The organism is Psychrobacter sp. AOP30-A2-5 (assembly GCF_052378115.1).
Taxonomy (GTDB): domain Bacteria; phylum Pseudomonadota; class Gammaproteobacteria; order Pseudomonadales; family Moraxellaceae; genus Psychrobacter.
The window spans coordinates 57672-115342 of record NZ_JBQSXK010000001.1 but is presented as its reverse complement, the minus strand read 5'-3'; the positions used below and the strand labels follow the sequence as shown (position 1 = coordinate 115342).

48 protein-coding genes and 1 pseudogene (2 of these 49 cut by a window edge) are annotated in these 57671 nt (G+C 44.2%); 30 read left to right on the top strand and 19 right to left on the bottom strand.

Annotated features, from left to right (window positions below; all coding sequences use genetic code 11):
* From clpB to ACT3S4_RS00460, 4 genes and pseudogenes are all read left to right on the top strand, one after another.
* Positions 1–2416, top strand: the 3' portion of a protein-coding gene (clpB, locus tag ACT3S4_RS00475; RefSeq protein ID WP_444760171.1) for an ATP-dependent chaperone ClpB. Its footprint begins 182 nt before the window's first position; the window shows 2416 of its 2598 coding nt (coding positions 183–2598); its start codon lies beyond the left edge, outside the window; the stop codon is at positions 2414–2416.
* Positions 2417–2605: 189 nt separating this feature from the next.
* Positions 2606–3859 carry a PQQ-dependent sugar dehydrogenase gene (locus ACT3S4_RS00470; RefSeq protein ID WP_444760170.1) on the top strand — a complete coding sequence of 418 codons (1254 nt, stop codon included), beginning with the start codon at positions 2606–2608 and terminating at the stop codon, positions 3857–3859.
* A 176-nt stretch (positions 3860–4035) separates the two neighbouring features.
* A complete protein-coding gene (locus ACT3S4_RS00465) occupies positions 4036–5688 on the top strand; it encodes a BCCT family transporter (RefSeq protein WP_045445529.1) in 1653 nt (550 codons plus the stop codon).
* A 236-nt stretch (positions 5689–5924) separates the two neighbouring features.
* Positions 5925–7581, top strand: a pseudogene (locus tag ACT3S4_RS00460) (BCCT family transporter).
* A gap of 123 nt (positions 7582–7704) precedes the next feature.
* Here ACT3S4_RS00460 and ACT3S4_RS00455 read toward each other — a convergent pair.
* From ACT3S4_RS00455 to dnaQ, 9 genes are all read right to left on the bottom strand, one after another.
* Positions 7705–8037: a hypothetical protein gene (locus ACT3S4_RS00455; protein WP_201560712.1), complete on the bottom strand. Its 333-nt coding sequence runs from the start codon at positions 8035–8037 to the stop codon at positions 7705–7707.
* A 319-nt stretch (positions 8038–8356) separates the two neighbouring features.
* Positions 8357–8728, bottom strand: coding sequence for a DUF3144 domain-containing protein (locus tag ACT3S4_RS00450; protein ID WP_372815298.1), 372 nt, complete (start codon positions 8726–8728; stop codon positions 8357–8359).
* Positions 8729–8800: 72 nt separating this feature from the next.
* Complete coding sequence (metK, locus tag ACT3S4_RS00445; protein WP_045451444.1) at positions 8801–9967, bottom strand: methionine adenosyltransferase; 1167 nt, start codon at positions 9965–9967, stop codon at positions 8801–8803.
* Positions 9968–10129: 162 nt separating this feature from the next.
* Entirely contained in the window at positions 10130–10726 is a 597-nt protein-coding gene (locus ACT3S4_RS00440; protein ID WP_201560713.1) for a DJ-1/PfpI family protein, read from the bottom strand.
* Positions 10727–11051: 325 nt separating this feature from the next.
* Positions 11052–11747 (bottom strand): endonuclease III, encoded by a 696-nt coding sequence (gene nth, locus ACT3S4_RS00435; protein WP_201560714.1) that lies wholly within the window; start codon positions 11745–11747, stop codon positions 11052–11054.
* Between the two features lie 111 nt (positions 11748–11858).
* Entirely contained in the window at positions 11859–12707 is an 849-nt protein-coding gene (locus ACT3S4_RS00430; RefSeq protein WP_201560715.1) for an RnfABCDGE type electron transport complex subunit B, read from the bottom strand.
* A gap of 116 nt (positions 12708–12823) precedes the next feature.
* Positions 12824–13867 carry an NAD(+) diphosphatase gene (nudC, locus tag ACT3S4_RS00425; RefSeq protein ID WP_201560716.1) on the bottom strand — a complete coding sequence of 348 codons (1044 nt, stop codon included), beginning with the start codon at positions 13865–13867 and terminating at the stop codon, positions 12824–12826.
* Between the two features lie 233 nt (positions 13868–14100).
* The gene (locus ACT3S4_RS00420) at positions 14101–15783 is read right to left on the bottom strand and encodes a hypothetical protein (protein ID WP_201560717.1); all 1683 of its coding nucleotides are present in this window, start codon (positions 15781–15783) and stop codon (positions 14101–14103) included.
* A 160-nt stretch (positions 15784–15943) separates the two neighbouring features.
* Positions 15944–17560 carry a DNA polymerase III subunit epsilon gene (gene dnaQ, locus ACT3S4_RS00415; RefSeq protein ID WP_201560718.1) on the bottom strand — a complete coding sequence of 539 codons (1617 nt, stop codon included), beginning with the start codon at positions 17558–17560 and terminating at the stop codon, positions 15944–15946.
* 424 nt (positions 17561–17984) lie between these two features.
* Between dnaQ and ACT3S4_RS00410 the strand changes: the two genes are divergently transcribed.
* The gene (locus ACT3S4_RS00410; RefSeq protein ID WP_201560719.1) at positions 17985–18539 is read left to right on the top strand and encodes a hypothetical protein; all 555 of its coding nucleotides are present in this window, start codon (positions 17985–17987) and stop codon (positions 18537–18539) included.
* 91 nt (positions 18540–18630) lie between these two features.
* Positions 18631–18936 carry a hypothetical protein gene (locus ACT3S4_RS00405; RefSeq protein ID WP_201560720.1) on the top strand — a complete coding sequence of 102 codons (306 nt, stop codon included), beginning with the start codon at positions 18631–18633 and terminating at the stop codon, positions 18934–18936.
* A gap of 123 nt (positions 18937–19059) precedes the next feature.
* Here ACT3S4_RS00405 and ACT3S4_RS00400 read toward each other — a convergent pair whose 3' ends face one another.
* Complete coding sequence (locus ACT3S4_RS00400) at positions 19060–19458, bottom strand: YkvA family protein (RefSeq protein WP_201560721.1); 399 nt, start codon at positions 19456–19458, stop codon at positions 19060–19062.
* A gap of 254 nt (positions 19459–19712) precedes the next feature.
* On the opposite strand from ACT3S4_RS00400, the gene ACT3S4_RS00395 reads away from it, so the two are divergent.
* On the top strand, positions 19713–20978 hold the full coding sequence (locus ACT3S4_RS00395) for an LD-carboxypeptidase (protein WP_201560722.1): 1266 nt from the start codon (positions 19713–19715) through the stop codon (positions 20976–20978).
* Between the two features lie 61 nt (positions 20979–21039).
* Here ACT3S4_RS00395 and ACT3S4_RS00390 read toward each other — a convergent pair whose 3' ends face one another.
* A complete protein-coding gene (locus ACT3S4_RS00390; RefSeq protein WP_201560723.1) occupies positions 21040–22062 on the bottom strand; it encodes a GlxA family transcriptional regulator in 1023 nt (340 codons plus the stop codon).
* A gap of 203 nt (positions 22063–22265) precedes the next feature.
* On the opposite strand from ACT3S4_RS00390, the gene ACT3S4_RS00385 reads away from it, so the two are divergent.
* From ACT3S4_RS00385 to arfB, 6 genes are all read left to right on the top strand, one after another.
* Positions 22266–24071, top strand: coding sequence for an acyl-CoA dehydrogenase (locus tag ACT3S4_RS00385; protein WP_201560724.1), 1806 nt, complete (start codon positions 22266–22268; stop codon positions 24069–24071).
* Positions 24072–24093: 22 nt separating this feature from the next.
* On the top strand, positions 24094–25101 hold the full coding sequence (locus ACT3S4_RS00380; RefSeq protein ID WP_201560725.1) for an NADP-dependent oxidoreductase: 1008 nt from the start codon (positions 24094–24096) through the stop codon (positions 25099–25101).
* Positions 25102–25104: 3 nt separating this feature from the next.
* Positions 25105–25887, top strand: coding sequence for an SDR family NAD(P)-dependent oxidoreductase (locus ACT3S4_RS00375; RefSeq protein ID WP_201560726.1), 783 nt, complete (start codon positions 25105–25107; stop codon positions 25885–25887).
* Between the two features lie 172 nt (positions 25888–26059).
* Positions 26060–26824: an SDR family oxidoreductase gene (locus ACT3S4_RS00370; RefSeq protein WP_444760169.1), complete on the top strand. Its 765-nt coding sequence runs from the start codon at positions 26060–26062 to the stop codon at positions 26822–26824.
* 217 nt (positions 26825–27041) lie between these two features.
* Positions 27042–27896 carry an HpcH/HpaI aldolase/citrate lyase family protein gene (locus ACT3S4_RS00365; protein WP_444760168.1) on the top strand — a complete coding sequence of 285 codons (855 nt, stop codon included), beginning with the start codon at positions 27042–27044 and terminating at the stop codon, positions 27894–27896.
* 60 nt (positions 27897–27956) lie between these two features.
* Positions 27957–28370 carry an alternative ribosome rescue aminoacyl-tRNA hydrolase ArfB gene (arfB, locus tag ACT3S4_RS00360; protein ID WP_444760167.1) on the top strand — a complete coding sequence of 138 codons (414 nt, stop codon included), beginning with the start codon at positions 27957–27959 and terminating at the stop codon, positions 28368–28370.
* 31 nt (positions 28371–28401) lie between these two features.
* Here arfB and ACT3S4_RS00355 read toward each other — a convergent pair whose 3' ends face one another.
* Positions 28402–29601 (bottom strand): sugar transporter, encoded by a 1200-nt coding sequence (locus tag ACT3S4_RS00355; protein ID WP_444760166.1) that lies wholly within the window; start codon positions 29599–29601, stop codon positions 28402–28404.
* A 576-nt stretch (positions 29602–30177) separates the two neighbouring features.
* Between ACT3S4_RS00355 and ACT3S4_RS00350 the strand changes: the two genes are divergently transcribed.
* The 7 genes from ACT3S4_RS00350 to ACT3S4_RS00320 all read left to right on the top strand — a co-directional run bounded on the left by ACT3S4_RS00350 (position 30178) and on the right by ACT3S4_RS00320 (position 39813).
* On the top strand, positions 30178–31143 hold the full coding sequence (locus tag ACT3S4_RS00350) for a LysR substrate-binding domain-containing protein (RefSeq protein ID WP_201560731.1): 966 nt from the start codon (positions 30178–30180) through the stop codon (positions 31141–31143).
* 273 nt (positions 31144–31416) lie between these two features.
* Complete coding sequence (locus tag ACT3S4_RS00345) at positions 31417–32688, top strand: 2-aminoadipate transaminase (protein WP_444760165.1); 1272 nt, start codon at positions 31417–31419, stop codon at positions 32686–32688.
* Between the two features lie 179 nt (positions 32689–32867).
* Positions 32868–34268, top strand: a complete 1401-nt coding sequence (gene hglS, locus ACT3S4_RS00340; RefSeq protein ID WP_444760350.1) for a 2-oxoadipate dioxygenase/decarboxylase HglS — start codon at positions 32868–32870, stop codon at positions 34266–34268.
* 171 nt (positions 34269–34439) lie between these two features.
* Positions 34440–35930: an L-piperidine-6-carboxylate dehydrogenase gene (amaB, locus tag ACT3S4_RS00335; RefSeq protein WP_444760164.1), complete on the top strand. Its 1491-nt coding sequence runs from the start codon at positions 34440–34442 to the stop codon at positions 35928–35930.
* 289 nt (positions 35931–36219) lie between these two features.
* The gene (gene nhaC, locus ACT3S4_RS00330) at positions 36220–37680 is read left to right on the top strand and encodes a Na+/H+ antiporter NhaC (protein ID WP_444760163.1); all 1461 of its coding nucleotides are present in this window, start codon (positions 36220–36222) and stop codon (positions 37678–37680) included.
* Between the two features lie 17 nt (positions 37681–37697).
* Complete coding sequence (gene amaA, locus ACT3S4_RS00325; protein WP_444760162.1) at positions 37698–38984, top strand: L-pipecolate oxidase; 1287 nt, start codon at positions 37698–37700, stop codon at positions 38982–38984.
* Between the two features lie 373 nt (positions 38985–39357).
* A complete protein-coding gene (locus ACT3S4_RS00320; RefSeq protein ID WP_444760161.1) occupies positions 39358–39813 on the top strand; it encodes a hypothetical protein in 456 nt (151 codons plus the stop codon).
* Positions 39814–39956: 143 nt separating this feature from the next.
* On the opposite strand, the gene ACT3S4_RS00315 is transcribed toward ACT3S4_RS00320, so the two are convergent.
* Entirely contained in the window at positions 39957–40595 is a 639-nt protein-coding gene (locus ACT3S4_RS00315; RefSeq protein ID WP_444760160.1) for a TetR/AcrR family transcriptional regulator, read from the bottom strand.
* Positions 40596–40912: 317 nt separating this feature from the next.
* Here ACT3S4_RS00315 and ACT3S4_RS00310 point away from each other — a divergent pair, with 317 nt between their 5' ends.
* From ACT3S4_RS00310 to ACT3S4_RS00285, 6 genes are all read left to right on the top strand, one after another.
* A complete protein-coding gene (locus ACT3S4_RS00310; RefSeq protein WP_444760159.1) occupies positions 40913–42064 on the top strand; it encodes an acyl-CoA dehydrogenase family protein in 1152 nt (383 codons plus the stop codon).
* Between the two features lie 102 nt (positions 42065–42166).
* Positions 42167–43375, top strand: coding sequence for an acetyl-CoA C-acetyltransferase (locus tag ACT3S4_RS00305; protein ID WP_444760158.1), 1209 nt, complete (start codon positions 42167–42169; stop codon positions 43373–43375).
* 85 nt (positions 43376–43460) lie between these two features.
* The gene (locus ACT3S4_RS00300; protein ID WP_444760157.1) at positions 43461–45632 is read left to right on the top strand and encodes a 3-hydroxyacyl-CoA dehydrogenase NAD-binding domain-containing protein; all 2172 of its coding nucleotides are present in this window, start codon (positions 43461–43463) and stop codon (positions 45630–45632) included.
* Positions 45633–45684: 52 nt separating this feature from the next.
* A complete protein-coding gene (locus ACT3S4_RS00295; RefSeq protein ID WP_444760349.1) occupies positions 45685–46752 on the top strand; it encodes a CaiB/BaiF CoA transferase family protein in 1068 nt (355 codons plus the stop codon).
* 71 nt (positions 46753–46823) lie between these two features.
* A complete protein-coding gene (locus tag ACT3S4_RS00290) occupies positions 46824–48509 on the top strand; it encodes an AMP-binding protein (protein WP_444760156.1) in 1686 nt (561 codons plus the stop codon).
* A 185-nt stretch (positions 48510–48694) separates the two neighbouring features.
* The gene (locus ACT3S4_RS00285; protein ID WP_444760155.1) at positions 48695–49267 is read left to right on the top strand and encodes an HAD family hydrolase; all 573 of its coding nucleotides are present in this window, start codon (positions 48695–48697) and stop codon (positions 49265–49267) included.
* Positions 49268–49485: 218 nt separating this feature from the next.
* Here ACT3S4_RS00285 and ACT3S4_RS00280 read toward each other — a convergent pair whose 3' ends face one another.
* The 4 genes from ACT3S4_RS00280 to ACT3S4_RS00265 form a co-directional block, all read right to left on the bottom strand.
* A complete protein-coding gene (locus ACT3S4_RS00280) occupies positions 49486–50031 on the bottom strand; it encodes a GlcG/HbpS family heme-binding protein (protein ID WP_444760154.1) in 546 nt (181 codons plus the stop codon).
* Positions 50032–50101: 70 nt separating this feature from the next.
* The gene (locus ACT3S4_RS00275; protein ID WP_444760153.1) at positions 50102–51313 is read right to left on the bottom strand and encodes a CynX/NimT family MFS transporter; all 1212 of its coding nucleotides are present in this window, start codon (positions 51311–51313) and stop codon (positions 50102–50104) included.
* A gap of 152 nt (positions 51314–51465) precedes the next feature.
* Positions 51466–51936 (bottom strand): cyanase, encoded by a 471-nt coding sequence (cynS, locus tag ACT3S4_RS00270; protein ID WP_045451487.1) that lies wholly within the window; start codon positions 51934–51936, stop codon positions 51466–51468.
* Positions 51937–52049: 113 nt separating this feature from the next.
* Positions 52050–52718, bottom strand: coding sequence for a carbonic anhydrase (locus tag ACT3S4_RS00265; RefSeq protein WP_444760152.1), 669 nt, complete (start codon positions 52716–52718; stop codon positions 52050–52052).
* A 138-nt stretch (positions 52719–52856) separates the two neighbouring features.
* Between ACT3S4_RS00265 and cynR the strand changes: the two genes are divergently transcribed.
* Both cynR and ACT3S4_RS00255 read left to right on the top strand, forming a co-directional pair.
* On the top strand, positions 52857–53765 hold the full coding sequence (cynR, locus tag ACT3S4_RS00260) for a transcriptional regulator CynR (protein ID WP_109590779.1): 909 nt from the start codon (positions 52857–52859) through the stop codon (positions 53763–53765).
* A gap of 47 nt (positions 53766–53812) precedes the next feature.
* Positions 53813–54199: a DUF6122 family protein gene (locus ACT3S4_RS00255; RefSeq protein ID WP_087816199.1), complete on the top strand. Its 387-nt coding sequence runs from the start codon at positions 53813–53815 to the stop codon at positions 54197–54199.
* Between the two features lie 212 nt (positions 54200–54411).
* Here the strand turns inward: ACT3S4_RS00255 and ACT3S4_RS00250 are convergent, their stop codons facing one another.
* Both ACT3S4_RS00250 and ACT3S4_RS00245 read right to left on the bottom strand, forming a co-directional pair.
* On the bottom strand, positions 54412–54900 hold the full coding sequence (locus ACT3S4_RS00250; protein WP_087816197.1) for an META domain-containing protein: 489 nt from the start codon (positions 54898–54900) through the stop codon (positions 54412–54414).
* A gap of 198 nt (positions 54901–55098) precedes the next feature.
* A complete protein-coding gene (locus tag ACT3S4_RS00245; RefSeq protein WP_045445595.1) occupies positions 55099–55548 on the bottom strand; it encodes a PACE efflux transporter in 450 nt (149 codons plus the stop codon).
* A 90-nt stretch (positions 55549–55638) separates the two neighbouring features.
* Between ACT3S4_RS00245 and ACT3S4_RS00240 the strand changes: the two genes are divergently transcribed.
* Both ACT3S4_RS00240 and ACT3S4_RS00235 read left to right on the top strand, forming a co-directional pair.
* Positions 55639–56517 (top strand): LysR family transcriptional regulator, encoded by an 879-nt coding sequence (locus tag ACT3S4_RS00240; protein WP_087816195.1) that lies wholly within the window; start codon positions 55639–55641, stop codon positions 56515–56517.
* 643 nt (positions 56518–57160) lie between these two features.
* Positions 57161–57671 carry the 5' portion of a hypothetical protein gene (locus tag ACT3S4_RS00235; RefSeq protein WP_109590777.1) on the top strand. 380 nt of this gene lie beyond the right edge of the window, so 511 of the gene's 891 nt are visible here — the first part of the coding sequence; the start codon lies at positions 57161–57163; the stop codon falls past the right edge of the window.

The following is a 57671-nucleotide window of genomic DNA, read 5'->3' as shown; positions in this document are numbered from 1 at the left end:
CGTGGCAAAGGCGCTCGACAATCAAGCAACGATTAGTGAGCCAACAGGTGACGTTAATTTAAACCCAAATTCGGTTAAGATTTTGAACTTGGCAGACCGTCAAGCGCAAAAAGAAGGCGATGATTTTATCGCCACTGAATGGGTAATGTTGGCACTTGCTGAACAAGGCGAAACCAAAAAGATATTTGAGAGTGCTGGCGTAACAGCGAGCAAACTAAAAACAGTGATTGAACAATTGCGTGGTGATGAAACCGTGAATAATCAAAATGCTGAAGATCAGCGTGATGCGCTGAATAAATATACGATTAACTTAACTGAACAGGCGGAACTTGGTAAGCTTGACCCTGTGATTGGTCGCGATGAAGAGATTCGTCGTACCATTCAGGTGCTCTCGCGCCGCACCAAAAACAACCCCGTGCTCATCGGTGAACCGGGTGTCGGTAAGACAGCCATCGTCGAAGGCCTAGCACAAAAAATCATCAATGGCGACGTGCCAGAAGGGCTTCGTAATAAAGAAGTATTGTCGTTAGATCTAGGCTCATTGATTGCGGGTGCAAAATTCCGTGGTGAGTTTGAAGAGCGACTCAAAGCGGTACTTAGCGATTTATCAAAGCAAGAAGGCAATGTCATCTTATTTATCGATGAGTTGCATACTTTAGTAGGTGCTGGTAAAGCTGACGGCGCGATGGATGCCGGTAATATGCTAAAGCCTGCGCTTGCGCGTGGTGAGCTACACTGTGTCGGTGCGACGACATTAGATGAGTATCGCCAGTATATCGAAAAAGATGCGGCTCTTGAGCGTCGTTTCCAAAAGGTACTGGTCGATGAGCCAACGGTCGAAGACACCATTGCGATTTTGCGTGGTCTAAAAGAGCGTTATGAGCTGCATCACGGTGTTGATATCCAAGACAGCGCGATTATTGCTGCTGCCCGGATGAGCCATCGTTATATTACCGATCGCAAGCTGCCAGATAAAGCGATTGACTTGATTGATGAAGCGGCCAGTCGTTTACGTATGGAGATGGACAGCAAGCCTGAAGCCTTAGGTAAGCTTGATAGTCGCTTGATTCAGTTGAAAATGCAGCGCGAAGTGCTCAAAAATGAAGAAGACGCTGGTGCGCAAGCCGAGCGTAAAGTGCTTGATGCACAAATTGAAGAGCTAGAAAAAGAGTACGCTGACCTTAATGAGATTTGGCAAGCAGAAAAAGCCTTGGTCAAAGGCAGTCAGCAGCTAAAAGACGAGCTGGATAAAGCGCGTATCGCCTATGACAAAGCCAGCCGCGAAGGTGACTACGAGACTATGAGTAAGCTGCAGTATGAGACGATTCCGCAGCTTGAGCGCCGCATTACTGAGTCTGACTTGGCAGAACAAAAAGAGCAGACAGGCGAAGGTAGTGGTGTAAAACTACTACGTAATAAAGTCACGGATAATGAAATTGCCGAAGTCGTAGCGGCAGCAACAGGTATTCCTGTGAGTAAAATGATGCAAGGCGAGCGTGACAAGATGCTGGCGATGGAAGAGAAGCTGCATGAGCGCGTCATCGGTCAAGATGAAGCGGTCAAAGCAGTCGCCAACGCTGTGCGCCGTAGCCGAGCTGGGTTGTCTGATCCCAACCGCCCATTGGGTTCGTTCTTATTTTTAGGGCCTACGGGGGTTGGTAAAACTGAGCTGACCAAATCACTGGCCAACTTCTTGTTTGATAGTGAGGATGCCATCATCCGTATCGACATGAGTGAGTATATGGAGAAACACAGCGTCAGCCGCTTAGTGGGCGCGCCTCCAGGCTATGTCGGTTATGAAGAAGGCGGCACCTTGACCGAAGCGGTACGCCGTAAGCCTTATAGCGTGATACTGTTTGATGAGGTCGAAAAAGCGCATCCTGATGTGTTTAATATCTTGCTACAAGTGTTAGACGATGGACGTTTGACCGACTCACAAGGCCGCGTGGTCGACTTCAAAAACACGGTGATTGTGATGACCAGTAACTTAGGCTCACACAAAATCCAAGAGATGGTCGGTGAAAGTTATGAAGACATCAAAGCTGAGGTGATGGAATCAGTTGGGCAGCATTTCCGCCCAGAGTTTGTCAACCGTATCGACGAGATTGTGGTATTCCATCCGCTCGGTATGTCGCAGATGTCAGGTATTGCTGCGATTCAGTTGGATCGCTTACGTCAGCGCTTGCATGAGCGTGAGATGGATATTGAGTTATCAGCTGATGCGATGAACAAACTGGTTGCGATTGGTTATGATCCTGTCTATGGCGCACGCCCACTAAAACGTGCGATCCAACAGGAAATTGAAAACCCATTGTCATTGAAGCTATTGGCTGGTGATTTTGGCGCAGGAGATATCATCAAAGTCGATGTCGGCGCAGATGATAAGTTGGTGTTTGAGAAACGTAGCATGAATTAATATCTAACCCTAACTGACCGTGGTTTAAAACCAACCTCTTACTTGCCTATTTTTTCTACAGGCAGGTAAGGGGTTTTTTTGTGCGCTATTATTATTTACGGTTTGAGTGCTTTGACTATGTTATAAATAAACTAAGCACTAAAAACTAAGCAATAGGAATAAGACATCAACAGTTACGGAGACGACAAAATGACGATCATCAGTATGCAGCACCTAAGCACGCCATTAATGTTACCGATAATGATCAGCGCACTGCTGTTTAGTGCTCCTGCTTGCTCCAATCAAACTGCCGTCAATACCCATGAAGACCTGACAGACTATAGAGAAGGACAAGCCTCTGCTAGTGAGTCGCTAGCAAGTACCGAAAAACCCGCCTTTATCACCAAGAAAATTGCTACGTTTGATGAGCCTTGGGCAATGACAGCATTACCTACCGTTAATAATGAACCCCCTAAATTACTTGTCACCCAAAAGACAGGCGAGTTATTCATTGTTGATACGGCAACAGGTGCCAAGACAACCATCAGTGGTATACCGAAAGTGGCTTATGGTGGGCAAGGTGGTCTTGGCGATATCGTTCTTGCACCAGATTTTGCTACTTCTAATCATGTCTATATGAGCTACGTTGAAGCAGGGAATGACACTGATAATAATAAGTTTGGTGCTAAAGTTATCAAAGCGACATTGATAGGATTGGATACAGCCACGCCACATTTGCAGGATTTTACGCCCATTTGGGAGCAAACACCGAAAGTAAAAGGGCAGGGGCATTATAGTCATCGCTTGCTGTTCTCGCCTGACGGAAAATATTTATATATCAGTTCAGGCGAGCGCCAAGAAAAAACGCCAGCACAGGATATGAGCGTCAATTTGGGCAAAATTATTAGGTTAAATCTTGATGGCTCAGTGCCAGCAGATAACCCTTTTGTAGATAATAGCAATGACATTGCCGCGCAGTTTTGGACAATCGGTCATCGTAATGTATTGGGTATGGCTTTCGATGAAAAAGGTAGGCTTTGGGCGCATGAGATGGGACCACGGGGCGGTGATGAGTTCAATCTCATTGAAAAAGGTTATAACTACGGTTGGCCAATCGTATCAAATGGGCGTAACTATACAGGCACGGATATTCCTGACCATGAGACGCGCCCTGAGTTTACGCCGCCTAAAATTAGTTGGACGCCAGTGATATCACCGTCTTCGATGAGTATTTATAATGCTGGACAATATAATGATTTCCCAGCGTGGCAAGGTAATGCGCTCATTAGTGGCTTATCCTCTAAAGCGCTGATAGTCGTCGATTTTGATGAAAATAGCCGCGCGACTGAGCGCTATCGTTATGATATGGGCGAGCGTATTCGTAGTGTGTTAAATGTAGATGGACAAGTTTGGGTGTTAGAAGACGGCGATAATAGTGGATTATTACAATTGACTCCACAGTAGTGATTAATAGCTATTGCTCTTCAACTTTCCAAGCGTTTTCACTATTGTAGGTTAGGCTACTAAATGGTTTTGCTCTATTTCTGTCAATAAGAAAAACGTAAATAGCTAATTAGATTTGATAGTTGAGAGGTATCTTGTTAAGGTATTCTTCCTAAAAAACTAAGGCTAACAAACAAATGGATCATGTAAAAGTTGGCAGGTTAGGCCCTTTTCCACGGGTAAGTAAACCTGTGTTTATTACTTCAGCGCTACTTATCGTTGGATTTATTATCTTTGGTGCTTTCTTTACTGAAACCGCTGGTGTGTTATTTAGCTTTTTGCAGAACTTTATTACAGATAAGTTCGGCTGGTTATTTATTATTTTAGTAAATTTAGCATTGTTGCTTTGTATTTATCTCGCGATGAGCCGTTATGGCGATATTCGTCTAGGTGCACAAACTGAGACGCCACAGTACAGTTTGTTCTCATGGATAGGGATGTTGTTCTCTGCTGGTATTGGTATAGGATTGGTGTATTGGGGGACAGCTGAGCCCTTGTATCACTTTATGGCACCACCACTCGGAGAAGCGGAAACGATAGAAGCCGCCAAGCAAGCCATAAATTTTACATTCTTGCATTGGGGCTTACATGCATGGGCGCTATACGCGATTGTTGCATTGTCTTTGGCTTATTTTCACTTTCGCCGTGGCTTGCCGTTATCGATTCGCTCAACGCTTTATCCTCTATTGGGGAAAAAAATCTATGGCTCGTGGGGACATGCCGTTGATATCTTAGCGGTATTTGGTACGATGTTTGGTGTGGTAACGTCGCTTGGTCTTGGCGTTATGCAAATTAATTCAGGACTTGAGCGATTATTTGGTGTTCCTAATAATCTAACGATACAGATCGGTCTGATTGTTTTCGTTACTATTTTAGCTGCTTTTTCCGTCATGATGGGTTTAGACAAGGGTATTAAGCGCTTGAGCGATATTAATATCGGACTGACGGCAATCTTACTCGGGTTTATGGTCATCTTAGGGCCGACGCTTTTTATCTTTGATAGCTATCTTGAAAATGTTGGCAATTATCTTTCGGTAGTTGTACCGCTAGGTCTGTGGGGTGAATCGTATGAAGGTCAAGAAAATTGGCAGTCATCATGGACGATATTTTATTGGGCATGGTGGGTAAGTTGGGCGCCGTTTGTTGGCGTATTTATCGCGCGTATCAGTCGTGGTCGTACCATTCGTGAGTTTATATTGGGTGTTTTATTGATTCCCATGCTGATTTTGTTCTTTTGGTTCACCACTTTCGGTGGCGTTGCTATCCATATGGAGCTTTTAGCGGCGCTTGATCCCGCTATGGCCAGTCCAGGATTGGTAGAAGCCGTGCAAACGGATTTTGGTAGTGCAATTTTTAAATTGGTTGAATTTTATCCATTGGCACAACCAGTCACTTTAATGATTGTCGTTATGATTGTCCTTTGGTTTGTGACTTCATCCGATTCAGCAAGCTTTGTGATTGATATGTTGACCGCAGGTGGTGATACCAACCCACCAAAAATCCAGCGTTTATTCTGGGCAAGTACGGAAGGTATCATTGCTGCTGTTTTGCTTGCTGCTGGTGGACTAAGTGCATTACAAGCAGCGGCTATCGTTGCAGGATTACCCTTTGTTTTAGTAGTATTTGCGATGATGTATGCGTTACTTCGTGGCTTAAGCCGAGATCGTTTGATACTGTATCGCGCTCAGCAGCATTTTATTACCGAAGAATCCGCAGATCATAATTCAGCCAATGAGTTTGCTGATGAGCACTTATTAAAAGGACCACCTAAAATCGTGAAAGGTGATTAGCAGATTATATATATCAGCTTTAATACTGTTTTTATGAAATGAATCAGGCAGTTAGCTTCTTCTTTTTTTACGTAAAAACACAATATAACAATTGTGATTTGAAATCCTAAGATGCATCGTTATCTTAGGATTTTTTTATTTGTTGACCAATAGCAAGGTTATAAAGTGTCTGATTCGATTTGATAGTTGTGCAGTATCTTGTTAAGGTGAGCCCCTTCAAAAATTGAGATGACTAAATGGATCATGTAAAAGTTGGCCGCTTAGGCCCTTTTCCACGGGTAAGTAAACCTGTGTTTTTAACTTCAGCGTTATTAATTCTTGTGTTCATTATTTTTGGTGCTCATTTTTAATGAGCAAGCAGAATTGTTATTTGGTCATGCCAAAGCATTCGTGTCTTTGCGTTTTGGCTGGTTCTTTATTGTGGTGGTCAACTTAACGTTGGTGATGAGTATTTACATGATATTTAGTCGTTATGGCGATATCAGGCTTGGTCATCAAAATGAAAAACCAGAGTATAATATAGTCTCTTGGATTGGCATGCTATTTTCCGCGGGTATCGGTATTGGCCTGCTTTACTGGGGTACGGCTGAACCCTTGTATCATTTTATGGCGCCGCCGCTAGGAGAAGCTGAAACAGTGGCTGCCGCCAAGCAAGCGATGAATATCTCGTTTTTGCACTATGGTTTACATGTGTGGGCACTCTATGGCATGGTCGCGTTGTCATTGGCTTATTTCCATTACCGAGTGGGCTTACCGCTGGCCATCCGTTCGACACTATATCCTATCTTGGGCAAAAAGATTTATGGTGGCTGGGGTCATACGGTAGATACATTAGCGGTATTCGGTACGATGTTTGGAGTAGTGACCACTTTAGGTCTTGGGGTATTGCAAATTAACTCAGGTCTTGAGACGTTATTTGGCATACCCAATAATATTACAGTGCAAATTATTTTGATTGCCTTAATCACTATGTTGGCAGGTCTGTCTCTATTTATGGGGCTAGATAAGGGGATTAAGCGCTTAAGTGATACCAATATATTATTTACTGTGATATTGCTCAGTTTTGTGATTATTTTAGGCCCGACCCAGTTTATCTTTAATAGCTTTGTAGAAAATATTGGCAATTATTTACATCAAATTGTGCCATTAGGTCTTTGGACAGAATCGTATGATGGTCAAGAAAACTGGCAAGCATCATGGACGATTTTCTATTGGGCATGGTGGATAAGCTGGTCGCCTTTCGTTGGTGTGTTCGTGGCTCGTATCTCTCGTGGTCGAACCATTCGTGAGTTTATCTTAGGGGTGTTATTAATTCCTATCACCATCTTGTTCTTATGGTTCACCGCTTTCGGTGGTTCAGCCGTTAATATGGAATTAATGGCAGCCGCTGATCCCAGTCTCATTAGTCCTGGCTTGATTGAGGCTGTCCAAGCAGATACTGGCAGTGCCATCTTTAAACTGATGGAATCTTATCCATTTACGTCAGCTTTGAACTTGCTTATCGTAGTGATGATTGTGCTTTGGTTTGTCACGTCATCGGATTCTGCCAGTTTTGTGATTGATATGTTGACCTCAGGTGGCGATGCCAATCCACCGAAAATTCAGCGCCTATTTTGGGCAGGTACAGAGGGTGTTATCGCTGCCGTACTATTAGCAGCAGGTGGCTTGAGTGCGCTACAAGCGGCTTCAATTGTGTCAGGTTTCCCTTTTGCGATTGTGATAGTCGTTATGATGTACTCATTATTACGCGGCTTGAGTCGAGATCGTTTGATACTGTATCGCAACCAGCAATGGTTTGTCACCGAAGAGTCAGCAGAGCATAATTCAGCCAATGAATTTCGTGATGAAGATTTGCTGACAGGCCCACCTGATCTTGAAAAACCTGAAGATTAAATTTTATTAATCTGAAAAATAATAAAAAAGCACCCGCCTATGATTAAGCGGGTGCTTTTTTATATGATTTAATTGTCTTTTTTAGTTTGATATAAAGTATTTACACAAAGTTATAAAGCAAGGTTATGAGCACTGTCCTTTAACATAACCTACTGCTGCCGTTGTGCCACATGCCGAACATGAGTTGCCCGCAGTGCGATAACTAAATCCTGAGCTGGTTTTTACTTTGACACACACAGGATCGTATTGCGCGGTGCACATCGTTTGCTCAGGGTTGTAAGGTGGGCACTTAATGAAAGGGTTATCGCTGTTCTGTTGGCTGTGCCCAGTGGTATGAATAGGGGCGGTGTCAGGCGTATCGATGCTTTGGATGTTATTACAGCCAGCTAAGGCAAGAGTGACTGATAACCCTAATAACGACAGGCATGATCGCCATGATTTGAATAAGTGGTTCATAATCATATGTCCTTATAAATAGTGTTCGGTAAGTCCCTGTTATCGATAGCTGGTTGCAACCATGTGATGAACAAGGTGGTTTTAATTGATAGTAGCCTATTTATCAGCAGTCATCTACCAAATCATGATTAATAAAAAACCCAAGCCTATGATTAAGCTTGGGTTTGAGCATCACTATAGTCATTCCACTATAAAAATATTACTGCGTTAACCTCGCTCGAGGTATTAAATATACATCTACACTCGGTTGCCTTGTACTACTTTTAAATTGAACTGACTATATTAGCCGTTTTATAAGTGCCAGCTAAAGGCGATAGAGCTATTTGGCTGCTTTGTCATCTTGATTAAGCTGAACATATTTATCAAAGTTCTGCGCATAATCAGTCAGGTTGTCACTCAGCATTTGGCGATACTGTTTGACATAAAATTCAACGATATCATCTTTTTCTTTGGCAAAGTCATCGCCTTTGACAAAGCCGATAGAGGCGACAGATGCGCTATAACGTGCTGCGGCATAAAGTAGTGATGCACCTACTTGTCCTGAATGCGCTTCAGAACCCAACTGACTGTTTGCGATACCAATAATGGCATCAGCACGTTGGTAAAATGCTTGCATTTCAGGGGTAATCTCAATGTTAGCGTCAACATTGCTTTCTTGAATGTTACTGTCTTGCATATTGTCTTGAGACATAAGCGACTCCTAATAAGTATCGGTAATGTTAAATTTATAAAGAGGGTTTGTAGGTGGTGCAAAGTTATATTTTTACAAACCAGCGTCTGCTTTTAAGATCTCAGCTTTGTCTGTTTTTTCCCACGTAAAAGCAGTTTCAGAGCCAGGACGACCAAAATGACCAAAAGTCGCCGTTTGCTGATACATTGGCTGCAATAAGTTTAGCATACGGGTAATGCCATAAGGGCGCAGGTCAAAATGGGTGCGAATCAGACGGATGATTTCATCATTGCTGATTTTATTCGTACCAAAGGTATTGACAGAGATAGAGGTTGGTTCAGCGACACCAATGGCATAACTAACCTGTATTTCACAGCGCTCAGCAAGTCCTGCCGCAACGATGTTCTTAGCCACATAACGCACGGCGTACGCAGCACTGCGATCTACTTTTGATGGATCTTTACCACTGAATGCACCGCCGCCATGACGCGCCATACCGCCATACGTATCAACAATAATTTTACGACCTGTCAATCCAGCATCACCTACAGGCCCGCCAATCACAAACTTACCCGTTGGGTTAATATGATAGCGCGTGCCAGCATGCAATAATTCAGCAGGCAATACTTGTTTGATGATAGATTCCATTATGGCTTCTTGCAGATCTTTTTGCGAGATACTTGGATCGTGTTGCGTTGATAGCACTACGGCATCAATGGCAACAGGCTTGCTACCATCATATCTTAAGGTCACTTGTGCTTTGGCATCTGGACGTAACCACGGCAACTCGCCTGCGCGGCGCAGCTCAGATTGGCGTTCCATCAAGCGATGAGCAAATTCGATAGGGGCTGGCATCAAGACATCAGTTTCGTTACTGGCATAGCCAAACATAAGACCTTGGTCACCTGCGCCTTGCTCTTCAGGGTCGCTACGATCGACACCTTGAGCGATTTCAGGAGATTGTTTGCCGAGCATGTTGATGACCGCGCATGTTTCGCCATCAAAGCCTAAGTCTGAGTGGTGGTAACCAATACCGTTTACAGTATCACGCACGATACGCTCAACATCGATATTTGCCGTCGTGGTGACTTCACCTGCTAGTATCACAGCACCTGTTTTAACCAAGGTTTCGCATGCCACGCGTGCATGCAAATCTTCACGTAAGATGGCGTCAAGGATGGCATCTGATATTTGGTCAGCCATTTTATCAGGATGACCTTCGCTCACAGATTCTGAGGTAAATAAGTTGTATTCACGCATAATGGGATCGCTTAATTGCAGGGACTGTATTCTACGAACTCAGTCATTATTAAATGTATATAAAAATAAAAGGCGAAAACGAATAAAAAAATTAGCACATTTTACCGTGTATCGAGGTAAAACTCTAGCGATGGATAATACTAAGAAGTAACTAGGCATGGATTAACCATGGTAAAAGTCATCAATTTCGCTATTTTCTTGCCAGCGATATTCAGTATAGTGAGCGATCTGGCGCGCTGTATGGATGTCATGTCTATCGGCGATAAAGCCAAGCGCCATGTCCATACCTGCACTGACACCTGAGGACGTATAAAATTTGCCATCAACAACCCAGCGTGCTTGCTCGGCCCAATGGACTTTGTCAGATTGCGCTATCACCCATTGCCATGACAGTTTATTAGACGTTGCGCGCTTGTCATCTAAGACGCCTGCCTTAGCCAACAATGCGCTACCCGTACAAATGCTAAGTACCCAATCAGCATGGTCAACCAAGGTTGTTAACGTCTGCAAAAATGGTCGGTGATTGATTTGCTGGCGAGTACCCATGCCGCCAACCATCAACAAGATATCAGTCTGATGCGCTAACTCGCTAACAGCGACTGTCTGCATCGCAACGCCATGCTTACTATGAATAATGCCGCCGTTTAAGGAGGCAAATTGCAGACGATAATGCTCAGGTAAGCAGCCAAACATCTCGATAGGTCCAAATAGATCCAAAGTCTCAAAATCATCGAATAATAGCGCGGTCAGTGTCTGCATCTGGCTTCCTAATTTTTAAATAATGTTTACACAAGTAAGTGGGCGTCTACTGCTTTTTTAACCACGCTATTCATGTTTTATTCATATAAAGTAGATCAATTAAACCTTTTATAACTAGGGCGTGTCCTCATTTTAAAAATGGTGATAAAAATGAGATAAATTGCCGTCAAACAAGGAAAGTAGCGCACATAATATCGAGATATTAAGAAGCTATTTGACGATGTTTGGCAAAATTTAGCTATTTTTAGCCCATTTAGAAAGTAATCGATTGAATTGAGGACACGCCCTAGAGCAGTTATCGTTCTAAAAGCGATCGTTCTAAAAATTATAGCTCCAAAAACTTGGCTTTGTCTTTAAACATACATTCGTCATAAACAGGACACGCCCCGCATTTGGGTGTACGAGCTTGGCAGGTATAGCGCCCGTGTAAGATAAGATAATGATGTGCATCCACGATGAAGTCATCTGGGATACGCTCGACCAACTTATTTTCAACGATCAAGACGTTCTTGCCAGTAGCCAGCCCCGTACGATTACCTACCCGAAAGATATGAGTGTCGACCGCCATGGTTGGCTGACCAAAAGCGGTATTTAACACCACATTAGCGGTTTTACGACCAACACCAGCGAGAGACTCTAAGTCTTTGCGGTTATCAGGGACGGTGCTATTAAATTTCTCAATCAAATCTCTACAAGTTTTGATGACATTTTTGGCTTTGGCATTATATAAGCCAATATTTTTGATATAAGATTTTAGACCGTCTTCACCCAATGCCAAGATTGCTTCAGGTGTATTTGCTACGGGATATAATTGCTTGGTGGCAATATTGACGCTCACATCCGTCGCCTGCGCAGACAAGATGACCGCGATCAGCAGCTCAAAATTACTCTTATAATTCAATTCCGTAACTGGTTCATCAATCGTCGCTGCCAGCTTTTCAAAAAATGGACGCACGTCACGATTGGGCATTCGTCTCGATGGCGGGGTATCGGCAGTTTTATGTTTGACGGTTTTACTCATAGTATTCTTACTATTTTTTGACTATTGATAGTTAATAACTGATACAAGATATCGGGATAAATTTATTTTAGCGATGTTGGGTAGACTGTCTAACAAATGATAATTATGCTATTAAAGCTGACTTAACTCCACTTGCAATGCGTCAAGCTCTACTTGTTTGCTCTCATTTGGACGGACACTTAGCTGCTTTTCTAACTTTTTAATTTTACTACGTAGCTTCGCTGCGGCAATGGTGTTTTTTGCCTGCGCTTCGCTAATATTCAACAATTGACTAGCGGCATTGTTCAGTTTTGCTTCAACCATGCTGACCACAGGTCTACTATTGCTACTATCAGCCAGCTGTTCGGTGACGCGTCTTAAATGAGTATGATAGCGCTGTCTTAAATCTTCTTGCTCTGTGGTACGTTCAGAGCTAGACAGCTCCCGTTCAACAGTGACCAAATCGATGCAGTCGACTGGACAAGGAGCGATGCAAAGCTCGCAGCCGGTGCATAAATCCGTAAAGATAGTATGCATGTGCTTACCAGTACCCACAATAGCATCGACTGGGCAGGCAGGTATACATTTGGTGCAGCCGATACAATCATCTTCACGGATCACTGCACGTACCTCAGTCGGACGTTCAGAGGTCGCATCTATTGGCCACTGAGAAGGCGCAGCGCTAAGTATCGCTTCATGACTGTCTATATTAATAATTTGAGCAATGGCCTTGGTAACGGGTTGACCACCGGGTACACATTTATTGTATGGCTCATTGTCAAGCACGATAGCGGCGGCATAGGGCAAGCAGCCGTCTGGGTGCTCGCAAAGTCCACATTGTGTTTGCGGTAGACAAGCATCAATATATGAGATTTTCGCTTGTATGTCCGCAGGTAAGCGCTCTATATCCAAAGTGTCGAACAAGATTGGCAAATTGGTGAGACGGATGTGGGTGCTATTTTTACTAGTGGTGCTTTGCATATGCTTTAAAACCTTAATATCAGTGCTAAGTGCTAAGTGCTAAGTGTGCTCTGAGCGCTGACATTAGAATAATAGGATAATAACGATATTGATAAATGCTGCATTGATATTATAAATTAAAGCAAAATACCTTGCTCATTGGCAATTTGTGCGATCAGCTCGTAAGCAATGCTACCTTTTGAGGGTATTTTGGGCAAATTTGATAGATCAAAAAAATCGGCGTGCGACAGCTCATCTTCTTGGATAACAATTTCGCCAGCTGCGTAAGAAGCACGAAAGCCTAGCATTAAATTAGACGGAAATGGCCATGGCTGACTGCTGACGTAACGAATATCTGATAGGCTGATATTCACCTCTTCTGCCACTTCACGCACTACCGCGTGTTCTAGGCTTTCACCCACTTCTACAAAGCCTGCAATCAAACCGTATAGTAACGGTTGTGGCGACTGTAATAAATGAGGTGCTGTTTTTTGCTGTCCATAACGATGATGATGGGCTAGCAAAATCTGCATTTCACCAGTTTGCGGATTCGGTCGAGTGATAGCCGTAATGACACAGGGTTGTACACGTGGGTATTGGCGCAATCGGCACACTGGACAGACCATCGCACGCTCATCTCGTTTGGCATGAATGGTTGGGGCAGCACAGCGACTACAAAACTGTGTATCTGTTTGCCAGCGCAATAACTGTATCGCTTGGCTAAGCTGATCGGACAAAGCCACTGGCAACTGAGTAATCAGCTGGCGGTAAGGAACAAACGCATTACCACTGCCCTCAGCGATGATGGGCAATACCATGTGATGTGCAATTGCATAGTCATAAGTAATGGCGCTAGCCGCTTGCGCAGTAAAGGTGTGGGGAGTATCAATCGAACTGTCGGCACTTTCTAGAGTATCGGTACCTTCTAGAGTATCGGAACTTTCTAAAATATCGGCATACTTCAGAGCGTCTACACTCGCGCTAGTATGCTTGACATCAGGCGACCAGTGACGCGGTGCTAGGCTTTCGAGTAGCGTGACATGACCAACTTGATAAGCAAGCTGGGTCTCCTCGTCTGAATGTGTAGCGGATGGGGGTAATTCAAGCTGCACCGGCCACCATCCATTAGGTAGCTGGCGGCATAAAACAGTATCATCACTAAATACAAAAGCGCTGGTCATAGGTAAAATTCCAAACCGGTTAAGGTCAGTACGCATCAGTGTTGATACAGACTTTTTTTAATTGAAGTAAAGTCAATCCTATATCATTCATCAGATACGGTGTCAGTCAGGCTCGCTTAGCACTACTATTTGTAGTGCTAAGCGCATCTTACTTGTATCCAGACTATATGGGATCGACTATGGCAGCAGAGCCGCCATTTAAATATCATTTTAGTGCTTAAGCGTGATAGAAATTAGGCTGCCAGTAAATGACTCAAGCTCTGCTGTCCCACATCTAATGCTTGTTTGCTGACCGGACGATTGTGCTCAAAACCATCTAGATGATGATCGACGGCCATAATGACATCAGCGATACAGGCAAGCGTATTGTCTTCAATACGTTGTCCACCTTCGATACGTTGCTGAAGATAATTGGCCAATTGACTGAGCATGCTGGCAGGTGTTGGCAGCTGTAAGAAGCGCACAGCCCCTGCCACTTGGCGCATCATCTCAGGTATGTTCTGGATATTGAGCATATCACGCTCTGGCTCAGCCAAATAATCGTTAATGGCTTGTTCTGCACTGGCAATAGCGGAACGACTTTCTTGTATCAAAGTATCATTAGCCGTATTGAGCTGATGTAAAGAGATATGCGGGTTATTCAGTGGCAAATAGATGGCCCCTGGTGTGTGCATTTCTGCCATTGCAATGGTGGCGTTTTCCGCATGCATTAATGCCAACAGCAAGTGATCGAAATCATCAGGCGAGGGCGTTTGCCAATGACTAACAGCTTCTGCTGCTACGCTGAGACTATTGGCTGCATTTGATAAACCAAGCAAGCGTAACGCTGAGCTCAATTCTGTTAGCTCTTCGATAATCTGTGTGGTTTGCATATCGACAGGGTTCAATGAATCACCACGTGCGTAGCTATCCACATTTTCTTTGATGGTATTAATTTGGGTCTGAATGATGGTGTTCAGCGTATCGGTAAGCGCGCGATTAGGACCGAATAAGAAACGTTTCATTTGCTCAAGTTGCGCGCTTTCCAAGTGGTTGCTGGCGTATTGCTCACGCAGTCGTTGCGCCGCATCACTGTCACGCTGGCAAGCGAAACTGACCAAATCAGCAAACCGTTTGTCCATCACAGGCAAGTAGCTTTGGAATTGCTGCTCTAAATAAATCAGTGTGTGTTTTTGACTCAGATTTAGCGGTAATATCGTGGCAATGTCCGTGACAGCTGCGGTGGCCGCTTGCCAAAATAGACTGCTGGTGTTTGATGCTATCAAAGCACACGCTGCACTCATGGCGTCAAGTTTCTGCTGATCGTCTGGGCTAACGTTGCCATTTTGATTGAGCAGAGCGACTCCAAGACCACTACGATAAGCATAAGTTAGTAGTTCAGTGTCTAGGTTAAGCTCGTCAAGTGGTTGGAAGTTTTGTTCAGGGTTGGCAATGATGACACTACTGCTACCAAAAGCTGCAAAATAGTCTGCTGTGATAGGGGTTTCTTGCCCGTGAGCATTGAGTTTATTGATAACAGGCAGTAACAAGGTTGGCTCTACCGACTCTGTCAAAAGCACAAACTCGATATAGCGATCCAGTGTCATAATGGCTTCTGATAAGTCCATAATCAAGCTGGTATCGTTATTATCACCATTATCATAGAGGCGCTGTAAACCATTGACAATAGCGGTGTTCAAAGCCTCTGCACCAACCAAAGATATCAGCTCAAAGATGCAAGACAGCTGCTTTAGCACAGTGATAGAATCTAATAATAAAGGGGCTTGACTATTATCATCATTAAATTCACTCAGATGAATCTCAGTATCTTTTAAGGTTACGATGATCTCATCATGCAACAAATGTAGCGATGGTAGATTGAAATCAGTAACACTAAGCGTTGGGGCCGTTAACTTCATTTGCGCAGACTGGTTCATAGGTGTTTTTCCATAATGTACTGATGAGAATGGCGATGGTTTAAATGATGATCGAAAAAGCACTTGCTGGTGATGTTTTAACGCTTAATATAACAATAATCAAGCCTATATTATACAAATGTTATTGCTCAAAGATTGATATCATCAGCTTATACGGCGACTACATATTGGCTTTTAACTCAGGATACGCTTCTGCGAGCGCGGCATACCACTCTTGATTGGTATTTTCATCCATAGATGACTCTAGCAATAAAGACGCTAAATTGGCAAAACTGGCGTGGGCTGTCTGCCCGCCATCTGTTTGCGTGTCTTCTTCGATGGCGAGTGTAACCTGTCCACCTGTCATTGCCAGATAAACTTCTGCTAAAATCTCTGAATCAAGTAAGGCGCCATGAAAAGTACGATCTTGCTTCCCCACATTTAGGCGACGCACTAAAGCATCTAGGGTGTTTTTTTGCCCAGGATATTGCTGCTTTGCCATGACCAGCGAGTCAGTCACTTGTACGCGCTCGGCAAAGTCGTTCATACCAACTTTGGCAAACTCCATGTTTAAGAAGTTCATATCAAAGGTGGCGTTATGAGCGATGATTTCTGCGCCGTCCATAAAATCATAGAGCGACTGAGCAACTTGATCAAAGGTAGGTTTGTCGGTCAAAAATGCCTCAGAAATACCATGGATACGAATGACCTCGTCATCCATGCCGCGCTGTGGATTGATATAAACGTGGAGCTTTTCACCCGTAAATTTACGCCCGATCATCTCCACGATACCGACTTCGATAATACGGTCGCCTTTTAACGGATCAAGACCTGTGGTTTCAGTATCCATAATGAGCTGGCGATCAGACTCATGACGATGGATAGGTTTGGGTAGCAGCGGTATGAAATACGGATTGGCACGACTGGTGTCACCGTCGAATTTTGGTGTATCAGCTTCTTCTATGCCAGTAACGCTAGCGGGCACATGATCATTTATCGTTGCATCAGTCATAGACGTTTGGGTTTCCGGCATCTCTATTTTACTCATTGGTTTGCTAGCATTATGCTGATAGCGATCGGCTTCTATTACAGCATCTTTACTTATCATATCATCGGCAGGGTTTGTATCGTTATCAGTGCCTATGACATCTTCGTCAAGCTCATCATCTGCCATATCCAGACCCAGTGGATCGAAACTTAGCCAGTCATCGTGAGCAGCATTTTGCGCTGTATTAGGCATTATTTGCCCTTTTTTTTTAGCCGTGTCTTGCGGCTCTATGCTTGATAATTCTTCACTGCTGGACGTCACGCCCAAGTTTGCCAGCTCGTCCGCTTTTTCATTGCCTGCATGTCCTGCGTGACCTTTTACCCAATGCCAGTCAACATCGCGCTGCTGGCATAGCTTGTCTAATTGCTGCCAAAGGTCTTGATTGGCGACGGGTTTTTTACTTGCCGTTTTCCAGCCTCTTTTTTTCCAACCCTCTATCCATTCGGTGATGCCTTTTTTGACATAGCTTGAGTCTGTCCAAATCTCGAGGTTGTGCTCATGCGGGCTATGGGTTAGTGCTTGTATTGCGCCCATCAACTCCATGCGATTATTGGTTGTCTCTTTATCACCGCCGTACAAATCTTGTGTACGTCCATCACTAAAAATGAGATGTGCGCCCCAGCCACCCGCGCCCGGATTGCCTTTACAGGCACCATCCGTATAGGCCACGGTGGTGTTTGATTTGGCGGCCAACGGATTCATCGCGTTACTGGTGTTGAATGGCTGCGCTGAGGTGCGATTGTCTGACATAAAAAATTATTGACCTAAAAATTGATAAAGATAGGGAGGGTTGGAGGGATTTTGCTAGCGTTGTTTTTACACCAGCGATTCCGTTATATTTTGGGAATGAGTATAACAAATCTATCGTTAATATGGGCAATCGTAATGCACAAAGTCGCCAAAAGCACAGATCATAATAGTAACCTTGCTATTTTCTGTTAAAATGAGCTGTGTTGCGACACAGTATCAAACGGTATTGACTGCGCAGCAGAAAAAACAGCAGTTTGCTGGCGTCAATGAGTAGCGCAAATCATTCGACAGTGCCAATAGTTGATGAAAACACGCCCTAAAAAATAATGCTAATAGCAACATTGTCGTCATCACTGTTTAAAGATAGTTTTTTTTAAGACAATTTTCATAAAAGTTTAATGCATGAATGCAGGATAACCCTATTATGTCCTTACGCTCAAACATTTTTTATAAAAGGCTGATGTGCTTACCAGTCGGCATAGCGGTGAGCAGCGCGCTATTTTTAAGTGCTTGCAACGATAGCAACATTCAAGCTGATACTGGAATGGTCGAAGCGGCGACAGACTTATCGGTTTTTGAAGGTTGTTACACGGTTAGTCATGACGAGCCTGCCCAAATAAAAATCAGTCAACAGGATGACTCGTGGGTGATGCAGATGAAAGAGCCGGCAAGTGCGAAGCGCGTTTGGGATGACGCTGAGCCGCTAGAAGTGATTAAAAATAGCGACATTCCGCAGTTTTTCTCTATTGACCCTGACAATGTCGATGCGGTCATTGGGCGTCCTGATCGAGTGCTAGTACTGGCTCATGTGAAGCCTGCCTATGCCAATATCGATCCACTTTTAGATAGTGAATACTTATCCTATATTTATCGCGGTGCCAATACCATCTATCGTGTCGAGTGTGATGATGTTAATACCGATATTTTAGCCAATCCACATGCCAATATTGTGATTGATAATGTTAATGAGAGCCTCTAAAAAAGCATGGCTCATAAACAGAATTTAAGATCGATAGTGTTATTTTAAACAGTGTTTTGCTATAAACCATATGTCATTAGAGTTAAGCAATATGAATTTTTTCAGTTACGTGGTATTGGGCGGATTTTCTTATGCAGCGGGTTGGGCAATCAGAACCTATGTACTTGATAAGAAGCCTGAACCTGAGCAACATTACAATCTAAAGCATCCTGCAATTTTGGCGTATTTAGGCGGTTTCTTTATTATTATGCTGATTGTCTCGTGGCTGATTGGTCGCTATGCGCTTGGGCATGCTGCTATCGATTTGCCGTTTATTATTATCAATAGCCTCGTTGCAACCTTTGTCTATTCGTTCGGTCTCAATCCAGAAAAAGCGCGTTATGATGTTCCAGATTAACACACGTAGATAATTGCTATTAATGAATAAAAAAGCCACGGCTGATACATTGATTGTCAGTCGTGGCTTTTTATAACGATTATTTTTTATAACGATCATTTTAGGATGATAGCTTGTACAAAGTTACCTGTTTTTCTTTAAGTCAGTAGCGGTTTGTTTTTTCTTCCAAGTTTGATATTTTTGCAAATCTTTTTCGACCAACTTCAAGCAAAAGGTGAGGACTAGCGCATCGTCAATATGACCGATAAAGGGTATGAAATCTGGAATTATATCGATTGGGTTGAGAGTATAGAGCAGTCCAACCACACCTGCTGAAATGGTCTTGTAGGGAATATCGCGATAGTTTCCTTGATAGTAGTCTTTAATCAAGCTCATGAATAGCATCAAATCTTTGGCAAAACGCTCAAGATGGCTACTGTCTTTTAGCTTTTCTTGCAGTTTTTCTTCTTCGTTGATGAGGTACTCTAAATCAGTATCCAATATGTCCTCTTTTTTCTGTTTATCAGTCGCTTTCTCAGCCATTATTATTATCCTTATTTAACCGAAATCGGTGTTCTCATACTACAACAAAGTCGCGGAATGTGCCAATAAGGCTAGGTTTTTGATGTGTATCATGGCTAGCATGGCGAAAAATTAAATAGTGGCAAAGGTTGGGCAACTATCATCGCCAAAAAAGCGTTTACAATATGCTGCTGTGCGGTTTAAGCAAGTAGACTGCAAAAATAAAGATGATGCAAAAGTATATTAAAATAAAAATGATAAGGTGGCAGAGAGAGATGGTTTTCAAGAGTCAGTTATTAACAGATGATAGAAACAAAAATGAGCATACAGCGATTAAAACAACATCTGGGCTAAGCCGTAGGCAGTTTTTGCGTCGAGTAGGTGTCAGTGCGGGTACTGCTGCATTAGCAAGCCAAAGTATCTCTCAGGTTTGGGCCACCAGTTCTATCGAGCCTAATGGCAGCACTCAGCTTACCAAAGATGATTTGCCAACAGAATCGTTAAACGAGCAGGCATCATTAACGCAGACTAACTGTATCGCGCCTACGATTGAGACCAGACTGTTTGCCAGCTCCAACGTTGGTGGTAGTGGTGACCGCACCCAATTGGCATTGGAGCGTATGGCCTGTGCAGGTTTTAAAGTCAATAACTCTACGATTACCAATCGCCAGTATCTGCGTTTTGCTGGTACGGATTCGCAGAGAGCGAGTGACCTGCAAAACATCGCTACGGGTGCAATAGCCGCCCCAAAATTGTTACTCGGCGTGCGCGGCGGCTATGGTGCGATGCGTATATTACCCATGGTTGACTGGACAACGCTAGGACGGATTATGAAGGAGCATGGCACGATACTCGCAGGGTTCAGTGATGTGACCGCTATCCAATGTGCGCTACTGGCAAAGGGTGATATGAGCTCACTCGCAGCACCGATGCTCTATAGTGAATTTGGAAAAACTGTCCCTGATCAAGTCAGCTGTCGACAGTTTGTTGAAGCACTAACCAATCCCAATCTGGTTATTGATATATCAGACGCTACCTTAACTAGTCCCAATTTACCCAGTATTCTAACAAGTGCTGAGCCCAAAGCAATAACGGGCACTATATGGGGTGGTAATCTAAGCGTGGTGTCAGCGCTGGCAGGTAGCGAGTATTTACCGCGCATTGATGGCGGCATTGTTTTTTTGGAAGACGTGGGCGAGCAACCTTATCGTATCGAGCGCATGCTATATGATTTGTATCTGGCAGGTGTCTTTAAAAATCAACAAGCGATTGTATTTGGGGCATTGTCTGGTACAGGAGAGGACAGTTATGACAAGCGTTATGATGTCGCGACAGTCATTCGCCAGCTGCATAAATTGACCGGATTACCCATTTATAGCGGCATGCGCTTTGGTCATATTGGACAAAAACACAGCTTTCCACTCGGAGTAACTTGTCAGCTAACACTTAATACCGATGGCGGGTATCAGCTAGTATTTACCGATTATCCAACCATTAAAGCAGAAGCTATCCATGTCGAAGGGCTATGGCAGAATGCTTAAACGCTAATCCCTAACTGCTAATCCCTAACTGCTAATCCCTAATTGCTATTCACTGCCATAACTAAATCGCTAACCGCGAAAACTTGTCCTGATACTCTTTGGGGGTTAGCTCTGTCGCCCGTTTGAATAGACGCGTGAACGAAGAGATATCATCATAGCCAACTTGCTCGGCAAGCGATTTTATGGTCACATCGCCTAACTCTAGCAAGCGTTTTGCCTGCTCAATTCTGACGGCCTGAATATATTCAATCGGGCGCATGGCAACAGCAGACTGAAAGCGCCTGTTCAACGTCCGTGGGGTGATATTAACCATGGCAGCCAATCTAATCACCTGAATAGTCTGATAGAAATTTTCCTCAATGAATTCTTGTACCTGCTTGATCAATTGGTCTGAATGCGGCTTATGCAAGGTCACATTGGTATAGCTGTTTTGACTGCCTCTCTTGCTATCGATAATTTGAGTTTTGGCCACTTGAGTAGAAATCTCACGTCCGCAATAGCGCTCTATCAATAACAGTCCTAAGTCAAAAAATGCACTACCACCCGCCGCACAAAATATATTACCCGACTGGCTGTCTGACTTGTTCTTTGAGTGAGTGACAAACTGGTTTTCTTGTAAATCAACGAGTGGGAAATCTGCTTTGAATTTACTGGCGTAACCCCAGTGCGTGGTGGCGATTCTATTATCTAATAATCCTGCCTTTGCCAAAAAGAAAGCACCGCTACAGTTGCTGGCTATATCTGATCTAGTGTCTGCCAACCGCGTTAGATGGGGTATCAAATCTGCATTTTGGTTCAGTGCCTTATCGATTGAATCACCAATCGTCGGAATCAATAGCAAGTCGCATTCCGCCACGTCCTGAATATCGCAATGTGCTTGCATGATTAAGCGGTTGCTACATCTGATATCTATGCCACCAACGCTTGCTATCTGCACATTGAACCGTGGTTCTACTGGCTCATCTAAAAATCGTTGCCAACTGACACCCGTAAATGAAAACAAGTCTAACGCACCTGTCAATGCACTGCCGAGCACACCATCGAATCCGATAATAATGACTTTAAAGGGTTTGAAATAGGGCATGGATGTCTATTCTCCTTTCGCTGTGGCTGACCAAAATTTTATTTTTCTGAACAAAAATACCGATTTTTTATCTGAATTTTCTGAATACAAGTACTATTTATGTCGTATTTGACCATAATTATGTCATAAATGACAATACGGTAAGGCGTTAAATTAGATTAATATCGATTGATAACCAAATTTAATCAGTTAACGAGAATACTATGGCAGCAGATACGCTAATCAATGACTTTGAGTTACCTTTCCAATTATATGATGTATTGGGCACTGAAAATTTAACCAAGCATGCTAAGTTTGCAGAACATAGCCGCGAAACGTTTGACGCAGTACTGGATACGGCCAATAAAATTGCGACCCAGCTGTTTTTGCCACACAATCATATTGCCGATAAAAACGAACCACAGTTTGATGGCAAAAAAGTCAGCATGATAGACGATGTTAAGGTCGCTTTTGATGCTTTCCGTGAGTCAGGCTTCATCGCGGGTCGTTATAGTTTTGAAGACGGCGGTATGCAGCTGCCTGAGACGGTCATGACAGCCGTGGCAGGTTATTTTATGGCTGCCAATCCCTCAACCACTGCTTATCCATTTTTGACCACTGCTGCAATCAATGTGATTTCACACTTTGCTAGTGATGAGATTAAAGCCGCCTTTATGCCGCGCATGCTGACAGGTGAGTTCACCGGAACGATGGCATTAACAGAGCCGCATGCAGGTTCATCACTTGCAGATATCAAAACCACTGCGGTAAAACAAGATGATGGCTCATACCGCGTCAAAGGCAGCAAGATCTATATCTCAGGCGGCGATCACGAACTGTCTGATAACATTGTTCATTTAGTATTGGCTAAAGTCCCAGGTGGTCCGGGCGGCGTCAAAGGCATCTCCTTATTTGCGGTACCTAAGTATCGCTTAAACGAAGATGCATCGGTCGGCGAACGCAACGACGTACATTTGACCGGACTAATTCATAAGCTGGGCTATAGAGGCACGACGTCTACGGCATTGAGCTTCGGCGATGAGGGCGAGTGCCATGGTTATCTCATCGGTGAAGAGCATTTTGGCCTGCGCTATATGTTCAAAATGATGAATGAGGCGCGTATCGCTGTCGGTTTTGGCGCATCGATGGTGGGCTATCGCGGTTATCAATACTCACTTGATTATGCCAAAGACAGAACGCAAGGCAGAATCGCTCCAAACAACAAACCTGAAGATGCGGCAACTGCCATCATCAATCATGGTGACGTAAAGCGCATGCTATTGGCACAAAAAGCCTACTCTGAAGGCGGCATCTCATTATGCCTATATGGTTCAAACTTGATTGACCGTATCAACACTTGTGAAGATGAAACGCTAAAGAATGAGCTAACAGAATTACTAGACCTGCTCACTCCAGTATTAAAAGCATGGCCATCTGAGTATGGGCCAAAAGCCAATGATTTGGGTATTCAAGTATTGGGCGGTGCAGGTTATACACATGAGTATCAAGCCGAGCAGTTCTGGCGTGACAATCGCCTGAATCCTATCCATGAAGGCACAAACGGCGTGCAAGCATTAGATTTGTCATTTCGTAAGTTATGGCAAAAAGGTGGTCTGGGTATTCAAATCCTCAAACGTGAAATCACAAAAGATCTAGAAAATATCACTACACCTGAGAGCGCTCAATTGGCAGGTAAATTGATGCCTTACATGGGTCACTTGCATGAAGTATTGGTGCATCTCAGCAAAGTTCTACAAACCGAAGAAGCAGTGACATTGACGGGCAACGCGCAAGCACTCATGAATATCTTTGCCTCGATTGTGCTGAGCTGGATTTGGATTCGTCAAGCGAGTAAAGCTGAGCAGCTATTAAGTACCACGCAAGATGCTGAGCAACAGAATTTTTATAAAGGCAAGATACAAGCGGCCAAATATTTTATCGATTGGGAATTACCATTAATCAAACGTGATATCGAATTATTAACCAACACCAACTCGGTTTGCACGGATATGCAAGCGGACTGGTTCTAAGGACAACTCTAAGGACAGAGACATGACAAAAATGAATAAACAGTGGCGATTAAAAGCAAGACCAGTAGGCGAGCCTAGTGCCGAGACTTGGGATTATACTGAGACAGAAATCCCGACGATCACCGATGGTCAGCTACTGATTAAGGTTGAATACATCTCTATCGATCCGGCGATGCGTGGTTGGCTAAACGATGCCAAATCTTATATTGCACCGGTACAGATTGGTGACGTCATGCGTGCTGGTACTGTAGGTGAAGTGATTGAAAGCAAGCATGAGAAGTTTGCGGTTGGTGACTATGTCGCAGGTCACGATGGCGTGCAGTCTTATGCCGTCAGTGATGGTGCCAATCTGTATAAAGTTGATCCAAAACTTGCGCCATTGTCTTATTACTTGGGTGTACTCGGTATGCCGGGTATGACAGGGTATTTTGGTTTGCTAAAAACAGGTCAGCCAAAAGCGGGCGAGACTGTGGTCGTCTCTGGCGCAGCTGGTGCCGTTGGTAGCTTGGTTGGTCAAATTGCTAAGATCAAAGGCTGCCGTGTTGTCGGTATCGCAGGCGGCGCTGAGAAATGCAAATTCTTAGTCGATGAGCTTGGGTTCGATGCAACGATTGACTACAAAAACGAAGATGTGAAAAAAGCACTGAAGAAAACCTGTCCTGATGGCGTTGATGTGTACTTTGACAACGTAGGCGGTGATATCTTGAATGATGTGCTCACACAAATCAATCTGCATGCGCGTATCGTCATTTGCGGTGCGATTAGTCAGTATAACAACACCACAGAAGTCAAAGGCCCATCGAACTATTTATCATTATTGGTCAATCGTGCCCGCATGGAAGGCATCGTAGTATTCGATAATCTCAAAGAATATCCAGTCGCCATGAAAGATATTGCTGGCTGGATTCAGTCAGGTGATATGAAAGTAAAAGACCATATCGTTGAAGGTATCGAGACATTCCCAGATACTTTGATGATGCTCTTTAAAGGTGAAAACTTCGGCAAACTGGTACTTAAGGTAGAGGGATAGATCATGACACTGAATACAAATGGAATTGCATCAGATGTAACGGGCAAACGAATTTTGATCACGGGCGGTGCCTCGGGTATCGGCGCAGCAAGCGCGTTATTGCTAGCCAGTCGCGGCGCAAAAGTCGTGATTGGGGATATGGCAGAAGAGATGGGGGCTGCGGTTGCCCAGCAAGCTCAAGACGCTGGCAACAGTGTTGTATTTAAAAAAGTAGACGTGACCAGCGGTGATGAAGTACGTGCGTTGTTCGACTTTGCAGTGGAAACGCTTGGCGGTCTAGATGTGGTGGTAAACAACGCTGGTATCGACCATAAGCCTTCGCCAATGCATGAGCTAAGCGATGATGACTTTGATCGCAATATCGCTGTGAATTTAAAAGGTGTTTGGCACTGTATGCGCGCCGCCGTCAACTGTATGCTGCCTAATGGTGGTGGTCATGTGATTAACGTGGCATCTATCGCAGGTCTGCGTTCAGCGCCGATGATCTCAGCCTATAGCGCGGCTAAACATGGTGTTATGGGTCTAACCAAATCTGCTGCTCATGAGTACGCGCGTGCCAATATTCGTTTTAACGCGGTATGCCCAAGCTTCATTGATACGCCTATGGTACGCAATACCATGGCAAAAATGGATGAACGCGCGCAAAAAGCCACTATTAATGCCAGTCCATTACGCCGTTTGGGAGACGTTAACGAAGTGTCTGCCGCGATCGCATGGCTTGCAAGTGATGAGAGTACCTTTATGAACGGTCATGCGTTTACCCTCGATGGTGGCATGTTAGCTTAATATTCAAATAACTGCTAAATCATTACGGTGTTAGCCTCGCTCGATGTACTATGCGTACTATCTACGCTCGGCTGCCTTGTAATGAGTTTGCAGTTTTTCGAATATAACTTATTATGTACCTACGATAAAAATCTTAAAATTGAAGAGCTGATTTACAAAATCATAAGGAACAATGATGAAAGATTTATTTGATTTAACCGGTAAGGTCGCTTTGGTTACTGGCGCAAGCCGCGGTATTGGCGAATCTATTGCTCGTCTATTGGCATCAAGAGGAGCGCACGTGATCGTCTCTAGCCGTAAGATTGATGCTTGCCAAGCAGTCGCTGATAGCATAATAGCAGATGGTTACAAAGCCAGTGCCTTTGCTTGTCACGTGGGCGAGATGGCGCAAATTGATGCGATTTTTGAGCATATCAAAAGCGAGTTTGGCCAAATTGATATCTTGATCAATAATGCCGCAGCCAACCCATATTATGGTCATATCTTAGATACAGATTTAGCGGCTTTTGATAAGACCGTTGAAGTCAATATCCGTGGTTACTTCTTTATGTCGACAGCCGCTGGAAAAATGATGCGCGAGCAGGGCGGCGGGGTGATTTTAAATACCGCATCGGTCAATGGCTTGGTTGCGGGTGATAAGCAAGGTATCTATTCAATCACCAAAGCGGCGGTCATTAGCATGACTAAAGCCTTTGCCAAAGAGTGTGGCCCACTCAATATCCGTGTCAATGCTTTATTGCCGGGTCTAACCGATACCAAGTTTGCTTCTGCCTTGACGACCAATGATAAAGTGTTAAAAATGGCACTACATGCTATTCCACTAGGACGTGTTGCGGATCCTGACGAGATGGCTGGCACGGTATTATATCTAGTGTCTGATGCATCAAGTTATACCACGGGCGCGACTATCGTTGTCGATGGTGGTATGTTAGCTTAATCAGTAAAGCTACAGCATATAAGTTCAAGAACAGTTTACTATTAAGAACTGCATGAGATTTATTTTCATGCGGTTTTTTTGATTTTATTTTTGATCAAGTGTTTAAATACGCTTAGTGTCACTGCATCGATAGATTATTAATTTAAAGTAAAAATAGGCTGTGTAATGGCATAATAAAGGTACGAACAGCTACTTGAACAATATAATGGAGTTACGCATGGAGTCAGTGACCAATCATAAAATAAATATAATCTCTCAAAATAAAACATGGCTATTCGTGCCAGCGACTCGTATCGACAGAGTAGCGAAAGCCTTTGCTAGTGGCGCAGATGCAGTTATTGTCGATTTAGAAGATGCTGTTGCGTCAGAAGATAAAGCAGATGCCCGCAAAGCATTACAACAATATCATGACAGTGCAGATTATCAGCCGATTTGGCTACGTATTAATAAAGCAGGCGGCGGAGAGTTTTTTAAAGACATCGTGCTTTGTCAGAAAATGCCTAATTTGGCTGGTGTGTTGTTAGCCAAAGCTGAACAAGCATCAGATATTGAGAGCGTGCACCAGCTTACTAATTTTTCTGTAATTGCCTTGATTGAGAATGCCATTGGATTGTATCAACTCGATAGTATGGCAAAAGCAGTTGGGTTAGCCGCGTTTAGTTATGGGTTTTTAGATTTATGCAATGATTTGCGGGTACAAGTAGGCACGCCTGCTGCAGATATCACTGCTAACCAGATTCGCTATCAGTTGGTTTTAACCTCTAAAGTACATGAGTTAGCCGCGCCCATCGATACGGTTTATCCTGATTTTAATGATGAGATAGGACTAAGCGCCCGAGTAAGTTTATGGTCACAGATGGGTATGTCAGGAATGCTGTGTATTCATCCCAAACAAGTAGCTGTCGTCCAGCAGGCATTAAAGCCGACTGACAAAGCATTGTCATTTGCTCAGCGTGTGGTCGAAGAGTATGAGCGAAGCGGGCAGGCAGTGTTTGAGATAGATGGTCAAATGGTAGACGCGCCAGTGATTGAGCGTTGTCGCCAGCTATTAGGTTATTTATTGACGAAGTAGAAGGGGAGCAAATAATGGTTTATTATGCATCATACTTATTTATGATTTAAAAAGAGCTCTATGATTTTCATTAGCAATACCATTAGCCTTAATGACAATGAAGTAGAAATTAGCGCGATACGTGCGCAGGGCGCTGGTGGACAGAATGTCAATAAAGTGTCGTCTGCTATCCATCTGCGTTTTGATATCCATACCTCAAGCTTAAGTGATGAGCACAAACAGCGTTTATTGGACAGTAAAGACAGCCGAATTACCAAAGAAGGCGTGTTTGTGCTTAAAGCGCAACAGTTTCGTACGCAAGAGCGCAATAAGATAGATGCCTTTGAGCGGCTGCAAAGCTTTATTATAAAAGCCACTCATGTCAATCAAACCAGAAAGCCGACTAAACCTAGCAGAAATGCCAAGCGTAAACGCGTTGATGCAAAGACTCAGCGCGGTAAAACCAAAGTGTTACGCGGTAAAGTAGATTTTTAAATAAGCAGCTTATTTACTATCAGATTTTTAGCTAACCAAGTCTTCTACTTAACTCGGGAAAGCGCTTTATCATAAACAGCATCAATATCAGTGCCATACTAGCGATAGCCGCGCCAACATAGCCCACACTTGATATGGAGATATGCGTCACTGCATAACCACCAAACAGCGCACCGGCGCCAATGCCTAAGTTAATAATCCCTGAGAACATTGACATCAGCATGTCTTGGGCTGTGACATCAACCATGATGACTTTGGCTTGCATAGAGATAATCAGCAGCATCAGCGCGGCGCCCCACAGTAATGCAATGAAACTCAGTGCCCAGATGGAGGTCACGGCAAACAATAGCACCAGCATAGATAGCAGCATTAATATGATCGATATCAGCATCAATCTGGTATTAAAACGATCACCCCAGCGACTAAAAATCACACTGCCCGCAATCCCTGCCACCCCAAATAATAGCAGCACAACAGTCGCGGCGTTTTCACTGATAGCGCCAACCTGACGCATGAAAGGTTCGATATACGAGTAAGCCGTATAGTGCGCGGTAAAGACCAATAAAATAAGCAGATACAAACAAACCAATAAGGGGTTTTTAAGCAATTCTGGAATCTTTCTAAACGAGCCTTCAAACATACTTGGCAATGTTGGCAACAGCCTTGCTTGTAGAATAAATACGATGAAAGCAATCACGCCAATACCGCCAAAGGTCGCCCGCCAGCCAAACCATTGACCGACTAAGCGCCCTAGTGGCACACCGAGCACCATCGCTAATGAAGTACCGGTCGCCAGTACGCTAAGCGCCAGTGCTTTTTTGCCTTCTGGTGCTACGCGTATCGCAATCGCTGCGGTGATTGACCAAAATATGGCGTGTGATAGAGCAATACCAACACGGCTAATCAGCAATACATCAAAGCTCCATGCAAATACTGATAGTACATGACTGGCAATAAAAACCACAAACAAGCCCAAGAGTAAGCTTTTACGCTCAAAGCGGCTGGTAAGTAGCATCAATGGCAATGACATGGCCGCGACAATCCACGCATAGAGCGTCAACATCCAGCCAGTCTCAGCCGTAGTGATGGAAAAATCTTGGGCGATGTCACTTAATAGGGCAACGGGGACAAATTCGGTGGTATTCATAATAAAGGCGCTGACGCCCATTAAGAATACTTGGAAATACTGAGTTCGGCGAGCATTTGCGCTCACCTCAAGGTTATGTTTCATATGATCCAATACAAATAAAGAAGGCGCTAATAGTGCAAATTAGCTGAAAAATAATTCATGAGTTTAAGAATAACGGCGGCATAGGTCGTAATGATGAAAAAGAGGAGGGCAAGATAGCAAATCAGTTGCGGTATGTCAGAGCCTATCATCAGACCTTGCTATTTTATCAGGAATCGACGGTGTTTTTTGTAGGAGAGTCTTTAAAATTAGTGACCGAATAATTGGTTGAATGCTTAAGTAAATCCGATGATGGCATCAGTGTCAGTTACATAGTGCTTATAGTGAGGTATCGCTATTTACGCTTGAATATAGGTATGATGACGCCATAGGCTAGGAATGCCTGATAACGTGATTTTAAATAATCATTGATATTTTACTAGGGCGTGTCTTCATTTCAAAAATGGCGATAAAAATGAGATAAATTGCCGTCAAACAAGAAGAATAGCGTAGATAATATCGAGATATTAACAAGCTATTTGACGATGTTTGGCAAGATTTAGCCATTTTTAACCCATTTAGATGACTATCGAGTGAATTAAGGACACGCCCTAATATGGAATAAAAGAAAAGCAATCTATGAAAACAGACACCAATAAACCATTAGCCTTTAGACGATATCCTTCAACGACGGCGCTGCAATGTTTTGAGACCGCTGCCCGTCATTTGAGTTTTACCAATGCCGCGCAAGAGATGCACATGACCCAAAGCGCCATCAGTAAGCAAGTGGCGCAGTTGGAGGAGATGCTAAATCTGTCTTTGTTTTATCGGACGCCGCACCGGATTTCATTGACCCCTGCTGGCAAGTCATATTATCTTGAAGTATTAGAGATTTTAAAACATATCGAGGTGGCGACCACCAATTTGATGTCGCATAGCAGTAATACCGAGCTGCTAAAAATCGTCTCGCATCCGACATTTTGTGCCCGTTGGTTGATTCCAGCACTCAGTGGCTTTAGTCAAGAATATCCCCTTATTAACTTGGATATTAAAGAGCTGGCGGGACCGTTTTTTTCTGAAGACCAAAATGTCGATATTGCTTTTTTATATGGTGATGGCATGTGGAGCAATATGGAGTCTATAAAATTGTTCGATGAATACTGCGTTGCGGTCTGTCAGCCGCAGTATTTGCGAGATAAAACACTGAGTACTGAGTGTTTGACAAGTAGGGAATGTTTGGATGATTATGTGTTATTGCAAATAAGTTCGCGCTTAAGTGCGTGGTATGAGTATTTTAAGCAACAAGATATTAGCGTCGATGGCACCTTTGTAGGTCCACGTTTTGAGACTTTTCATGCTTGCATTTCTGCCGCCTTACTTGGCTATGGTATAGCCTTGGTGCCGTTACGCTTGGTTGAGCCTGAGCTACAATCAGGCGCTTTAGTGATGGCGTGGGATTATGCGGCAAAGGGTCGCGGCAGCTATTATGTGACTTATCCTGTCTCTTCAGGGCAATCGCATAAGGTCAAAGCGGTTTTAGAATGGATTACGGCTTATTTAGCAATCTCAGATGAGCGTGAAAAGGCGTTAGGGTTGGTTTTATAATGTCACTTACGTTTATTTATAACCTAAAGTGTTTTTTATAGCACTGGTCTTGTTTTTTTTATCCTACAAAGTTGTTTGCTGTGAAAATTTAACAAACTAAAAAAATAAAAAAACTGCCTTGATACGCAGTTTTTTCGTTTTTAAAGGATTCGTTTAGGGAGCTAATTTACTGGTAATGACAAAAAGGAATGCCACCACAACTATTATTCGTTTGCTGCCGGAATGATGTTTTGTTGAAATGAGTCTAACTCAAGGAAGAGATAGAGATTCATCATGGACAAGCTTTATAACGTGACCGATGCCTTTACGATGGTGCATCCGCTCACGCTCATCAAAGGCAAAAATGCCAGAGTTTGGGACGACAATGACCGCAGCTATATCGATTTTGTTGGTGGTATTGGTGTTTTAAACTTTGGTCATTGCCACCCCCACATCGTTGACGCCATCATTCATCAAGCCCAGTCGCTGATTCACTATGCCTACAATGCGGCAGCGCATCAGCCGTATCAAACCTTTATGCCGCGATTATGCGAGCTTGTTCCCATCAGCGGTGAGCTGGCAGGCATGCTCACCAACTGCGGTGCAGAAGCGACCGAAAATGTCATAAAGATAGCCCGTATGAAAACGGGTCGCACAGGCGTCATTGCATTTGATGGTGGGTTTCATGGACGCACACTGGCTGCCGTTAATCTCAATGGTAAGGTCGCCCCTTATAAGCGCGGACTTGGTGCGTTGGCCAGCGGCGTTTATCATATTCCTTTTCCCAGTCCCGATAATAATATCAGCGACGAGCAAGCGATTGAAGCGCTCCAGCGTTTATTTGTGGTAGAAACCGATATCGACAATATCGGCGCCATCATCGTAGAGCCAGTACAAGGCGAGGGTGGTTTTCAAATGATGTCGCCCACCTTTGCGCAATACCTACGTAAGTTTTGTGATGAGCATGGCATGTTACTTATCATGGACGAAATCCAATCTGGCTACGGGCGTACTGGTACGCCGTTTGCTTTTACCCATTTAGGGATTGAGCCTGATCTTATCTTACTTGGCAAGAGTATCGCGGGCGGCTTGCCTTTAGGCGCAGTCATAGGCAAGGCTAGTGTGGTCAACGGTCTACCCAAAGGCAGTTTGGGCGGTACTTATTCCGGCAATCCAGTCGCTTGCGCCGCGGCCAATGCCACGCTTGATATCATGCAAGCCGATGACGTTTGGCGGTCAGCCAAACATTATTCAGAGACAATTCAGACGACTATCAGCCAATGGCAACAAGAAGGTATCTCGCCTTGGTTGTTTGGTCTTACGGGTATCGGTGCGATGCGTGGTATCGAGCTGCGTCATCCTGAGCATGATGTGCATCCGAGTGTGATGGCGCAAGTATTAACCAAAGCGCGTGAGCGTGGTCTACTGCTGATGCCAAGTGGGCAACATCGGCATATCATTCGCTTATTGCCACCACTCACCATAGAGCCTGACACCCTAAAAGAAGGGCTAGATATTCTAAAAGAGGTGCTTATCGCGATTCCTGATGGATTGCCTGCCGCTTAATGTTTAGGAGTGCTTAGGATAGGTAGCGCATCGCCATAACCAAAGGCTCGAAATCAAATACTTATTATTAAGCTAAAAATTTATTAACTCTATTACAAGGATGTTTATTTGTGAAAAATAGTAGCGTCAGTCCAGATAAGGATTTTATCTGCAGCGATGATATCCGCCATCATTTTTCTATGGCCATGTCAGCCATGTACCAAAACGAGGTGCCGCTGTACGGCGATTTGGTCGATTTAGTCAGTGATGTCAATGCCGAGGTATTGACATCACACCCTGATGTCAAATCACAGCTGCTACATACGGGCGAGATTGAGCGTCTGAGCATGGAGCGCCACGGGGCGATTCGACTGGGTACCGCATCAGAACTAAACATGATGCGTCGTCTCTTTGCGGTGATGGGTATGCACCCTGTTGGCTACTATGATTTAGCGCCTGCTGGCGTGCCGGTACATTCAACAGCTTTTCGTGCGCTTGACTCGCATTCTTTGCATAAAAGTCCCTTTCGCGTCTTTACCTCGTTATTGCGTTTAGATTTGATTGCCGATGACACCTTACAACAAGAAGCCACGGCCACATTGGCGCAGCGTCAGATTTTTACTGCCGGTGTCATTGAGCTTATCGAGATTTTTGAGGAGCAAGGTGGTTTAACTTCTGAGCAAGCACAGCAGTTTGTCCAAGAAGCGCTAGAGACATTTCGCTGGCATGATAAAACGCCGGTGGCAAAAGCGCTCTATCAGCGCCTATTAAATCAGCATCCGCTCGTCGCTGATGTGGTCGGCTTTAAGGGTCCACATATCAATCATTTAACGCCTAGAACCTTGGATATTGATGCAGTGCAACAAGGCATGCAAGCAAGAGGCATACCCTCAAAAGCCATTATCGAAGGGCCACCGCGTAGAGCGTGTCCAATCTTATTAAGGCAAACCAGTTTTAAAGCGCTACAAGAAGCGGTTGGCTTTAAAGTTGCTAATAACTCAGACGCTAGCCATGAGGAGTATGAGCAAGGTTATCATACCGCGCGCTTTGGCGAGATTGAGCAACGCGGTGTTGCACTAACGCAAAAGGGCCGTGCGCTTTATGATGAACTACTGAGCGAAACTCGTCGCCAGCTTGGTGCTACCCCAAATGAGGATAATGCGGCTCAATACAATCAAATTTTAGCCGAAGTATTTACCGCTTTTCCTGATAATTATCAAACTCTACACGATGAGGGGCTGGCGTATTTTTATTACCAGCTGACGGATAGCACCCTTGATTCTGAGGACGGTCAAGCATTATTGGCCGCGACCTTAACCAATGATGATTTGAATAAAGTGCCTAATGCTAAGCTGAGCGCTCTGATTAATGATGAGGTCCTTCGCATTGAACCTATCGTTTATGAGGACTTTTTGCCCGTCAGTGCCGCCGGTATCTTTCAATCGAATCTGCAACAGGCGCAGCCAAGCCAATATGACGGTTACTCAAGCCAACAAAATTTTGAGCGTGATTTAGGTTCCGCCATTTATGATGAGATGGCATTGTATGAAGCGATGCAGGCGCAAAGCCTTGAGCAGTGCCTGTCTAGTGTCAGTATTTAGTACAAAATTATGCTAGAAATATCTAGCGTATAGCCGACTTATTACTGCGTCATTCCAAAAAGGAATGACTGCAAGAAATTTATTATTTTGCAACTTAGTAGGTAGCAGGGTAATTTTATAAGTCAGTCAAGGACGTAGTAAACCATTATACCAATATGCAAGGGATTGATTATGATTAAGCAATATATGTCTGCAATGGGCGTAGAAGAAGCACACTATCAAAATGGCGACTTTGAAGTCACCACCCCAATTGATGGCTCAGTCATCGGTAAAGTCACATTAGATACAGTGGCCGACGTCGATACTAAAATCCAAAATGCCAAACAAGCCTTTCAAGAATGGCGTGTCGTTCCTGCCCCTAAACGTGGTGAGCTGATTCGTCTGTTGGGTGAAGTCCTGCGTGAGCACAAAGAAGACCTAGGTATCTTAGTATCATTAGAAGCCGGAAAAATTAAAGAAGAAGGCCTTGGCGAAGTACAAGAAATGATTGATATTTGTGACTTTGCCGTGGGCGTATCGCGTCAGCTTTATGGTCTAACCATCGCCTCAGAACGCCCGGGTCACCACATGCGTGAGACATGGCATCCACTCGGTGTCATCGGCGTCATCTCTGCCTTTAACTTCCCAGTCGCCGTTTGGTCTTGGAACACGGCATTGGCCATCGTTTGTGGCAACCCTGTCATCTGGAAACCTTCAGAAAAAACCCCCCTTGTCGCCTTAGCTTGCCAAGCATTATTTGAAAAAGCCTTGGCAAAATTCGGTGAAGCACCAGCACATTTATCGCAAATCATATTGGGCAAAACCGATATCGGTAATGCGTTGGTTGAAAATAAAGACATCGCCTTGGTCAGTGCCACCGGCAGTACGCGCATGGGCCGAGAAGTAGGACCCAAAGTCGCTGAGCGTTTTGGTAAATGCTTGCTTGAGCTTGGTGGTAATAACGCCATGATTTTGGCACCGACGGCTGATTTGGATTTGGCGCTACGTGGCATTCTATTCTCAGCAGTAGGAACGGCAGGTCAGCGCTGCACCACCTTACGCCGCCTGTTCGTTCATGAGTCGGTCAAAGACGATATCTTACCGCGCGTTAAGTCTGCTTATGAGACGGTTAGTATTGGTCATCCGCTGGAAGGCAATTTGGTCGGTCCACTAATCGATGAAGACAGCTTTAATAACATGCAAGCGGCATTAGAAAAGGCTCGAAATACTGGCGGTAAAGTCACAGGCGGCGACCGAGTTCTGATGGATAAATACCCAGATGCTTATTATGTGACTCCTGCGATTGTTGAGCTTGATGAGCAAAATGACGTGGCACGTAGTGAGACGTTTGCGCCGATTTTATATGTCATGCCTTATAAGGAGTTCGACGATGCGCTAGCGATGCAAAACGATGTGCCACAAGGTCTGTCTTCTTGTATCTTTACCAATGACTTACGTGAAGCTGAAACTTTCCTCAGCGACCGCGGTAGTGATTGCGGTATCGCCAACGTCAACATCGGCACCAGTGGCGCTGAGATTGGCGGCGCATTTGGCGGCGAAAAAGAAACCGGCGGTGGTCGTGAATCAGGTTCAGATGCATGGAAGGCTTATATGCGCCGTCAGACCAATACGGTCAACTATTCAACCGAACTACCACTGGCACAAGGTATCAACTTTGGTTAATAACAATGTGATGTGACATGATGTGATGTTTGTTAAGTAGGCTCAGCGCCTATTTAGCAAGCTAAGTATCAGTTGTTTTGGTCGTCAATTTTTAAGTATTTATTGTTTTGGTCTGAAAGCCTACGGAAGTGATGAATAACCATTCATGATTTCAAAACAGGCTTTTTACTCCCTTTGCAGTAACTTTTTCAGCGTTTTTTTTAGCATTATCAGCAGCCATGGATTGGTTGTTTCCACTACTGTTATATCTATGACAGCAGTATCCACTACTAAGGAAGGTAGGTGTCTTATGATGGATGATAAACCTTATGACGAAGCTAAAGATGGCTACGGTCCGTCTTCTAGTTTTTTATTAGATATTGCACCTCTGGTGTTGACTGCCATTATTCTGATGGTGCAGTTTTTCGTATTCAAAGATTTTACCCCTCACATTCCCTTAGCTTGCGGTATTTTAATCACTGGCTTGTTTATGAAGCTGCGTGGCCGTGACTGGGATGGCATGGAACAACGCTTTTTAAAGGTTGTCAAAATTGGTCTACCAGCGATGATTATCTTGATGGGCGTTGGTATGCTCATCGGTGCTTGGATTATCGCTGGTACCGTTCCCACGATTTTATACTATGGTTTTAGCGTTTTTTCTCCTTCATCATTCCTAGTCTCTGTCTGTATCATCTGTGCCATTATTTCTGTAGCAACCGGTACCTCTTGGGGCACGGTTGGGACGGTTGGTCTTGCCATGATGGGTATTGGGCTAGGCTTGGGCATCCCGCCGTCACTAACGGGCGGCGCTATCGTTTCTGGTGCTTTTTTTGGTGACAAAATGTCTCCTTTATCAGACACCACCAACTTAACGCCAGCCGCTGCTGGTGTTGACCTTTGGGATCATATTCGCGGCATGTTGCCAACCACGGTACCTGCCATGGTAACTGCATTGATTATCTATGCGTGGATTGGTATGGGTTACGGCGCAGAAAATGTCGATTTAACCTCAATTAAAGAAATTCAAACTTCGCTAGCGGCCAATTATAACCTCAGTATTATTACGTTATTACCGGCTGTTGTCGTTGTCATCGCAGCGGTGATGAAAATGCCTGCTATTCCAACGGTATTATCAGGTGTGGTGGTTGCAGGATTGGTTGCGTTTTTTATGCAAGGCGTGGGTGTGCATGACATTTTTACGGTCTTACAAAATGGCTTTGTCAGTGAAACCGGCTTTGCTGTCGTGGATCAACTGCTGTCTAAAGGCGGCATTATGTCGATGACGTGGGTCGTGACCTTAACCATCTTTGCTTTAGCATTCGTCGGCTCAATTGAGCACTACGGTACGCTAAAAGCTATCATGGCAAAAATTAATAAGATGGTGAAATCGAGATTTGGCTTAGTAATGACCACGTATGCAAGCACGCTTGGTGTCGGTACGCTCATCGGTGACGTCTATACCACACTGGTGTTGCCAGGTCGTTTATTAAAAGACAAATATCAAGAAATGGGCTACAAGCGTACCACGCTTACTCGCTCTATTGAAGATACCGGAACCCTGTTATCTCCGCTTATTCCTTGGAACATGGGCGGTAGTTTCGTCGCGGCAACATTAGGTATTGCGACACTCACTTATGCACCATTTGCCTTTGCCTGTTGGTTATCACCGCTATTTGGTTTGTTATGGGTATTCTTAGACAAATTTATCCCACGTGAAGAACCTATTGTTAATAACGACTCAAGCGCGCTCTCCACTGTAGATAACGTGTAATTTAGAAGGAATATGAGATGTTGCAAGAGCAATGTTTGTGGAATATGACCGCACCTATTATTGATACCTACAGCCAGATGAATAGCGATACTGAAGCGACTATTTGTATCATAGGCGGCGGTTATACAGGGTTATCTGCGGCGATCCATTTGGCCGAAAAAGGCGTCAAGGTTATTTTGCTTGAGAGTCAAACGATTGGTAGTGGCGGCTCAGGAAAAAGCGTAGGGCTCGTCAATGCAGGTACTTGGGCGCGCCCTGATGATTTGAATATTGCGCTAGGCGAAGCGGCAGGTGAGCGTCTGACAGAAGCCCTTGGACAAGCGCCAAGCTTAGTATTCGACTTAATCAAACGTTATAATATCGACGCCCAAGCCACTCAAGCCGGTAATATCCACATGGCACATAACGCCAAAGGTGAAGTCGATGTCGATATTAGATACGAGCAGTTGAGCCGTCGCGGTGCGAATGTTGAAGTACTAACGGGCAGTAAATGCCATGAATATTGCGGGACGACAAGTATCAATAAAGCACTACTCGATCATCGGGCTGGTACTATAAATCCACTGGCTTATGTCAGAGGACTTGCAAAAGTAGCAACCAGTCTTGGTGTCACTATCTATGAGCATTCTGCTGTTGAAGCACTAGAAAAAGTAGACGGTCATTGGTATGCAAGGACTTCTAAAGCGCGCGTGAAATCTGAGCGCGTCATTATTGCGACCAACGCTTATACCGAAGGCGAGTGGACAGAAATCAAAAAAACATTTTATTTGGTTTATTATTATCAGATTGCATCTGAGCCGCTCAGCGGAGAGGCGGCAGATCGTATCTTACCGTACAAAACAGGGGCATGGGATACTCGTTTGGCCTTGTCTAGCTTTCGCCGTGATGACGACGATCGCCTATTATTGGGAACGGTAGGTGGTACACAGCTTAAACCAAAATCCTTTTATCAATCATGGGCCAATGCGGTGCAAAAGAGCTATTATCCAGATTTGCCAGCATTTAAGTGGCAGTATGAGTGGACTGGTAGCTTTGGCTTCACGCAAGATCATATCTTCCGTGTTTTGGAACCCGACGAGGGCTTGCTGACAGCGACGGCCTATAATGGTCGCGGCATTACCACAGGAACGCTCATGGGTAAATGCTTTGCAGATTATATAATGACGGGTAATAGAGACAGTATTCCCTTACCATTTAAGACCTTAGAAGAGGCAAAAGTTTCTTTTGGCGGGATGAAATCTGGCTTTACTGAGTTGGGACTGACTTTATATCATGCAGGACAATGTCTAAAAATAATTAGATAGCTTTGTTGAGTCATCGTCTGATTTTTTCTACCGTTTTTAAATATAAAGGTATTCAGACTTTGACGGCGATAGAGAGACCGTAACAATCGTGTGATTACCAAAGCGTATTAATATCAGTATTTATTTTCTATTATCTGATATGCTATCATCTTTAAGTCATTATCGTGGGTTTAACAGTTTTGTCATTGCCAGCCATTATCGTTATAAATGGTGGCGTACAAACCTTGCAACTTCCAGCACGATATAAAATAATTCTGGTAAAGCGCATGAGCCTGTACTCCGACATCCTCATTTGTGCCTGATTTTATTTGCCTATTTGGGCGTATTTCACCCTTTTTCGTCGGAGTTACAGGAGTCTAAGGTGTTCAATATCATGAGCCACATTGCTAACCAATCCAAATATACCCGTCATTACCACCCACGTCACCTTCTTGCCCAGTATGCGATCAATCAGATAGCGACACTTGAGCTGCGTTCGCAAGATATTGTTAAAGCCATGGGTTATCCTATCAAGCATACCATCCCTGCTTGTGAGCGCCTGCGTCATGTATTATCGAATAAATACCTTGGGCTTGATGGCAGCTATATGGATAAATATTTTACCGCTGATGAATTTTTAGCCGCGCTATTTGCTGTGCTGGATATCCCTCATACGCCGTTTGCAGAAGACATTGCCCAGATCAAAGATGCTGCTGTGCACGCTCAGCATGATAATAAAAATTCATCCTATGGTAGTGTGAGCAATGGATATCAACAGATCAATGAACAAGACTATGAAATGGTTGATAGAGTAGAAGAATATAAGCTAAAAAAATCTAAGGAATGTTAATTTCTAAGCATTAGTTTTTAAGCATTAAGTAAAGCCTCACTACAAAGTGAGGCTTTTTCGTTCTAGCTTTTGATTGTAAGGATTAAAAATTGGCTGGTATGAATATTTCATAATATCGTACAAGTGATTGTATATCGAACTGATTATATATCAGGCTTTGATATGGCTCGCCATAAAATCACGAATAACGCATCAAACTCTGCATTAATGGGTGTATCGGTCTGGCGGATGATATGCATCAAGCCAAGACGACTGATAAAACCCATAAACACATCAAAAAGTATATAAAGGGGCACGGTGTCATTTAGTACTCCGCGGTTTTGACCATCTTCTAATACATTCAAAAATGCGCCAATCAGCTCTTTATTTTCATAAATCGCAATATTACGTATACGCGATGCCGATACCGAAGACAGCACCATCACGGCATCAGGATGCGAATCTACAAAGTCAAAACAGACCCATAATGTCTTGCGCAGCCGATCTTGCACACTATCAATACCTTGCAAATGATCCATGATGCGCGCCGCCAACCTGCCCAATACAATATCCATGATGGTATAAAACAGCGTTTGCTTATCACCAAAATATTTATACAGCGTCTGTAGTGAGACATTGGCAGATTTTGCAATTTGTGCCATGGTCACCTCATTAGAATCAAAACCTGCAAATACTTTACGAACGGCTTTTTCAATTTTATCCAAAGTCGCAGGGCGCATATTGGATAAGGGTGCCAAAGCTCGGGCTGTATTCATACTAGATGTCTGATTGGTAGATTGCATGCTTGATGATTCCTGTGCGGTGAGAATTTTTAGACTGTGCTACAGCGTCTTATTTATCGGCTTGATAAGCTAGAGTTGAAATAGGTAATATAAATTACTATTGTTTGTTAATAGGTTGCGCATTGTCTTTTACTGTCCTAGTATAAGTCTTGCATGATATTAAATATAAAGAATATCAAGATTGTATATAACGGTAATTAAAATTACCATAAATAATATACTTACACTCAATAGTATTTTATATCAGGGCGTGTCCTCGTTTGAATTGGGGACACATCCTAGCCATTATCAACTTCCCATCGTCAAGGACAGACAATATGAGTATTGAAAAATTCACCCCGAACTGGATGACCGAAGAGCACCAGATGGTGCATGACAGCGCGCTTAAAATGTTTCAATCGTGGGAGCCAAAGGATGAGCAGTGGCGAAAAAACGGCATGATTGACCGTTCCGCGTGGGAAGAGGCAGGCGCGATGGGCTTTTTATGTGCATCGATACCAGAAGAATATGGTGGCGGCGGCGGTGACTTTGGTCATGAAGCGGCGCTTCTTTATGCGCAAGCGGAGGCCAATCAATCTGGATTCGGTGGCATGGTACATTCAGGTATTGTCGCGCCTTATATCTTGAGTCATGGTACGGAAGCGCAGAAAAAAGAATGGCTACCTAAGATGGCGACGGGAGAGTATGTGGCTGCGATTGCTATGACCGAACCGGGTACGGGCTCAGATTTGCAGAACATCAAAACTTATGCGGTAAAAGATGGCGATGATTACGTTATCAATGGCTCAAAAACCTTTATTACCAATGGTCAGCATGCCAACCTGATTTTGCTCGCCTGCAAAACCGATCGTGAAAAAGGGGCGCAAGGTGTTTCGCTTATCGTGGTAGAAACGGACAAGGTAGAAGGGTTCGAGCGTGGTCGTAATCTCGATAAGATTGGTCTGACCTCACAAGATACGTCAGAGCTATTTTTCAGCAATGTACGTGTGCCGAAAAAGAATTTGCTTGGCACAGTAGAGGGCATGGGTTTTATTCAAATGATGCAAGAGCTGCCACGTGAGCGTTTAATTATTGCTTTAACGGGCGTTGGTGCGATGAAGCTGGCGATTAATTTGACCCTAGAGTATGTCAAAGGTCGTGAAGCCTTTGGCAAACCGATTTGGAAATTTCAAAATACGCGCTTTAAAATGGCAGAATGCTACGCTGATTATCTCGCTGCCAGCACGATGTGTGATGCCGCTGTCGATGCCATGTTAGAAGGCAAGTTGACAGTACCGCAGGCGTCTTTGATTAAATACTGGGTGACGCAAAAGCAGTGTGACGTGATTGATGAATGTGTCCAGCTGTTTGGCGGTTATGGCTACATGACAGAATACCCGATTGCTCGCCTATATGCTGATGCGCGAGTACAAAAAATCTATGGCGGCACCAATGAAATCATGAAAGAGCTGGCGTCACGCTTTATGTAAGCGGCTGATTTGCTTTTTGGTTCTACTTCTTGATTCTAAGAAATAGATTATATTGCCATCATCCTTCATGGTTATTTATTCAAAAAATAAAAAGGGATTTTTATGACTGAGACTGCTTACATTTATGATGCTATCCGTACCCCGCGTGGTAAAGGCAAAAAGGATGGCTCTTTGTATCAGGCGTCACCGATTTGGCTTGCCCGTACATTGTTAAAGGAAATGCAACAGCGCCATCATTTGGATACCAGTTTGGTCGATGATGTGGTGCTCGGTTGCGTGACACCCGTTGGCGAGCAGGGTTCTGATATTGCTCGTATAGCCGTCATTGATGCAGGATGGGCGCAAAGTGTCGCGGGTGTCACTTTATCTCGGTTTTGTGCCTCAGGTCTAGAGTCTATCAATCTAGCTGCCGCCAAAGTCATGTCAGGTATGGAGGACATGGTAGTTGCAGGCGGCGTAGAATCGATGAGCCGCGTACCGATGGGCTCTGATGGCGGTGCATGGTATATGGATCCACGGGTTAATGAAGCGACGCATTTTGTCCCGCAAGGCGTTGGCGCGGATACCATAGCGATGCTAAAAGGTTTTAGTCGCACCGATGTCGATGCGTTTGCTACCGAGTCGCATCGCCGCGCCGCGCATGCTTGGGAGCAGGGCTATTATGATAAATCGGTCGTTCCCGTCACCGATATCAATGGCATGAAGCTATTGGATAAAGACGAAACCATCCGTCCCAATACCAATGTTGAAACCTTAGCTGGTCTCAATCCTTCTTTTATTATGCCGGGCAAGATGGGCTTTGATAGCGTTATCTTGGACAGATACACCACCATTGAAAAAGTGAGTCACGTGCATCATGCGGGCAATTCTTCAGGCATCGTTGATGGTGCGGCAATTTGCTTAGTCGGTAGCGCTGTTGCTGGCAAAAAATCAGGTCTAAAACCACGTGCCAAAATCACCATGGCTGCAGTCATTGGCTCAGAACCCGCTATTATGCTGACAGGGCCAACGCCTGCCTGCCAAAAAGCGCTCAAAAAAGCAGGCATGCAAGCTTCAGATATAGACTTATGGGAAATCAATGAAGCCTTTGCTGCCGTTCCACTGAATACTGCCGATGACTTCGGACTCTCGCTTGATATCGTCAATGTCAATGGCGGCGCTATCGCTATGGGTCATCCCCTTGGCGCAACGGGCGCGATGCTCATGACGACTGTGCTTGATGAGTTAGAACGTCGCGATCTGAAAACCGCGATGATCACGCTGTGTGTGGGTGGCGGTATGGGTATTGCCACTATCATTGAGCGCGTATAGTGCTGATAGCGCTAATAGCTTTTAGTGATTGTCATTAGTTTCTAGTGACTGATATCGACATAGAATAATATAAAAAGGACTTGAAATGAGCATAAACAGCGTAGACGCCATCAATGCATTGAACCACTTTTCTGCCGAATCTTATAATAGCATTATCACCGTTACGATTGACCAAAGTAGTCGCAAAATGAATGTCATCGGCGACGGTTTCACCGATAGTTTTGCAGTGATGACTGACAGCTTTATTAACGATGCGTCTGCCAAAGGTTTGATTTTAACCTCTGGCAAAGAAACCTTTGTCGTCGGTGCCGATATTGACCAATTGGCTGATATTGAAACCGCTGAACAAGCCTTTGAGCTGGTCGAAGAGCTGAAAGCTAGCTTACGCAAACTAGAGAAATCAGGTAAACCTGTCGTCGCTGCTATGACTGGAACGGCACTTGGCGGTGGTTTGGAGTTGGCATTGGCCTGTCATTATCGTATCGCGATTGATTCGCCTAAGACTAAATTGGGTCTACCAGAAGTCAAACTGGGCTTGCTGCCGGGTGGCGGAGGTACTCAGCGTTTACCGCGATTGGTTGGTATTCAATCAGCGTTAGAGCTGATGACCCAAGGTAAAGAGCTGCGTCCAACTGCCGCTAAAGACATGGGTTTAATTGATGCCGTTGCCACTGATAAAGCAGATATGCTCAAGCAGGCAAAAGACTGGATCAAAGCTAATCCCGATGCCCAGCAGCCATGGGATAGAAAGGGCTTTAAAATCCCCGGCGGGGATAGTAAACGTCCTAGTATTGTACCGATATTTTCTATTGCACCAGCCATGGCCAATCAAAAGTCACATGGCAATTATCCTGCGATTACCCATATCATGTCTTGCGTATTCGAGGGCTGCTTAGTGAATATCGATACCGGTCTTGATCTTGAGTCGCGTTACTTCGCCGCTTGTGTGCTGTCTGCTGAATCTAGAAATATGATTAATACGCTATGGACTCAGCTGAATAGCATCAAAAAAGGTCAATCTCGTCCAAATGATTTTGAGCGCTATAAAACTAAAAAGGTTGGTATTTTAGGTGCAGGCATGATGGGCGCGGGCATTGCTTATGTCACTGCAAAGGCGGGGATCGACGTTGTACTCCTTGACACTGACATAGCAGGCGCTGAAAAAGGCAAAGCATATTCTGCCACCATTTTGGATAAAGCCATTAGCCGTAAACGCTCCACGGAAGAGAAAAAGCAAGCGTTACTTAATCGCATCAAGCCAACAGTGTCTTATGATGATTTGGCAGACTGTGATCTGATTATCGAAGCGGTGTTTGAAAATCGTGAGATTAAAGCCAAGTGTACTGAGCAGTCTGAGGCGGTGATTTCTAACACTGCTGTCTATGCATCTAATACGTCGACACTGCCCATTACTGGATTGGCTAAAGCCAGCACCCGCCCCAATCAATTTATCGGGCTGCATTTCTTCTCGCCAGTCGACAAGATGCCGTTGGTTGAGATTATCATGGGCGAGCAAACGGATGACGCCACTTTAGCAAAAGCCTTTGATTATGTGCTACAAATTGGTAAAACACCTATCGTCGTTAATGACAGTCGGGGTTTTTATACGTCACGAGTATTTGGCACTTATGTGTCAGAAGGGGTTGCGATGTTAGGCGAGGGCGTCCATCCGCGCAGCATCGAAGTTGCTGGCATGAAAACTGGCATGCCCATGCCGCCACTGGCATTGCAAGATGAGGTGTCATTAAGTTTGGCATTGCATGTGAGCGAACAGCAGCAGCTAGATATGGAGGCTGAAGGTAAAACCATTGCTGTGCGTCCTTCGTACGAGATACTCAAAACGCTGGTCAAAGAACACAATCGCGAGGGCAAAAAGAATGGCAAAGGCTTTTATGAGTATGCCGATAATGGCGACAAATACTTGTGGCCTGAGCTGATGAATTTATACCCAGCAAAATCAGAGCAGCCTTCTCAGCAAGATTTAATCGATCGTTTGATGTTTATCCAAGCCAACGAATCTGCTAAATGCTATCAAGAAAACGTCGTCCGCTCAGTCGCTGATACCAACATCGGTTCCATCTTTGGTTGGGGTTTTGCGCCACATCAAGGTGGCACCCTGCAGTTTATCAATTCGATGGGGTTAGAGGCGTTCATCACCCGTAGCCGTGAACTCGCGGCTCAATACGGTGAGCGTTTTGAGCCAGCACAGATTGTGCTAGACATGGCAGATAAAGGTGAGGTGTTTGCTGATGACTGAGCTAATGGTTAATTCTATGCTTGATTTTGCGATTAATACGAGCACTGGTTCAATGATAGATTTAATGGCAGATTGCTTACAAGGGCTGCGCGTCATTGATTTGACTCGTAATTTACCGGGACCCTTTGCCACACGTTTGCTTGCAGATTTGGGCGCAGAAATCATTAAGATTGAACCCAAAAATGGTGATCCTGCCAGAGCCTTTGGCGAATTGTTTAAAGCACTAAATCATGGCAAAACCATTGAAAGTCATGACTTCCGTGATCCTCAAGGTATTGCTGCTATCAAAGCGCATCTCAAAGATGCTGATGTGATGTTGGACAGCTTTCGCCCCGGCGTTCTAGAAGGTATGGGACTAGATGCCAAAACATTGCATGCAATTAATCCAAAGCTGGTCATGGTATCAATCACTGGTTATGGTTTGGCAAATAGCGATTCGAAAACTGAAATTAATCATGACTGGGCTGCTAAAGCTGGTCATGATATTAACTTTATGGCGATGAGCGGTGTTTTAGACCAACTAAAAACGGCAGATGGCGAGCAGGCGATGCCTAACGTTCAATTTGCAGATTTGGCAGGCGGCAGTGATACCGCTGTGATTGCACTGCTTGCTGCTGTATTCGCCGCCCAGCGGACGGGCAAAGGTCGTCATGTTGCCGTTAGTATGACGCACAGCTTGTATCAGCATCTGGTCATGCCAAAGGCAACGGGAACACTGGTGAAAAGCTTTTCAGGACAACAACCAGCACCGCATCATGATTTTTTGGGTGGGTTATTGCCTTGCTATCGCCTATACAAAACCTCAGATGCACGCTATATGGCCATTGGCTCGCTAGAGCTGAAATTCTGGCAAGGGCTGTGTGAAGTATTGGATTTGTCTGCGCTCAAAAATAGCCATTGGAAACGTGGCGTTATGCCAAATACCTCTGAAAGCCAAGCGGCGGCTAAGGCGATAAGCGATAAATTTGCCAGTCAAACACTTGAGCATTGGCAGCAAGTTTTTGCGCTCGTTGATGTCTGTGTCACCCCTGTGCTTAGCCTCAGTGAAGCAAAAGCACATCCCTTATTTGTCCATCAAGATGAGTATGATGCAACGTCAGGATGGCAGCAGGTTCAGTAGTTATGTTTTTTATGAGAAATGCTTCAAAGCCATTGAGTTTTTCATAAGTTAATTACCAAGGAAGGTAAGTTATGGATCAGTTTTGGACGCAGCATTATCCTAAAGGGATAAATGCACAGATAACGCCGCCACATAATACATTGATTGACATCTTTGATGACAAATTAACAGAATATGCCAACCATGAATTTATCACCAACATGGGTGTTACTTATTCTTATGGGCAAGTGGATAGCATGTCATTGGCTATTGCGGCTTGGATTCAAAGTCTGGGTCTAGCAAAGGGTTCGGTCATAGGCATCATGATGCCCAATGTCAAACAGTACCTGCCTATTGTCATAGGGATAATTCGCGCTGGTATGGTCACAACGCTCATCAATCCACTGTATAGTCCTCGTGAATTGAGACATCAATTGGCTGACTCAGATACTGCTGTATTATTTATATTAGAACCATTTTGCAAAACGTTAGAGAAAATCATCAAAGACACGCCTGTCAAAACCGTGGTCATCAGCAAGATTGGCGATATGTTAGGAGTAGTGAAAGGTGCGCTTGTTAATATCGCTGCCAAATATGTCAAAAAAGCCATTCCCCGTTATCAGTTGAAATCAAATTCTCGTTATACCGTGATTCGCTATAAAGCCGTTTTAAAACGCGCCAAAAAATTAAGCTATTCTCGTCCTACCATTCAAGCGGACGACTTATTAATGCTGCAATATACTGGCGGTACGACAGGTGTTGCCAAAGGTATTTTGATTACCAATCAAAATGTTGTGACCGCCACTTATCAGTTTGTCGAATGGTTCAAGCCAGTCTATGACGCCATGTCTGATAGTACTCAAATAAATACCATTGTCGCTTTACCGCTGTATCATATTTATGCGTTTATCTGCTCAATAGTTGGGTTGAGTGTGGGTCAGCATCTCACACTGGTTACCAATCCACGTGATATTGAAGGGTTTATCAAGATATTGCGCAAGCGTCCTTTTCATCTATTGCCTGGTGTCAATACTTTGTTCCAAGCCCTGCTGATGAATCCCAAATTTAAGGAGCTGGATTTTTCCGCATGCAAATTAACCCTAGTTGGTGGTATGGCAGCGACCCCTGAAACCGCTAAGCGCTGGCGTGAAGTCACAGGTCTGCCTATCCTCGAAGGCTGGGGTATGTCTGAGACGCTAGGCGTGGGTACCGCCAATCCATTTAATGGCACTGAATATAGTGGCAATGTAGGGTTACCACTGCCTAGTGTCGATATCAATATCCGTGATGATGATGAAAATATTCTCGCCATAAATGAAGTTGGTGAGATGTGTATTAAAGGTGACAACGTCATTACTCATTATCATAATATTGACAATACGACGTTTTTTACCGCTGATGGTTACTTAAAGACAGGTGATATCGCGTCTATGAACGAGCAGGGTGCTATCAAAATATATGACCGTAAAAAAGACATGATTATCGTCAGTGGCTTCAACGTTTATCCTAACGAAGTAGAAAACATCATTGAGGAGCACCCTAAGGTTGCCGAATGTTCAGTGGTTGGTATCGATGATAAGTTGCAGGGTCAGTCGATCAAAGCCTACGTTGTAAAATCTGATGACAGCTTAAATGAGGATGATATTAAAGCGCTGTGCCAAGCAAATCTGGCCGCCTATAAATGCCCGCGCCATATTGAATTCATAGACGAGTTACCCAAATCAACTGTCGGAAAAATACTGCGTCACAAGCTGAGAAAATTGGCTCATGAAGCGTAACGACTATTCAAGAGAAACATTGCATGGCCATTTTACCACTACAGCATGACCATCATCAGTCGCAATAATTAATCACCAATAACCATTATTTATACCGATATTCAATGAGAGTAAAAGCTCTTGATACAATTTACCGCCTCCAATCAATGACGCTCACGGTTAGTTTGTTCCGTCTGAAAATGTAAATGATCGATTCGCCAGCTATTTCTGTAAGGGCTCATTTAGCCATTAGCGATATACTCAATGAAGTATGCAAAAATGACAATACCGCGACCGCTGATAGTGAAAAATGGACGGATGCTGCCTTTAATACGTTTAAATCAGCGTTGGCATCAGCCTATACCAAGGACACGGTAGCAACCTTCGATGGCATGCTAGATTTTTTCAATCAGTTAAAGCAGTCGGGTAGAAAAGTCGTGCTAAATACGGGCTACGATATTCAGACTGCCAATAAAATATTAACTATTTTAGGATGGTCAGTGGGTCGTGATATTGATGCTTTGATTACAGCAGATGATGTGCACAATGGTCGTCCTGCGCCAGATATGATTACTCTTGCTATGGAAAAGTTTGGGATTGAGCATTCGCAACAGGTATTGAAAGCAGGGGACAGTGGCATCGATATCGAAGAAGGCAAAAATGCCCATTGTGGTCTATGTGTTGGGGTGCTGACTGGTGTTCAAACCCATGTGCAACTGGAGAAATATTCACCAGATATCGTGCTTGAGAAGCTCACGGATCTAGCGGCATTGATCTAGAGTATGTCCTCAATTTAATTGAGGCATCTATATGGGCTAAAAATGGCTAGATTAAGACATGGGGTACTTTAATGGCGCATTTCAGAAGGAGAGAAATCATTAGATGGTTTCTCTCCTTCTTATTTTATAGAAGTAACGATAAACATAAGAACAGGCAGGCTTATCAATTTTCGAACAGCATAATGTGTGGGATATTTGTCTTAAAATTTTAGCTCGCGCTACTGCTGCTCTAATGCTTTTAGACCCGCTTTGGCGATGTGTACATCTTCGCTGCCATGTGCGCCGCCTACCCCGATACCACCGACTACGATACCATCGATATAAATGGGCACGCCGCCATCTAAGATAAGGATGTTTTCATCCAGATAGCGTAGGTCTTCAGGAATCGTGCCGTCTTTGATGCCTTTGGCGATGACCGCCGTTTCTCTTTTTTGTGAGTTTGCGGTATAGGCTTTTTTGTAACTGGCACGCACGGTATGCACACCTGCGCGGTGGTCTCTGAGCACTGCTAAGGTTTGTCCAGAGGCGTCAACGACGGTGACAGATACCATTAAATTGTTGTTTTTGGCTTCTAATGCGGCGGCATTCACCATGTTTTGTGCCATCTCGCCAGTCAATAATGGAATGGTTGCCATCTCTGCTCCTTGGGTTATTACGTTTGATTTAATCGCTTGCGCTTGATACTGTGAGTGTGAGGTGTTGGCACACGCGGAGATGGACAACAGTGAGGTTGCAAGCGCGGCATAGATAACGAGTTTTTTCATAACCAATCCTTTCATAGTTAATCCTTGAGGTTGTTTTGAATATCGCATGACGTGACTCAATACGCCTGAATCAAAGCTTAGATAAGTTAATTGCCTGATGATAACTTGCTGGGGCAAACTTGATGGTAACAAACAGCATACCGATAAGGCTGATCAATAGCATCCACCAAACCGCTTGAAAACTGCCAGTCGACTCGCGTAGCACACCTGCGACATAAGGCGCGATGGCGGTAATAATAAAGCCGATGCCTTGGACAAATGCTGCTAGTGCCCCAGCAAGTTTGGGTTTGGACAAATGATCTAACGCGACGGTCAGTGTCAATGAAAAGCAGGCACCAAGACCACAGCCAATCAAGGCAATCCACAAGATGAGCAAAGCTGTTGGCATGGTAATCAAACCTATAAATCCAGTGATTTGTATCCCTACGGCAAAAAACAACCAAGGTCGGCGGTCGAGACGATGGGCGGATAACATTGGAATAACCAGCGCACCAATGACCTGAAAAATCGTCATGATACCGATCAGCTCGCCACTACTTTGCGCGCTCCAGCCCAAAGTCTGCGCATAGCTTGGCAACCATGCAATCATACAAGCGTATCCAGCGTTTGCCAGACCAAAATAACTTGCCAGCAGCCAAGCACGGCGATTGCCAAAAAAGTTGATTTTTACCCCGTCGTCTCGATTTTCCATCTGCTCGGAGGGGCGTCGCCACCACAGCACGAGGGCAAAAACTGGCACTATCAGCCAAATACCCAAACCAGATTGCCAACTGCCGTAATGTTGAGCGATCACCGGACTCAAGATAGCGGCAACCCCGCCACCAGTCATCAGTGCGGCAGAGTAAACGCCCATAGCAAGTGGTACGCGTGCAGGATACCAACGCTTGACCACACCAGGCGCCATTGCTTGCACGATGGCGATACCCGTGCCGCCTACTAAGGCACTGGCGATCAGCGTCCCTCCAGTATCTAACCACAAGCGCCATAAACCCGCTAAGGAAATCGCAAACAGACCGCCTGTGATCCACGCGCTTTCACTAAATCGTCGCCCAATCCAAGGCAACAGTAGCGGAAATATACCCATACACAGCATCGGCAGCACCACCAATAAAGAGGCGGCTTGTAAACCCATCGCTGTGCTTAGGCGAATCTCTGTCAGCAACGGACCAGTAGAGGTGATCGTTGGGCGCAGCGTCATCGCCAATCCAGCAATCACCAGCATAGGAAACAACAAGGTCAGTATCGACGAACGCGCCGTGGAGGAGATATGATCAGTACTCATGAGTAATATAAAATCCGTATTAAGAAAGGCAGTACCAAAAAATCACCGCCTGAGTCGTCAAAAAAGCCGACGTCACTATATGCCGAACGCCGACTTTTTCAATAAGTACTACTTTTACAAACCGCTGATAAAACTGCTGTTTAAAGCGTCATTTAAAAAGGTTTGAACGGTAGGAACTTACCATCTAGAGTAATTACTGCGCGATCACCACCTTCAGGATCAGCCACTTTTTTGATATCCATTTTGAAATTAATGGCACTGATGATACCATCACCAAATTGCTCATGAACCAAGGCTTTTAGCGTGGTGCCATATACCTGCATCATCTCATAAAAACGGTAGATTGTCGGATCAGTAGGAATCTCACTACCAACGCTGCCTCGTGATGGAATACATTGTAGTAACGCGATGGCGTCCTCATCAAGTCCTAAAGTTTCACCAACTTTTTGGGCGGCATCAGTAGGTAGCGGATGCTGACCTAGCAAAGCGGCAGTGACAAAGACGTCACTCAAGCCTGTTCCTGAAGCGATTTGCTCAAATGACAGGTTCTTTGCCGCTTTGGCAGCAATGATGGTGTCCGTTAATGTTTGACGTGCGGTGTTGCTTACTTGAGACTGAATCATAATAATACCTTTTGAGGTTGGTGGTGGTTATTGGGTTAATGATGCTTATGAATCATTTGGGTTAATTAATTTTCTGATTATGCATAGTCATTAATAATGACAGTTATATAACGCTAAACGGCGACTGCCAGTGGCGATATCGGATAAGCGCGAACCTCAGTGTGCGTTGCCAATGAGACAAATTCATTGGTCACGCCATCTAAGGCATCGATATCACCGGACTCGATATCGTAAACCCAGCCATGTAGTGCCAAACGATTTTCTCTTAGCGCCAAACGTATAGACGGATGGGTTTTGATATTTTCGATTTGGGCGATGACATTTTCACGAACCATAGAGGCGACCCGCTCGCTATCACTGGCGTGTTCACGGGCTTCATTGACCACCCGTGCTGAGTCAGCGTAGCGTAGCCAGCTGCCTACCGCTGGCATATGATCCATGCAGGTGCAGGTGCAGTTGGCAATTGCAGTCATCGCGCCGCAGTTTGAGTGCCCGCAAATCACCACATCCGTGACTTTCAAAGCGGTAACAGCATACTCAACTGACGCCGATACACCGCCAGGCTCAGGAACATAAGATGGGACGATATTGCCCGCATTGCGAATCACAAACAGACCACCGGGTTCTTTTTGAGTAACGAGCTCAGGTACTAAGCGGCTGTCTGAACAAGAAATAAACAGCGTGCGCGGGTTTTGTTTGGTCGCCAAATTTTTGAATAAATCGGCGCGCTTAGGATAGGCGTCACTGTGAAATTTTAGAAAACCTTCAATAATATCTTTCATCGCGGTGGTCTCTTTGTAGTTGATGAAAGGAATGATACGCCGCTATCGTTATAAGGTAAAATACTAGTATATTATGATGTCGATAATAATTACTTATGACCAAACCTTGATCAATCCCTAATCCACACGAGATGACCCATGATTCTTCGGCACATTAAGTATTTCTTGGCAGTGGCAGAGTACCAAAGCTTTACCCAAGCAGCAGCGTCTTTGTACGTCTCACAGCCAGCGTTATCACAGCAGATTAAGCAGTTGGAAGAAGGTCTATGCGCGACTTTATTTGATCGCTCTGGTCGCCGTGTCACATTGACTGATGCCGGTGACGTCTATGCGCGCTATGCCCATAGAGCCTTGCAGGATTTGGAGGAAGGACGGCGCGCCATTCACGATGTGCAGGATCTCAGTCGCGGTGCGTTGCGGATTGCGATTACGCCTACTTTTACCACGTATTTGCTTGGACCTTTAATCAAAGCGTTTCATACTCGTTATCCGAGCCTTACGCTAAGCGTGCAGGAGATGTCACAGGAGCAGATGGAAAAGCAAATACTCGATGATGAGTTTGATGTGGGTATTGCTTTTGAAAATGTGCAGTCTGCCGATATCGATACACAAATCTTGCTGATAGAGACGCTTGCACTGGTTGTTAGTAAACATCACCCTCTTGCTAAGCAAATGGCGATTGACTTGCCAACGCTAAACGCGCAGTCACTGGTATTGCTGAGCCGCGAATTTGCCACGCGCGAACAGATTGAGCATTATTGTCGCCAGCATGACATTGCGCCAAACGTACTGATGGAGGCAAACTCGCTAAGCGCAGTGATCGAAATGGTTCGCCATACCCAACTGACCACCTTATTACCGTCCAACATCGCTCATAATTATGATGAGCTGGTGGCGATTACCTTAGCGCCGTCTTTGCTCCAGCGTACAGCGGTATTACTACAACGAAAAGGCGCGTATCAGAGCGCTGCTACCAATGCATTTGTTGCGTTGGCACATGAGGTCTGTTCGAACACGGTTGAATCCAATGCACTGTTTTTCAAATAGAATAAACTTAGAAAACGAACGGTCACGATGAGATAGGCAAAAGGCCAATGATGCAAACCTTAATTCACTACTTTTTTCACTTCGGCATGCCTTTAGTCGTCGCTTATGTGTTTTTTCGCAATGATTATAAAAGGGTTTATCTGATACTGCTCGCCACTATGTTGGTTGATTTGGATCATCTGCTAGCAACGCCTATCTTCTCGCCCAATCGCTGTAGTATTAACTTTCACCCGCTGCACAGTTACTATGAAATGATAGTATATGTGGCTATGTTAGTGCTGCCTAAGCCATATAGAGTCATAGGTTTGGGCTTACTGTTGCATATGCTGACGGATCTGAATGACTGTGTTATGACGTATACCCAAATCCCTCAAGCGTTGGATGATGCGCCAGCTCGTGAGCTGGTCATATGGCTAGCAAATAGGTTTAAGTAGTATTTTTAACTTTCCATCGCATGCTCATTAATTCCGTATTTATTATAGGAACCTTATATTTTCTAAAGAATCGGATTATTTACTGAGGATTTAGTTCTGCACTAGGCCTAAATTCAGTATTCAGACAATAAATATAGACAAAAAAAGCCTCACTTATTAATAAGTGAGGCTTTTTTATTGAGTGGCTAGTTTAGCACTCTATATGGCAATGATTATTTGGCAACCGCTTTAAAATTCGCTACTTGGTTTGCATTGGTAATGGTCAAGACAGGCACGTTATTGGCGTTTTTGCTCATGCTATATTTACCATTTACGGTTGCTAGCGCAGCGCTATCAAAGCTTGCTTGTGGGGCAGGGCAAGCCATTCTTGTGCTTCTTACTGGACCCAATGTTACCTCGCCATTTGCTACCTTATATTCAGCACTCATATTGTTACAAGTATTCATCAAAGTAACGATATTGCTCCCATTCGCCGTCACAAAATCGAGGGTTAATGGTTCGGCTGGATTAAAGAATAATGGAGTAATGGTCTCGCCCTTGGTGTTTTTGGCATCCACGAGTTGCCAATGATAGGCTTGCAAGGCATCCAAGGTAATAGGCTGGGTAACGGGTGCACTTGGCGTAGATGTGGTTTGACAACCTGCTGCCAATGTTCCCACTGCTAAAACGCTTACCATCATTACCTTGGTCATATTTTTCATATAAAGTCCTTTATTGCTTCAATTATTATATAGAGACATTTATCTCAAAATTATTGTGCTCGCTGCCCCAATAACTGACATGAGACGCTAGCAGATGCAGGCATTATTACAAAGTAATGATAGCGATACAAGCGCCAGTAACCATTCAAATACCAAGTTGTTTTTATGTTGATAAATCTTTAGCACGGCTCATTGCTATTAGGCGACCACGTCATTACGTTGAGATAGCAGATGGTTTGCTGGAATAGGAAACACATTGTCATAAATCCAGTTATAAACAAAAGCATGTACCAAGTAAAAAGTAGCCATTGTAATATCCATGAGAAAGGCTTGCCAAAGGCTGATGCCTAAGTGCCACGCAATTATTGGTAGGAATAATAACAGCAAACCACCTTCAAATAAAAAGGCATGCAACATCCGTAGTGGAACCGTCTTATGTACATTGCCACGTAGCTTCAGCATACTGTGGTCAAATAACAGGTTATAAAAATAGTTCCACAACGTCGCGATAATCGAAGCAGCCACGGCGATAAGACCTATCGACTGAATATCAAAGCCAAATAACCAGCTTGCCAACGGTACAAATATAATTAAACCTATTATCTCAAAACCCAAAGTATGACGAATACGATCTTTCACGGTGCGCATGAAGCTTCCTAGTTGAATCAGTTATTTTCGCGCCTATTGTATCTGTTAAACTATTATAACCAAGTTAGAACCTATAGGATTTTTAGATAGATGAGCCTTTCATTAGAGCAATTGCAAGCCTTTGTCGCCACGGTAGAGACCGGTTCTTTCTCAGCCGCCGCCCGTTATCTAGGCAAGGCGCAGTCTGCTATTAGCACGGCGGTGTCAAATTTAGAAATTGATTTGGACAACAGCTTATTTGTCCGCAGTGGACGCTATCCAGTCCTAACGCCAGCTGGAGAGCGCTTACTGGTAGAGGCGCGAGTGATACTAGAGCGTTGTGAGCATTTTCGCGGGGTGGCCAAAAGTCTGGGCGAAGGAGTAGAGAGCCGATTGGTACTGGCGGTTGATGAGCTGTATCCCGAAGCAACGTTGGGCGGCTTGATGGAAGAGTTTTCACGCCGATTTCCTAGTGTGGAGCTGGAACTATTGTTTCCGCTGATGGAAGATGTCAGCCGCTTGGTGTTAGAAGATCGCGCCGATTTAGGCATTATGTGGCGTCAAGAGATACTACCTTCAGCGCTGAATTTTCATGGGCTTGGTTGGGTGTCGATGAAAATGGTGTGCGCGCCGAACCATGAGCTAGCTCGTCAGCCAGTGGGATGGGAGGAGTTGAAACGCTATCGGCAATTGATGGTGGCAACACGTAACCATAGCGAAGAAAAAGCACGGTTGCGAATAGCATCTGATGTCTGGTGGGTTGAGAGCCAGTGGGTTATCGTTGAGCTGGTACAGCGCAATCTAGGCTGGGCATTCGTGCCTGAACATGTGGTAGCCAGTGCCTTGGATAATGGTTTTTTAGTCGAGCCAATATTGGACTTTAACGATCATGATTGGCCAGTGGCTTTAGAAATTGTATGGCACAAGCAGCGTCCTCTAGGTAAAGCAGCTGCTTGGTTGAAGTCGGCTGCGATTGCGCTAAATAAGTGATATTGAGCAGTCAATAATAGTGAGTTTTAAAGGGTCGTCTATTTATTGCAGGTGCACTATCTATAAAATTTATAGTCTCGCCTATAAGCTTGAGTAGGTTATAAATTTAGACGGTTTTTAATATAAGCGCTTTAGTGGTCAAGTTATACTATGCTTCAATCCAAATTATGTTTTCAACTGAAATATGCGATACAGCTGAGCGACAGCAGTTGTCGCCCGCTTTAATTAGACGCTTTATTTTTCTCAATTTTTATATTATAGTTACTGAGTTAGGACGTAATTCAGTCAGGAAAACAGCAACATAGAGTTAACCCTCGAGGCGCAACGCTTCACCCTATAACTTCGCTATTGCTGTTAACTATCAATACTCTGGCTGGCATTAATCATTATTTTTCTAATCAACTAAACCCAAGCTACTCATAAATCATAGCTGTCATATCAATGATGGCACAGATTTCATATTGTTAAAAATAAGTTTAAATAACTTCTAAAGTCATCATTGACAAATTCACTTTACTTTTTAACGTTGCTCTAAAAGCGGCGGACAAGCTCGGCTGACTTAAATTTGTTCTGAGAATCAAAAAAATTAAAAATACTACAAGCTACTGATATTCAAAATAAATTAAAAAATAAGGACAGTACTATGACAAACACAACTAACACTTTTGAGCAAAAACGTATCAATAATTTAAATTGGTCAAGTGGATCAAAACTGCCTAAATCCATTCAAGATAAGGTACAAACTAAATCAAAGATACCGTTATTTTATCTGCATAATGAGTCTATCAATAACTATGAAGATGATATCTACTTTGTGAATAATAGTGATGAGACATTGAGCTTTGTTGCTCCCTATGAGCTGATGAAGAGAGATTTAGATTATCCTGAGGTAGTGGTTGCTGCCGAACCAAGTGAACGTGACATATCCCTCACTTATACTGATGTATTGCCCAAGCAAGGCGTGAGAATTGATCGTCAACATATCATCTATGATAGTGATTATCTCAATCAGATTATTGTCTATACCATGAGTCGTGCTAGCAAGGAGATGTGGGGAATATGGCGTTTGAATGTGTGTGAAAAAGGCATGTTTTCGTCATCGTACCCATTGCTCTGGGAGGAGGGTATGAAACCCTCACACGTTGTAAGTGCCG

Bases quoted from the DNA above. Each gene is read 5' to 3' on its own strand.
- amaB (WP_444760164.1), top strand. From the start codon at position 34,440: ATGATTAAGCAATATATGTCTGCAATGGGCGTAGAAGAAGCACACTAT.
- ACT3S4_RS00345 (WP_444760165.1), top strand. From the start codon at position 31,417: ATGGACAAGCTTTATAACGTGACCGATGCCTTTACGATGGTGCATCCG.
- ACT3S4_RS00430 (WP_201560715.1), bottom strand. From the start codon at position 12,707: ATGCAAAGCACCACTAGTAAAAATAGCACCCACATCCGTCTCACCAAT.
- ACT3S4_RS00245 (WP_045445595.1), bottom strand. From the start codon at position 55,548: ATGCGCACCGTGAAAGATCGTATTCGTCATACTTTGGGTTTTGAGATA.
- ACT3S4_RS00300 (WP_444760157.1), top strand. From the start codon at position 43,461: ATGAGCATAAACAGCGTAGACGCCATCAATGCATTGAACCACTTTTCT.
- amaA (WP_444760162.1), top strand. From the start codon at position 37,698: ATGTTGCAAGAGCAATGTTTGTGGAATATGACCGCACCTATTATTGAT.
- nhaC (WP_444760163.1), top strand. From the start codon at position 36,220: ATGATGGATGATAAACCTTATGACGAAGCTAAAGATGGCTACGGTCCG.
- nudC (WP_201560716.1), bottom strand. From the start codon at position 13,867: ATGACCAGCGCTTTTGTATTTAGTGATGATACTGTTTTATGCCGCCAG.
- ACT3S4_RS00375 (WP_201560726.1), top strand. From the start codon at position 25,105: ATGACACTGAATACAAATGGAATTGCATCAGATGTAACGGGCAAACGA.
- ACT3S4_RS00265 (WP_444760152.1), bottom strand. From the start codon at position 52,718: ATGAAAGATATTATTGAAGGTTTTCTAAAATTTCACAGTGACGCCTAT.
- ACT3S4_RS00320 (WP_444760161.1), top strand. From the start codon at position 39,358: ATGAGCCACATTGCTAACCAATCCAAATATACCCGTCATTACCACCCA.
- ACT3S4_RS00355 (WP_444760166.1), bottom strand. From the start codon at position 29,601: ATGAAACATAACCTTGAGGTGAGCGCAAATGCTCGCCGAACTCAGTAT.
- ACT3S4_RS00240 (WP_087816195.1), top strand. From the start codon at position 55,639: ATGAGCCTTTCATTAGAGCAATTGCAAGCCTTTGTCGCCACGGTAGAG.
- ACT3S4_RS00410 (WP_201560719.1), top strand. From the start codon at position 17,985: ATGTCCTTACGCTCAAACATTTTTTATAAAAGGCTGATGTGCTTACCA.
- ACT3S4_RS00440 (WP_201560713.1), bottom strand. From the start codon at position 10,726: ATGCAGACACTGACCGCGCTATTATTCGATGATTTTGAGACTTTGGAT.
- cynR (WP_109590779.1), top strand. From the start codon at position 52,857: ATGATTCTTCGGCACATTAAGTATTTCTTGGCAGTGGCAGAGTACCAA.
- dnaQ (WP_201560718.1), bottom strand. From the start codon at position 17,560: ATGTCAGACAATCGCACCTCAGCGCAGCCATTCAACACCAGTAACGCG.
- cynS (WP_045451487.1), bottom strand. From the start codon at position 51,936: ATGATTCAGTCTCAAGTAAGCAACACCGCACGTCAAACATTAACGGAC.
- ACT3S4_RS00350 (WP_201560731.1), top strand. From the start codon at position 30,178: ATGAAAACAGACACCAATAAACCATTAGCCTTTAGACGATATCCTTCA.
- ACT3S4_RS00450 (WP_372815298.1), bottom strand. From the start codon at position 8,728: ATGTCTCAAGACAATATGCAAGACAGTAACATTCAAGAAAGCAATGTT.
- arfB (WP_444760167.1), top strand. From the start codon at position 27,957: ATGATTTTCATTAGCAATACCATTAGCCTTAATGACAATGAAGTAGAA.
- ACT3S4_RS00255 (WP_087816199.1), top strand. From the start codon at position 53,813: ATGATGCAAACCTTAATTCACTACTTTTTTCACTTCGGCATGCCTTTA.
- metK (WP_045451444.1), bottom strand. From the start codon at position 9,967: ATGCGTGAATACAACTTATTTACCTCAGAATCTGTGAGCGAAGGTCAT.
- ACT3S4_RS00470 (WP_444760170.1), top strand. From the start codon at position 2,606: ATGACGATCATCAGTATGCAGCACCTAAGCACGCCATTAATGTTACCG.
- ACT3S4_RS00280 (WP_444760154.1), bottom strand. From the start codon at position 50,031: ATGAAAAAACTCGTTATCTATGCCGCGCTTGCAACCTCACTGTTGTCC.
- ACT3S4_RS00380 (WP_201560725.1), top strand. From the start codon at position 24,094: ATGACAAAAATGAATAAACAGTGGCGATTAAAAGCAAGACCAGTAGGC.
- ACT3S4_RS00420 (WP_201560717.1), bottom strand. From the start codon at position 15,783: ATGAACCAGTCTGCGCAAATGAAGTTAACGGCCCCAACGCTTAGTGTT.
- ACT3S4_RS00400 (WP_201560721.1), bottom strand. From the start codon at position 19,458: ATGGCTGAGAAAGCGACTGATAAACAGAAAAAAGAGGACATATTGGAT.
- ACT3S4_RS00250 (WP_087816197.1), bottom strand. From the start codon at position 54,900: ATGAAAAATATGACCAAGGTAATGATGGTAAGCGTTTTAGCAGTGGGA.
- nth (WP_201560714.1), bottom strand. From the start codon at position 11,747: ATGAGTAAAACCGTCAAACATAAAACTGCCGATACCCCGCCATCGAGA.
- ACT3S4_RS00285 (WP_444760155.1), top strand. From the start codon at position 48,695: ATGATCGATTCGCCAGCTATTTCTGTAAGGGCTCATTTAGCCATTAGC.
- ACT3S4_RS00385 (WP_201560724.1), top strand. From the start codon at position 22,266: ATGGCAGCAGATACGCTAATCAATGACTTTGAGTTACCTTTCCAATTA.
- ACT3S4_RS00370 (WP_444760169.1), top strand. From the start codon at position 26,060: ATGATGAAAGATTTATTTGATTTAACCGGTAAGGTCGCTTTGGTTACT.
- ACT3S4_RS00295 (WP_444760349.1), top strand. From the start codon at position 45,685: ATGATAGATTTAATGGCAGATTGCTTACAAGGGCTGCGCGTCATTGAT.
- ACT3S4_RS00315 (WP_444760160.1), bottom strand. From the start codon at position 40,595: ATGCAATCTACCAATCAGACATCTAGTATGAATACAGCCCGAGCTTTG.
- ACT3S4_RS00275 (WP_444760153.1), bottom strand. From the start codon at position 51,313: ATGAGTACTGATCATATCTCCTCCACGGCGCGTTCGTCGATACTGACC.
- ACT3S4_RS00305 (WP_444760158.1), top strand. From the start codon at position 42,167: ATGACTGAGACTGCTTACATTTATGATGCTATCCGTACCCCGCGTGGT.
- ACT3S4_RS00390 (WP_201560723.1), bottom strand. From the start codon at position 22,062: ATGCCCTATTTCAAACCCTTTAAAGTCATTATTATCGGATTCGATGGT.
- ACT3S4_RS00365 (WP_444760168.1), top strand. From the start codon at position 27,042: ATGGAGTCAGTGACCAATCATAAAATAAATATAATCTCTCAAAATAAA.
- ACT3S4_RS00395 (WP_201560722.1), top strand. From the start codon at position 19,713: ATGGTTTTCAAGAGTCAGTTATTAACAGATGATAGAAACAAAAATGAG.
- hglS (WP_444760350.1), top strand. From the start codon at position 32,868: ATGGCCATGTCAGCCATGTACCAAAACGAGGTGCCGCTGTACGGCGAT.
- ACT3S4_RS00310 (WP_444760159.1), top strand. From the start codon at position 40,913: ATGAGTATTGAAAAATTCACCCCGAACTGGATGACCGAAGAGCACCAG.
- ACT3S4_RS00290 (WP_444760156.1), top strand. From the start codon at position 46,824: ATGGATCAGTTTTGGACGCAGCATTATCCTAAAGGGATAAATGCACAG.
- ACT3S4_RS00405 (WP_201560720.1), top strand. From the start codon at position 18,631: ATGAATTTTTTCAGTTACGTGGTATTGGGCGGATTTTCTTATGCAGCG.
- ACT3S4_RS00455 (WP_201560712.1), bottom strand. From the start codon at position 8,037: ATGAACCACTTATTCAAATCATGGCGATCATGCCTGTCGTTATTAGGG.
- ACT3S4_RS00465 (WP_045445529.1), top strand. From the start codon at position 4,036: ATGGATCATGTAAAAGTTGGCAGGTTAGGCCCTTTTCCACGGGTAAGT.